This is a genomic window from Flavobacterium sp. FG68, from assembly GCF_057808895.1.
Window position 1 is genome coordinate 173,014 of sequence record NZ_JBMDIY010000003.1, and the last position, 46,553, is coordinate 219,566.

Sequence of the window (46,553 nt, forward strand, 5' to 3'; positions counted from 1 at the left end):
TCATTAGATCCTAAGTTTACATCATAATAATAAGGCAATAAGCCATAAGATCCCGGATTATTAATTCCGTCCAAGGCAATGTCGTAAGCTTGTTGAAAATACCATTGCGCATTATGTCCATCCGGGTCTGTTCTTGGTGTATCCGGATATGTCGGGATATTGTTTGGGTTTTCCAACCACCATCCATATGTCAGATACGCTTTTGCCAAGATCAAACGGGCCAGCGTTTTAGTTGCTGTTCCTGTTAGCCTTGGTGCATCCGGTAATTCATTTACTGCTGCTTTTAAGTCAGGAAAAATAGCTTTAGTATAAACCTCAGGTACCGTGTTTCGTTTTGAAGATCTCGAAGGCCTGCTGTTAAACTTTAGTTCTCCCGCTCCTAAATCTAAAGGTACGCCTCCAAAATTCTGTACTAATAAAAAATAATCAAAAGCTCTGAAGAATTTAGATTCCGCAATTAAACTGCTGGCGATACCTACTGCGGCACCATTTTCAATTATTCCGCTTGCGGTATTGATATCATTATATGAATTATTCCATACCACGTCAGCTCTGCTTGAGGCTGCATTTATAACGCCAACTCCAGATAAGTCATGATCCTTAAAATTTCCGTCGGCTTGTTGCCCGTATGTATTTTCATCTGTACCGGTCTGCACCGAATTGTAATAATAAGCCTGTCCGTATATCCAGCGTAAATGTGCGTAATGTGATGTTAATCCCTGTATAACTCCCTGTTCTGTTTTGAAATAGCCCGGTTCATAAAAATCATGTGGTTTTTCTTCCAAAATATCAGAGCAGCCCGTGAAGCAGAACAAAGCTGCTGATCCTATAATTAATTTTTTAAAAATATATCGTTTCATAGTTCTTCTTGATTAAAATGTTAAATTAAGTCCGAATAAAAAATTTCTTGTAGAAGGAGTATTTGTTCCAATAACCAAAAACCTGCGTTGATATGAAGTAGTTACTGCCTGGTTTTCATCTCCATAAGAATTCGTTTCAGGATCCATTCCTGATTTTCTATTATAGGGAGAGAAAAGTACAAACGGATTTTGTGCTGTAAAATAAAGTCTCAGTTTCTCGATACCTAGATTTCTCATAAATTCCTGATCTAAAGTATAGCCAAGGGTTAAAGCTCTGATTTTTACATAAGATGCATCAAAATACCCCATTGTCGAAATGTATTTTGGATTATCACTACTTCTGATACCTCTTGGATTAGGGAATTCAGCGTCTCTGTTATCCGGTGTCCAGTAATCTACATCAACATTAGTCCTTCTTCCGTTAAGAAGATTTAAGTAACTGTTTCCTCCGTAAAGTGTACTAATTAAAACACCACCGCTTTTAAAAGCTCCAACAGCAGAAAAATCAAAACCTTTATACGTTAAGTTCGTATTAAAACCTCCCTGAAAATCAGGATCTGTCTCGATAATTTGTCTGTCGCTTGTGTTAATGGCACGTGTTGGTGAACCGTCAGGGTTAAAATCTCCTGTATACTTTACTTTAATAGATCCTACTACAGTTCCTTGCTGGTTTATGCCAGTTGGTCCAGGTTCTAATATTGACATGTATGGATCGCCTTCCTGCCAGATTCCTACTTTTTCATAATCGTATATAGAGTTGATATTATATCCTACAAACCATGAGTTTGCCTCATCTCTTTGTGCTCCCGAAGCAAGTTTTACTAACTTATTTTGATTAGCATATAAATTAACTCCAACCGTCCAGCTCAAGCCTTTTGGATTGTCAAGAATAACTCCGTTTAAAGCAATCTCATACCCTTTATTTTCAGTTTCACCCACGTTTGCCACATAACTGCTCACACCAGATGTTGCCGGAAGGTTTACTCTTTGCAGCAAATCTTTTGTGTTTGTTTTATAATATTCTACGGTACCTGATAAACGATTATTAAGAAGACTAAAATCCAATCCGTAATTCCATGTTCTGGAATACTCCCATCCTAAATCCGGATTAGGCAATCCTGTAACATAAACACCTGTAGAATTTGTAGTTCCAAAATTATAAGGTCTGGTACTTAAAGCTCCCAAAGTAGAGTATGGATCTACGGCCTGATTTGAAGTTTCACCATAACCTGCACGTAATTTTATTAAATTAACCCATGAAACATTTTTCATAAAAGATTCATTTGAAACAGTCCACCCTGCAGAGACAGCCGGATAGGTTACCCATTTATTTCCTTGCGACAATCTGGAGGAACCGTCTGAACGAATTGTTCCTGAGATAAAGTATTTATTAGCGTAAGAATACATTGCTCTAGCCATATAAGAACTTAAACCCCATTGAGTATAATCCTGATTTGCGGGGTTTATAACTGCTTCTTCTTCACTCTGACCTAGGTTGTAAAACTGAAAGGCATCAGAAGTAATTCCGTTTCTTGAGATCTGTGATGTATTTCCCGTGTACTGCTCATTTGAATACAATCCCACAAAATTCACAGTATGCTTTTCTGCAAAAGTTTTATCATAGGTGATCAAATTTTCAATAAGCCATTGCGTTGATAATTTGTTCGTAATGGATGCATTTGAGATAGTTGTCGGATTCACATCAAAAACCCCCTGCCCTTCATAGTAACCACTATTGGACAAACGTAAATTTAATCCGGTATTCATACGGTATTTCAAACCTTCAACTCCCGGTATTTTAACTTCAGCAAAAATATTATTATACGAACTAAAAGCTCTGGTTTGATTTACATAAGAATCTCCCAGATTATTAATAGATTCTCTGGTGTAAACCCAGTTTTCATCTCCCCCCATTCTCACGGTTCTCTTCAATGATCCGTCTGGATTATATGGATTTGCTAAAGGAGAGGTTGCTAAAATAGTCCCTGTACCAATGTTATCTCCGTTAACAACGGAGTAGTTGCTGTTTGTATTAAATCCCATACGAAAAACGCTTCCTAATTGCTGGTCTAAACCTGCTCTTAGGCTGAAACGTTCATATTTTTGGCCAGGTAAAACAGACTCTTCTTTATAATATCCTAAACCTGCATTATAAGCCCCGTTCTCACTGCCTCCTGAAACGCTTACATCATGACTAATCATTTCTCCTGCTCCATAAAGTAAATCCTGCCAGTCTGTATTGGTGTTTCTTGATTCATCAATACCATCTGTATATAAAGTTGAATAATCACGAAGTGCTGCAAATTTAGCCGCATCCATCATATCATATTTACCAAAAACCTGTTTGATACCGCTAAATCCATTGTAAGTAAAAGTAGCTTTTTGATTTCTGCGTCCTTTATTTGTTGTAATTAATATAACTCCATTGGCCCCTCTCGAACCATAAATAGCAGTTGCAGACGCATCTTTTAAAACATCAACAGATTTAATATCAACCGGATTAATATCTCCAATTTCACCTGCAAATGGCACCCCGTCCAGTACAATCAGCGGATTATTATCACCGGTAAGTGATCTGGTTCCGCGTATACGTATCTGCATTGCAGCTCCTGGTTTTGTCGAAGTCTGCGTTAAATCGACACCCGCAAGTCTGCCTTGTAATGCCTGAGTTACGTTTGCTGCAGGAACTTCATTTAATTCCCTGCCTCCAAGAGAAGCTACAGATCCCGTGACCGCTTCTTTTCTCTGGGTTCCGTACCCAATTACAACGACTTCTTTTAATTGTGCGGAATCTTCTTCAAGGCTTACATTAATACGGGTCTGCCCGTTAACAGCAACTTCTTTATTTTTTAAACCTATAAAACTGAAAATAAGAATACCATTGGAAGGCACATTGATAGAATAAGTACCGTCAAAACCAGTGCTTACCCCATTTTTTGTTCCTTTTAAATTTACATTAGCTCCAGGAATCGGGCCATTTGCATCTGACACAGTACCCGTAATTGTGCTCTGCGCATTCGCCTGAAATGAAAATGCCAGCATTAACATCAAAAAACAAAGGCATTTCAAATGCTTCTGCTTACTTGTAACAAAAAAGTTAGTCATAAAAATTGATTTAAATTAATTTTAAACTTTGGTTTAGTTAATAAGTGTATTTTAAACAAATATAACAAAATCCAAAATATACACAATCGGTTGTGTTAATTTTTATTGACAATTACTAAAAATAATAAGCTAAAAAAAATACAAAAATTAATTTTAATACAAAAAAAATAAACATATATCAAAAATACATTTACGAAGAGAAAGATTGTTATTAATTATAAAATGATTTTTTATAAAATTTAACAAATAAATAAAAAGAGTAAAAATTGTAAAAACTCGAGAAAATGAAGTAAAAATAATATTAAAATAACAAAATAATCAAATTTAAAACAAAAAAAACAGGTGGATCCAAAAAAATAACAGGAAATACGGCCTTTAAATTAATCGAAAAACAATCGGTTGTTATAAAATATATTAACAAATTTAACTTACAGGAAACATTTTTGACCAGAAGGAAACAAGCTATTATCGACTCCTAAAAAGCGACAGCCAACGACGTATTAGACCTAGAAAACAAAGAATAATAAACATCAATCAGCTGTAAATCAGTATCATTAATCTGATTTAAACCGTAAAATTCATCATTTGAATTACAATTAAATTGGCATACTGTGTTTGTTCCTCATCAATTTGATGGTTATATATGATTCTAAAATGTAAGGCCGGATTCATTATTTCTTCATTGTCGACTCTCTGGCCAAAACCTCTGTATTGAGAAATATAATCTCCTTGGCATCATCCACGTTTTGTACCCGAAGGCTCTTAATGACGATTTCGGCAGCGGCTTTACCCATTTTTTCAGCGGGATGATTTATAGTGGAAAGATTAGGCTCAATGATTTTAGAAATTAAATCATCGTTAAATCCTATAACTTTAAATTCCTCGGGAACTCTTATATTTCTTTTTTTGGCTGTCTGTACAGCACTGACACCGAGAATATCTCCAGGAGCAAATAATCCGTCTGGTTTTACTTTTAAATCAAATAAAACATGGCTTGCCCTTACTCCCTCTTCATAAGTAACAGAATTCAATTTAATAATTAATTCTTCATCTACTTGTATATTATGCTCCTTTAATGCCTCTATATAACCTCTTTTTCTTTCACTGTAGAGATTTCCCAATTCTGATCCGGCTGTAAAATGAGCAATTCTCATACAGCCTTGTTCTATAAGGTGCTTTGTGGCTCTGTAACCTGCTGAATAATTATCAATAACAATCCGGAAAGTATTATAATCTTTAGGCACCCGGTCAACAAAAACAAGCGGTATATTATTATTTGAAAATTGATAAAAATGCGATGTGTTTTGAGTTTCCATTGAAAGAGAACAGATAACGCCGCTGACCCTGTTGCTAAATAATGACTTAGCCATATTAACCTCTTCAATATACGAATCATGAGACTGCATGATAACAACAGTATGATTGAATTTCTGGGCGGTAATTTCAATACCGCTGATCAAAGATGACAAAAACGGCTGTGTAATAGTCGGAATTAAAACCCCGATTGTTTTAGTCTTATTTCCTCTTAATCCCGCTGCGAGAGTATTGGGAACAAAACCCATTTCTTTGGCTGTTTTTTTTACCTTTTTTTTTGTTTTATCACTAATAGAATGGTGATCCTTTAAAGCTCTTGAAATGGTAGATGTTGCCAGATTTAATCTGGCAGCAATATCGTAGATCGTAATATGTTTATTCTCTTCCATGGGTAATATACTTTTTAGCATAATTCTATAATACTAAAAAAAAAAATGATATAAAAACACTGCTAGGTAAATCTCACAGTTCCTAATAAATGCGGGATTGTTTTCAGTATAAAAAGCCGTTATAAATTAAACAGATTAGGCTATAACCTCACTAGTTGGCATTTTTAAATTTTCTGAAGACGAACATTTAAAAATGTCATCTATTTAGTAATTTGCTTTCACCATAACCTTTTACATCTTTACTGAAATTGTATTTCCTGTATAATCAACAACTTTACTAAATTTAGTAATATTACTATTTTGCTGGCCAGGATTTTCGAAAACTTTGACAACATTGAACTGCCGTTGTTTTATCATTCCAATAAACTCACCCTTTTGCTGCTCAATTGTTAAAACCTTCTTTGAATTATTCCACTTAAATGTAATTGTTGCATATTTTCCTTTTTCATAATTATAATTATCTCCTTCATCTTCATAAAGAGTAAATATACCATCCGCTCCTTCATAAACTCTAATTTCAAGATTATCCCATTTCTTTTCATCAGCATATTGTACTTTAGGTCCAAAAGGAATAATACTGCCTGCCCTAATATATAAAGGAATTTCATCAATACCTGCTTCCTTCTCAATTTCCTGACCACCATTGTATTTATTATTAGTCCAGAAGTCGTACCATTGCGTACCGGCAGGAAGATATATCTTTTTTGATTTTTTCTGTCTAAAGTCTATATCTGGGTTTTTAGGATTGTTCTTGTCTTTTTCTTTATTCCATCCTGTCTCTTCATTAGTTTTTATAATTACTTCAGGCGTATACTGTGCACTAACAACAGGAGCTACCAATATGGACTGACCAAATAAATATTCATTGCTGATATCTTTGGCTTTCTCATCTTGATCAAAATCCATCACTAAAGCACGCATCATGCTAGACTGTCCATTTGTCACTTTCCATGCATTTGAATAAATATAGGGCAATAACGAATAACGCAAATGAATTGTTTTTTCAATAGCATCGTAAATCGTTTCTCCTTTTTGTCCAAACTGATATATTTCTCTCGGTATATCTGTGCCGTGAGAACGCATCATTGGGGTAAATGCTCCAAACTGCAGCCATCTTAAATATAGTTCTTGGTACGATGAATTTTTAGATCCCGAAGCGATATTCCCATTTTTATTGTAGGCACCTGCAAAAAAACCGCCAATATCACTATTCCAGTATGGAATGCCGCATAGAGAAAAATTTAATCCCGCAGGAATTTGATTTCGTAGATTTTCCCAGGAAGAGTTCACATCCCCCGACCATGTATTAGCTCCATAGCGCTGCTGCCCGGCAAATGCTGAACGTGTTAAGATAAAAACCCTTTTTGCAGATGGTGTGGCGCGCTGATGGTCATAAACTCCTCCCACACTCATTAAAGGATAAGCATTTCTGACCTTTCTAAAGGATCCTAAATATGTTTTATTGTCAAAGTCTTCAGGCTTAACATCTAAATGATCTGGTTCTGTAGAATCCATCCACCAGCCGTCAATGCCCAAAGAAAATAAGCCTTTGTTAAGGTATTTCCAATAAATGTCTCTTGCTTCAGGATTATATGCATCATATACCTGTACACCTGAAGGAAAATTCATATCCGGCGGCCATACATCTTTTGCTGACTGCGGCCATGTCTGAAAATCCATCAACATATTTTTATCTTTCATTTCCTGAAATTGTGGTGTTTTCGGACCGAAGGAAGACCAGATCGAAATAAGCAGATGTGCATTCAAATTATGAATATCATCTACCATTTGCTGGGGTTTTGAAAATTCAGGATTTAAAAAACTCATACCATTCCAATGATAATTATCGCCCCAATACTGCCAATCCTGAATAATACCATCCAATGGAACACCCAGATCACGATATTTTTTCACTACCTCAACAGTTTCATTTTGACTTTTATAACGCTCTTTGCTTTGCCAGAAGCCAAAAGTCCATTTAGGAAACATTGGCACCTGACCGGTTAAATCCCGCATTTGGGCTATAACGCCGTCAGCATTATTGCCCTTCATAAAATAATAATCTATACCATCACCAACTTCTGATTTAAAAGAGGTTTCTTGAGCAGTATCACTAAAATCGGTCGGTGAGTAATTATCCCAAAAAAGCCCATATCCTTTATCTGACTGGAAAAAAGTAACAAAATCCCAGGTGTTATTCTGTACCATGCGGATTTTCTGATTTCTTTGAGACATTTTTCCATTTTGCAGAATTCCCAATCCGTAAATAAACTCTTTTTTATCAAGAATAAAAGATTGTGCTACGCTGTAAGTTTTAATTCCTGAATCATTAAAATCTGTAAAAAGTGCTCCTGATTTTTTCTCCTTTAATAGTGGCTTTCCATCAAAAGTCTGATAAGATATCCTCCCATTTTCTAAATTCAAAACGGCCTCAATACTCTTGCTTTTCAAAGATATAATGCTATCTTTTTTTTTAATAGTAAACTTTGTGTTTTGTGGAGCCTTTATAACTGATAAGCTTTTTTTATCAATTTTTTTTCCAGCAGGATATTTTATAATCCGAATTATTTCAGGACTATAAAACTGTATTTCTACTACAGTATTGTGAATCGAAGTTTTTATCCCCAAATTTGTTTTTTCATAAGATTGAGCAATACTATGTATACTGCTAAAACATATTATTATTGATAATAAAGAAAATTTTAGTGACATACTTAATAATTTTAAATAATTATTTTCTAGATATTTTACTTATATTCCAAACAATTCTAATACCGGTAGTGATAGTAAATTTTTATATTAATCAATGGCCTCATGCCAATCTGTTTCAATTTTAATAGTACATCTGCTTCTATTGGACCTTTTTACAATTACTTTTATTGTGAAAAAGCATGAAATAAATTTAAGTGTTTAAAAAACACTTAAACAAATATAATATTTATACTATTACAATCGGTTGCTTTTTTAGTTTATTTAAAATATCAATAATAAACAGCTGAATACGAATATTTATAAAGTTTAATTTTCATCATGTCATTCATTGCTGATTCTATATTTTTTTTTTAATTACCTTAACTTTTTCTTTTTTTTTGTAAATCCACCTTGGAGCTGCCTCCAATTTTGCCATAAAAAGTTAAACCGGTTTTAAAGATATTTTATCTCTCTACGTTTGTGGCGCATAAGGTCTTTTAAAAAGCAAAACTCCAGCTAAATAAGGTTCTTCGAGGATTAGATTCGAAGCTGTATTAGTGTGTCTTTAGGAAATCTTTTTTGGAAAATTAACATATCTATGCACAAGTTTTAAATCGAGATGATAGATTTTATCCGTTTTTCCAAGTATTCGAAAGTGAGCTTTTAAAATGCATCCAAAAGGCACTAATTTTATGAAAAAATAATGCCTTTTATCTTTAGTGCACCTTATTGCAAAGAAAACCAAAGCTTAACATCCTGAGCAATTATCTCCTGATTTATAATACTTTCGAACTCGTTATTTACTGAATTATATCTATAATCTTCCTGCCATTGTTTATAATAAAAAGCTACTTTTTGTATGGCATCACAAATAAATAAAAGTTCGTCATTAGTCATCGTTGGATGCAAAGAAATGCGAACCCAACCTGGTTTATTGCTTAATTTTTTTTGCAGAAGTTCTTTTGTTATTTCTTCAGATTCTTCTTCACCAATGTCAAATAAATAGTGTGCATATGTACTTGCACAAGACCAACCTCCACGAACCTGAATTCCGAATCGGTCATTTAAAAGCCGTACAATTAAATTATAATGAATGTTTTGAATTGTCAGAGAAACACAGCCAATTCGCTCTGTTTTTAGGTCGCCTAAAATGGAAAGCCCTTCTATTTTTTGAAGTTTTGAATAACACAGATCCAGCAATTCCTTTTCTCTATTTTTCATGTTTTCAATCCCCATTTGCTCTTTCAACTCTAGACAAAGAGCCGTTCTTATGACTTGCAGAAATCCCGGAGTTCCGCCATCTTCCATTACTTCTATAGTATCACTGTAATGATATGCGCCCCAGGGATTGGTATATTTTACGTTACCGCCACCTGGATTGTCCGGAAAATTGGATCGATATAATTTTTCATTAAAAACCAAAACACCACAAGTTCCAGGGCCGCCCAAAAATTTATGAGGTGAAAAGAAAATGGCATCCAATTGTTCCTCTTTATCTTCGGGATGCATATTAATGGAAACGTAAGGCGCCGATGCCGCAAAATCAACAAAACAAAAACCCCCGTTTTGATGCATAATTTTTGCTAATTCGTGATACGGGGTTATAATTCCTGTAACATTCGAACAAGCTGTAAATGAACCAATTTTCAGGTTTCTATTATTATATTGTTTAAGTGTTTCTGACAATATTTTTGGATCAACTAAATTGTTTTCATCAGGAGGCAAGACTACAACATCAGCAATGGTTTCATACCACGGAACCTGATTGGAATGATGTTCCATGTGTGTGATGAAAACGACAGGTCTATCCTCGTCAAATTGCAATTTTACATTGTAAATATTATCTGGAGAACGAAGGCCCATAATGCGTTGCAGTTTTGATAAAGCTGCTGTCATTCCAGTTCCTGTTGTTATCAAACAATCAGAATCATTGGCATTCACACGTTTTTTGATTAAAGCTCTTGCATTTTGATACGCATAGGTAGATGCTTTGCCTGTTTCACTCGAAAAAGAATGCGTGTTAGCAATCATCGGACCTATTTTATTGAGCATTATCTCTTCAATTGGAAAGTATAATCTTCCGCTGGCAATCCAATCTGCGTAAAGTAGTTTTTGTTTCCCGTAAACCGATTTGAAAGTATGATTAACCCCAATTGTATTTCCTCTGAATTTAGAAAAATACTGTTCCAATTCTGTTGTTATTGTTTTTTCTATGATAGATTCCATGACTATTTTTTCTAAAAACAATTATGATTTAAAGTTTTTGATTCCCGTGTTCAGCCAATTATAATAAGCCGTAATATCAGGATTATACGCTGACGGTTCTGTTAAGTTTGCGCTGTTTTGATCTACAATTACATAAAAAGGCTGTGCGTTTGCTTTATAGGTTTTGATTTGTAAATCACTCCATTTATTTCCAACCGTTTTAATCATTTTTCCCGTTGTTTCAGAAACATATTGTTCGTTTTCCGGAAGCTCTTTTTTGTCGTCTACATACAAGGAAATCAAAACGACTTCATTTTTCAAAACACCTAAAATCTTTGGATCTGACCAAACCAATTCTTCCATTTTCCTGCAATTCACGCATGCATAACCTGTAAAATCCAGCAAAACCGGTTTTCCGTTTTTCTTCGCGAATTCCATTCCTTTATCATAATCATGAAAAGTGATAATATTTTGCGGGCCAAATTCTGCGCCTTCCGGTAAAGCCGGCTTTATTTCACCAACATTTTTAGAAGCACCAAATCCGTCCGGCGATTCACTGTATTGCATTGGAGGTGCAAATCCGCTGATTAGTTTTAAAGGCGCCCCCCAAAGCCCCGGAATCAGATAAATGGTAAAGGATAAAACAATTAATCCAAAACCCAATCTTCCAACTGAAATATGGTTTAAAGGAGAATCGTGCGGTAATGTTATTTTTCCGAATAAATAGAAAGCCAAAGTTCCAAAAACGGCAATCCAAATCGTTAGAAATACTTCTCTTTCCAGCCAATGCAATTGCAAAACTAAATCAGCATTTGATAAGAATTTTAAAGCTAAAGCCAATTCTAAAAATCCTAAAACCACTTTTACCGTATTCAGCCATCCGCCGGATTTTGGCAAAGCGTTTAGCCAACCCGGAAATGCAGCAAACAATGAAAATGGCAATGCAATTGCAGTCGAAAATCCTAACATTCCAACAATTGGCGCGATCCCTCCTTTTGAAGCTGCTTCGACTAATAAGGTTCCAACAATTGGGCCTGTACAAGAAAATGAAACAATGGCCAATGCCAAAGCCATAAAGAAGATACCAATTAATCCACCTCTATCTGCCTGCGAATCGACTTTGTTTGCTAATGCATTTGGCAGCATAATTTCAAAAGCACCCAAAAAAGAAACGGCAAAAACAACCAATAAAATAAAGAAAATAAGATTGAACCAAACATTCGTTGAAAGCGCGTTCAGAGAATCGGCGCCAAAAACGGCCGTTACAATCGAGCCCAATAAAACATAAATGATAATGATTGAAAATCCGTAAATCAAAGCGTTTCTAATTCCTTCCCCTTTGGTTTTGCTTTGTTTGGTAAAATAACTCACCGTCATAGGAATCATCGGAAAAACACATGGTGTTAGTAAAGCTGCAAAACCAGATAAAAATGCAATAATAAAAATACTGATTAATCCTCTTGAATCTTTCTTTTTAGCTGGATTTGCAATTTGTGTTTCTGCCTTTTCTGTTGCTTTAACAGTCGTTTTTTCTTTTGTAACAGCTGAATCTTTTATAGTTGTTATTTCTTCGGCTGAAGCCATTTTTTTTGAATTCGGAATTTTAAAAGATAATTCCTCAGATGACGGCGGCAGACAATTGCTGTCGTCACAAACCATAAACCCAACTTCAGCTGCAATGTTTGTAATTTGATCTGAGGTGAACTTTATTTTTTGCGTAAAAAGGGCTTTGTCTTCAAAATATTTAATTTTCATATTGAAGATTTTATCCACTACTTCATGTCCTTTTGCTTCAGTGGTTTTGCCTACTAATTCAAAGTTATTTTTTGGATTTTTAAACAAAAAAGCTGTCGCCGATGGTCCTCCTTCTTCTATATATTGCCCATACAAATGCCATCCGGACTGAATCACAGCTTCGGCTTTTAAACTATATTCTTTATCTGATATTTTTTCTACAGAAGTAGTCCATTTTACCGGATTATACATTTGTCCAAACATACTGCAACTCACAAGCAATAGTAAGGCTAAGATCATTTTTTTCATTGTTTTTTTATTTTGATATTTAAGTTTGATTTAAAAAAAGAGCTGTCGGCAAAACAGCTCTTTTAGGTCTTTCACAAAAAATTGCTTACTAATTCAGATCTAAAAATGAAAGACAACTACTAAAATTGTTTTTGTTTCGGGTTCAGGTTTTCATGACAAAAAATGTGCACAATCAGCTCAAGCAAAAAGAATTACAATCTTCCTTCTAACTTCTAAGCTCTTGCTTCTAACTTCTTCCTTAAAAAATTACTTCAAAGGATTCCCCTCTTTATCTAATGAACCTGCTTTTATGATGATCATTTTCTCTAACTGAACATACTTTTTGATGGCGTCGTTTACTTGTTTCAAGGTAACTTTTTCGATATCTTTTGGATATTGGTCAATGTAACTTGGCTCCAAACCTCTTTCTACGAAACCTAAAATTGTTCTCGTCATTCCGTTTGTGGTTGCCATTCCAACTTTAAAACTTCCAATTAAATTGGTTTTCTTGTTTTCTAATTCTTCCAAAGTAATTCCGTCGTTTACCCATTTTTTGATCTGAACCATCGTTGCGTCCAATCCTTTTTGGAATAAAGTTGGGTTAAAAGATGCATTTACCATCCAATATCCGCCAGTAGCAATATTTCCGCCCGTTCCAGATGAAATATTGTATGTTAAACCGTCATTATCTCGAACCGTTTGCATCAAGCGACCAGCAAAACCAGCACCTAAAGTATAATTCCCAATGTAAAACGGAATATAGTCTGCATCGGTTCTTTTTAAACCTGTGTATTGCCCGATAAACAATTCGGCACTTGGTTTCTCCGGAATTGTAATAACTTCTGTTTTTGAATTTGCTTTTACAGCTTCTTCAAACTTCATGTTTTCAATTACACCACCGTTCCAGTTTTTGAAAGATTTATTTAATGAATTATTCAAATTAGCGCCTTCAGTATCGCCAACAATCACCAAATGCATTGAAGCTGGTCCAAAATATTTTTTGTGAAACGCTTTTACTTCTTCCAAAGTGGCATTTTTTACATTCGTTAAATCTTCTTCAACACTTAAATCATGATTCGGATTTGCTTTTGGATAAATCGCTTGTGTCAACGCAATACTTCCCCTTTCTCCAGGATCATTCAGGTTTTGCTGAATGTTTCCTGTAAATTGCTGCTTTAAATTTTCGAATTCTTTCCCATCAAATAATGGACTTCTTAATTCTTCAGCTAATAAAGTAATGACTTGATCTAAATCTTTTTTCAGACATTTAAAGCCAATATTTACTTTAGTTGTAGAAGCATTCACATTGATATTTACACCTAATTTTTGGAGTTTTTCAGAGAATTTAAATTTATCATTCAGCGTCGTTCCTTTTGACAACATTGAAGCTGTTAAAGACGGAATTGCCAGATTTTTGTTTTCATTGGCATAATTTCCTAGCGAAATACTTGCTGCAACAGTCACAAAATCTTTAGCTGATGTTTTTACTGAAACTACATCTATTCCGGCTACTTTTTCTCTTTTGTAAGCCGAAGCTGTTTTCTCAATTGTATTTTTATGTTCTAAAATAAGTAGTTTTTTCGGAGTTTTTTCTTCTGATAAATGAACTTCAGAAGCTTCTTTATGATCATGTCCGCTTTCTGGATCTCTGTAATAAAACGGTCCGTTCTCTGGCATAAAATTGTTGGCTTGCGCCGATTCCTGACTTTGACCTCCATTTTGCTTCGGAACAAAATATCCGGTTGTACTCTGATCTTCAACCAGATATTTTTGAGCAACACGCAAAACATCTGCTGGCGTTACTTTTTTCAATCGTTCAACTCCTGTTACATAATCTGTCCAATCTCCGGCTGCAATCGCTTCGTTTAATTGGGAAGCGATTACGCCAGAACCGTCACGAGCCAAAATAGTTTGTGCACTGATATTGGCTACAACACGGTTTACTTCTTCCTGTGTAACGCCATCTTTCTGAATTTTAGCTACAACCTCACTAATTTTAGCATCGATATCTTCCTGTTTTGAAGTGGCAGGAAAACCAACTCCAATAGTAAAAAGTCCAACTTCTTTAAAATTTGTTGCGCTTGAATACGCATAAATCCCCAAACGTGTGTCTACAAAAGTTTTGTTTAAAATAGCTGATGGGCCTGAACCTATAATTTCTGCCAGAATATTCAAAGCCGGTAAATCTTCGTGTAAAGCTCCCGGAATTTTGTATGCTTTGTTTACAACGCCCAATTCTCCAGGCTTTTTAACTACAATTTTGCGAGGTCCGTATTGCTGCGGTTCTTCGGTATATGGCTGAGGCATTGTGTTTGGTGCTTTTGTGATTTTACCAAAATACTGTTCGATCAATTCAAAAACATTCTCTTTTTTGAAATCTCCAATAATGGTCAAAGTCGCATTATCCGGCCAATAATAAGTGTTGTAGAAATTACGTAATACTTCAATTGGTGCTTTTTCAATATCAGATTTCCATCCAATTGTAGAATGATGATACGGATGCGCAATGTACGCAGCTGCCCAAATTTCTTTGTCCAATAAACTGTTTGGATCGTTTTCTCCGCGTTCGAATTCGTTTCGAACGACTGTCATTTCAGCATCTTTATCTTCTTTCAATAATAAAGAATTACGCATTCTGTCGGCTTCAATTTGTAATGCCAATGCGATTTTATCACTCGGTAATGTTTCAAAATAATTGGTTCTGTCGAACCAGGTCGTTGCGTTGAGCTGCGCTCCCGTATTTTGAAGAACATCCGTAATCGTTGTTCCATTTTTTTTATTGAAACTTGGAGTTCCTTTGAACATTAAATGCTCTAAAAGATGCGTTGATCCTGTGTTTCCTAAAACCTCGTTTTTAGAACCTACGCGATACACAATTTGTACCGTTGCAACTGGCGAAGCATTGTCTTGCAAGAGTAAAACATTCATACCGTTTGGTTGGTACAAATACTCTTCAATTCCGCCCAATTCTTTGATTTTCTTAAAATTAACTGATTTATTTTGCGCTGAAATAAGCGTACAGAAAGCTAGTGAGCAATAGCCCACGAAGATGTATTTTTTCATTTTTTGTGATTAAGATGTTTTTTTTAGCGTGAAGTAACTTTGTCAAAGTTTAAAACTTTGACAAAGTTTGACAGCTACTTTTACTTTTTACGATTTACTAAAAATTTCTTTTAGTTTAGATTGAAGTGCTTCTTCTCTTAGATTTTTAGCTACTATTTTTCCGTCAGGTCCAATTAAGTAATTGGTTGGAACTAGTTTTACTCCGTATAAAACGGCAACCTCATTTTTCCACCCTTTTAGGTCAGAAACGTGCGTCCAGCTTAAGCCGTCTTTTTCGATTGCTTTTTGCCAAAGATTCTTTTTATCGTCTAATGAAACGCCTAAAACTTCAAATCCTTTATCGTGATAGGCTTTGTAAGCGACAACCACGTTTGGATTTTCTTTTCGGCATGGACCGCACCAGCTTGCCCAGAAATCTATCAAAACGTATTTTCCTTTATAATCAGATAATTTGACCGCTTTTCCGTTTACATCAGTTTGAGAAAATTCTGGAGCTGCAACGCCGACAGCGGTTTTATCGTTAAGTGCAATTCCTTCTTTTATTTTTTTACCGAAATACGATTTCTGAATTTCAGGGCTTAAAACTGCAAAATATTCTTTTACTTGTTCCGGGGTTCCATATGTTACCAAACGATCGTCAAGAACTAAAGCTCCGGCAATCTGATCTTTATGAGATTTAATAAATTTAAAAGTAAGATCATCTGCCAACGTTTGTAAATCTGCCCAACGTTTGTCCATCATTGTTTTTTGCTCCGCAGTTAGTTTTACTTTCCCATTTTGACTTATAGAGTCAGATGCTTTGTAAACAGGACCTGCAATTTTCTGGATCTTTGTAAATTCATTTTTATAATATGACATATAAATTGAATCCTGAGTTGCTCCGGTCAATTTTGCATTAAAAATACTGTCTTTATGGCCAACAAAATTTATAGTTTCATTTGACAATACAAAAACTTTCCCAAATTCCTGTCCTTTTAGCTTAACACTATATCGCAAAGGTTCGTCTACCTTTCCTGCAAAAGTAAATTTGCCGTCTACGATTTTAGTAGAGTCTTTTACTATTTTTTGATCTCCGTCAAGAAATTCTAAATAAACGAGTCCGTCTTTTTGCCCCGAAATATTTCCGTTTATTGTAAATCCTTCTTTTTTAGAACAAGAACTAATTGTGGCTGTTAGCGCTAAGGCTAATAAACCTGATCTTAAGATTGTACGTTTCATGTTTGATATTTTTTTATTTTTAAGAATGCTTTGTCTGTTTTAACACATAGTTATATAAGCTTAAAAAAGGCGTTTCACTTGTTTAAGCAAACATAGCTGTGTGGTTATTTGGTTTTTAATTCTCAATTTTTAATTGACAACTATGATTTCAAAAGTTCTTTCAATTTTGCTTCTAATTCTGCACCTCTTAAATTATCACCAATAATTACCCCTTTACTATCTACTAAATAGGTTGCCGGAATTGTTTTTACATTAAATGCATTACTTACTTTATTGTCATCCAGAAGATTGTGCCATTGCATGTTTTCCTGAACTAAAGCTTTTTGCCAGGCTTTTTCGTCTTTATCAATTGAGATACTTAAAATTTCAAATCCTTTATCGGCATAAGTTGTATAAACTGTTTTTAAATTTGGAATTTCTTTACGACATGGTCCACACCAAGATGCCCAAAAATCAATCAGAATGTATTTTTTTCCTGCAACAATGTCTTTTACATTATAGGCTTTTCCGTCTTTGTCTTTTAGACCAAAATTGGCAATGCTTGTTCCGATTAAAGACTTCGGGTTAAGATCTTTATCTACCAATTGACCGTAGTAACTTTTCTTTGCTGCCGGAGAAAATTGCTCATAAATTGGCTTTTGGTCCGGTGTGAAATAACTGTATTGAGTGATCATAAAAAACGGTCCCCACCAAGTTGCTTTATTTCTTGTAATTAAATCTGCTGTTGTTGTTTCGACTTTCTTAAAAAATGCTTTTTCTTTTGCTTCAAAAGATTTCCATGCAGGAGAATTTCCAATAGAATCCATCAGTTTTTTGTTTCCTGAAACTCTAGCTTTTCCGTATGCTTCTGCAACTTCTTCACTTCCTTTATGGTATTCTTCGTAATCTTTGTTTAATTCTTCTCTAAAAGCTGTTTCTTTTTTAAAATAATCATTAGATTTTGATCCTGAAATGACTTCATTTTTAAAATTGATTTTTCCGTCTTCTTGTTTTAAAACTTCGGCTTCAGCTGTTAATTTTATTTTAGAATTTTCTATTAAAACCGGAATGTATCCTTTGTTTTTTCCAAACTCAAGATAAAACAAACGAGGTTCATTTAATTTTCCTGTAAAGGTAAATCTGCCGTCTTTAAGAGTAGTTTCTGCAACTGCAGATTCTGATGAATGTGTTGCTCCGGGAATCAATTTTATGGTCGTTCCGTCTTCAAGACCTATTATATTTCCTTCAAGATTATACGAAGTTGCAGCTGTAACAGCAGGCTTTTTCTTTTGCGCCTGACTATTGTTGGAAAATGCAAATAAACAAATGCATAATCCAATTACTTTAAATTTAATTCTATTCATTTTTGATTGATATTTTAAGTAAAAGCTTCCTTTTCGAAAGTCCTAATCAGGAAGCTTTAACGTTTTTATTTTGCTACATTTTGAGTTATAGTTCCGTTTCCTGGATTTTTTACAGCTCCTTGAGGAAATGGCATTGTCCATAAATGAGAATCTGATGCTAATGAATAATTTATTCCATCGGCAGTTTTTGACAAACTCAATTTATAAGTGCCTTCAGCATTTAGACGACGTGCATCTGCAAAAGGAATAATTGTCAGGATAAGTTCGTTATACTTCGTTTTGAAAATAGCGTTTAGAGCAGCTGTCTTATCTGTAGTTACAATATCCTGATAAGCGGATGGTTCAATACGTGTTTTACGCACTGTATTTAAAACGTCCAACGCATCACTGATTTGTCCTGCACGTGCCAGACATTCTGCTTTAATCAAATAGACTTCTACAGTTGTGATTCCGCCGTAATTAAACATTCCGGACAAGGTTCTTCTGTAATAGGTATCTGCACCAACTGTTCTCAATTTCCAACGGGATTTAAAGCGAACGTCTCCAACTTCAAAACGTTGTGCGCGTTCTACCGGAATACTATATTCTGTAGATAAATAGGTTCTTTCTCCATGACGGAATGTGTAATTCTCTACATAATCAAATCCCATTGGAGATGGCGTCGCAGTATAAGAATTAGGAATATCGATAATCGCTTTATTAGCATTATAATAGGCAACCCAATCGTATAGTTTATTGTTTTCAGCCAGAGCCAAATCAGCGTATTTCAAAGCTTCTGTATAATTATTCATTTGCAAATAAACGCGGGAATAAAATGCATAACCTGCTCCTAAATTAGGGTGCAAAGCTGTTTGAGAAACTTTTGGCAAATAGGGCAACGCTTCTTTTACATCGGTCAAAATAAAATCGTACAATTCCTGAATCGTTACTTGTTTACTGGGCGCATTAATATCGGCACTTGTAATTAAAGGCACTGATAATTTTGTTCCCGCAGTTGATGCTACATAAGTATCTGCATAAAAATTAACCAGATTATAATATGACATTGCACGCAAAATTTTTGCTTCTGCCCAAACTACTCTTTTTTGATCTTCTGTTGCTTCTGTTGTTGTTAAAGCATTTGCGATGATCAAGTTAAAGGTAGAAATACCAGCATATTGTCCATAATATTGTCTTTCGTCTGCCTGATTTAACTGGATACGATCTGCGGTTTCATCCCACATATAGTTGGCTTTCGTCAAACGCTGCGCTGCCAGAGTTGCTATATCTATAAACTTATCGTTAATCAAGGTCGAAGCTTGTGCAATATCTACACTTTGGTTTGTGTATTCATCACGTATAAAAGCTTCGTAATCTGCCAATGTTGTTGGAATTTTAGATCCTTTTGGCGCATCATCCAAATAATTATCACAAGATGATAAAACCAATCCTAGTGCTAAAATGCAAAGTATATTTTTATATATATTTTTCATAGTGTAGTTTTTTAAAATTAGAAGTTAATGTTTACACCAAAAACTAAACTTGGAGATTGAAACCCATTTAAAAGATATTTAGCATCTCTACTTTTAGCGAAAGTATAGACATTCTCTGCATTCAGATTGAAGCGGACATCTTGTAATTTTACTCTTTTTATAATAGACGAAGGCAAATTATAGGCAAGAGAAATATTGCTTAATCTGATATTTGAGGCATCAAGAATATTAATATCTGCATAACGATAAATATCACGGGAATCCGAAGTAAAGTCAGCTTCGTACTCGTACACCGCGCGAGGTATATTGGTAAAAGCTTCATCACCTGGTTTTTGCCAGCGGTTTTCTATATTTTTGTTTACCGTTGTAATATCTGTTACATAACTACCTAATGGTCCTGAATAATTGTTCTCTAACATTGGTAAAAATGTATTTCTAATTTTATGCCCTAGCTCGTAGATAAACAATGCCGAAAGTGAGAAATTCTTGTAGTTTACAGCCGTATGAAATGATCCGCTGTGTGTAGGAACAGTTGAACCATAGTCATGAATTGCATTTAAATCTGCCGGATTGTAAATTACTTTTTCGCCATTTGCATTATAAACCTGAGGCAAACCTTTGTCACTTAAACCTGCCCATTTGTAACCGTAAATTGTATTGTAATCATTACCAACTTTAGGATACGCATATGGGACATCTAACTGCAGGTAATATACAGGAGCTTCTACTTTTACATAATCGACTTTGTTTTTATTATAAGCATATAAAACTGAGGCGTCCCAAGAGAAAGATGGTGTTTTTACGATTGTTCCTCTTAAAGTGGTTTCAACACCTTTGTTGGTCATTTCTCCATTGTTTATTTTATAGGTCGAATAACCAAATCCTTCTGTTGGGATTCCGTTACTGTTTGCTAATAAATCTTGTCCTTTTTTGTTGTAAACATCAAAAGTTCCGCTTAATCTATTTTTGAAGAATGAAAAATCGACACCAATATTAGTTGTTGTTGTTTTTTCCCAAGACAATTCCGGATTTGGCCTTTGGTTAACATATCCCTGATTTCCGCCTACATTTGGATTAGCATAATAAGAAGCTGTTAAATAAGGTGCAGCATCTTTGGCAACATTTCCTCCAATACCATATGAAGCACGAAGTTTAAGTAAGTTTATCCAATCGACTGCAAAGAATGATTCTTTATCAATATTCCACGCTGCTCCTGTAGACCACGTTGGTTTATTTTGATATTTATTATTTGTTCCCCAAAGGTTAGAACGATCCCAACGCAAACTTCCGGTTAATGAATATTTTTTATCATAAGTATAACCTCCTGTTGTATAAAAAGAGACGTAACGGTTTACCAATTCACGATCTGCAGCGAAATCATTTATTCCCATAGAGCCTCCAAAAACAGATCCGTAAACTTTTAGCAAATTTGCCTGATTAATTGGTGCGTACGATAAAGTTTGTTCATCCCAGCCGTAACGTGTTTTATCTCCGTATTCTATTTTTGAGTGGCGAATTTCCATACCTGCAATTGCGGTAACATCGTGCACATTATTAAAAATCTGATCAAAATTCAATTGCTGACGGAAGTTGTAAGCATTAGAAAATTGATTTATTTCTTTTAAAATATCACCATAAGGCAAATTATAAACGGCTTTGTTATTACTATCAATAGTTACTAAACCATTTACTTCACTTCTAACATTATAAGATTCTTTTTCTCTTAATAAGCTGCCGCGATCAAACCCATATTCGTACTGAAACATTGCATTGTAGATAAGTGCTTTATTGAATTTTACATTAAACTTTGCAAAAGTTCTGTTCAGGAAGTTTTTAGTCTCATTTATATTTCGCCCTAATTCATCCATTGGCGTAATATCCATATTGTAAAGACCGTAAGTCTTCATAGATTGAAGCGTAAAATTATTGTATCGTGATGCTGCTGTAGAAGTAAAATTAGATCCGTCGTCATTTATTAATTGGTTGTACATCTGAGTTTTATAATCTTTCTGAGTAAGAGGATTATAAGTTTGTGTATTGCTTTCGCCATAATTGATATAAGTTCCTAAATCTAAAGTCAACCAGCTTGTAATTTCAGTCGAGTTTTTCAGATTCAAGCCAACAAATTGATTATCAGAATATTTATCTTCAAATTTGTTTCCTTTATAAGTCAACGAAGCATTAAATGTATTTGATTCTGTTGCTTTGCCTAAACTTATGTTATGCTGGATAAAATATTGATCTCGTTTTGCATATTTTGCAACATCATCATAATATTTATAATCTTGAGAACCCAATTGAGCTAAACGATTATTCATATCTGTTTGCGAAATATTTCCGGTATAACCATTTAACAGCGTTTGCATTCCCTGACTTGTAAATGCGGCATTGTTTAATAAAGATTGTGCATAAGTACTTGCATTTGCACCTTTTAAATTTGGGTTTGCATCTGCCCAGCCTTTTTCCAAGCCTATAATATCACCTGCATCAGTAAGGTTTCCGGTGTAATTTCTATACGGAGTTACGGTTAAATTGCTTGAAAATGAAATATTAGTTTTTCCAGCTTTGGCTTTTTTAGTAGTAATTACAACAACTCCATTTGCTGCACGTGCACCGTAAATAGACGAAGCTGCCGCATCTTTTAAAACTGTAATAGTTTCGATATCTTCTAAATTCAGATTCGGAAGATTTTCTTCTATACCAAAATATTGATTATATTTTGTGTTTTCTATCGGAAAACCGTCAATTACATACAATGGAGTTGTTAAACCATTCATAGAAGTTGTTCCACGAATTTTGCCATCCTGATATCCAACGATACGTCCTTCTAAAATTTTGTTTAAACTGCTCAAACGCTGTTCTTGAAAATCCTTTGCCTTTAAACTAGAAAAAGATCCAGTCGCTTGTTCAGATGAGATGTTTTGATAACCTGTGGTTAATACTATTTCGCCTAACTGCTGTGTTTCCTCTTTAAGAACAACATTAATAACGCTTCTTCCGGCAACTTTAATTTCCTGTCTCTCAAATCCCAGATAAGCAAAAGCTAATGTAGTTTCGCTGCTAACAGTAATAATTTGATATTCACCGTTAAAGTCAGTCTGAACGCCTCTTCCTGAACCATTGTCAGAAATTGCAGCACCTACTAAAGGGTTTCCTTTTTCATCTGTAACTTTACCTTTTACAATAAAGTCTGCTGCTGCTTTTTGCAGTACAGCAGGTTTTTGTGCCGGAGCTTTTTTAGGTGTTAAAATAATATGAGATCCTGAGATTTTAAAATCAGTTCCTGTATTATTAAAAATCGTATTTAAAATCGTTTCCATAGATACATCATTGAGTCTGATGTCTATTTTTCGATCTAAATCAACCGATCTTACATTATAAACAAATCTATAATCAGTGGTATATTCAATTTTTTCAATTATTTTTCCAACGGTCATGTAGCTGGCATTAAATGACAATTTTGCTTTTTGCGAGTAGCTTACTCCCGCTTGCATCACTGTCAAAGTGGTCAATAAAAATAATGTGGTCAATTTCATCTTCAAATCAAATTTCAAAAAAGGCTTGTCGAACCTGATTTTGTTCAATACTTTTTTCATACTTTTAAATGTTTTTAATTGTGATTGGTTAGTTTGCCGATCGCATTTTATTCTACCGGGAAATGTTGGCGCATTTTCCGGTTTTTTTCTAAATAGCGATCCTTTTTTCTAAAGGTTTTGTTACATAGGCATTTTTTTATTTTAGATTTCTGGTTTTAGATTATTGCTTTTTAATTTTTCTACTTAATTGTAATTTGATCTTCATTTATCTTGTAATCAATGGCATAACTGTCGCTGAAATATTTTAAAACTACTTCGATAGGTTCATTGTCAAAACGGGCATTGAAAACTTCTTTTCCAAGTGCTTTATTTTTATTGATAAAAGTGACATTGTAATGACGTTCCAGCTTTTTAATAATCGATTCAAAAGATGCATTTTTAAACACTAAACTTCCTTTTATCCAAGCTGTATAATAATCTGTATTTACAACTTCTGTCACAATTTTTTGTTGCCCTCGTAAATTTGAACCCTTTATCCCCGGAGTCAAATACACTTGATTTTCGGTTGTTTTTTTATCCTTATAAAGCGATACTTTTCCTTCTACTAAAACAACATCTGTATTTAAGTCTTCTGTATACGAATTCACATTAAACTTAGTTCCCAAAACCTCAATACCTACTTCCTGTGTATTTACAGTAAAAGGATGCACTTTGTCTTTTGATACTTCAAAATAAGCTTCACCGGTCAAATATACCTGCCGGCTTTGATTTTTCAGAAACTGAACCGGATATCGCAATGAAGTTCCGGCGTTCAAATGAACTATTGTTCCGTCTGATAACTGAACTTCGAATTTTTTTCCATATGGAATTTTCAACGTATTGTAAACCAATTTCCCATTTGAGTAAGTATTGGAATAGACCAATCTGTTTTTCTCTTGTTTTCCAATAATATTGCCTTCTTTATCCGTTACATTTCGTGTTTCAGAAGTATCAATTGTTTCTGCCGATTCGTTACCTAATTGAAGTACAATTTCATCTTGTCTTGGCACGACAACATTTTCCTTAGTCTGAAATAAATTTGAATTTTTATAGAAATAAAAACTTCCAAAAGCGACAATTAAAATAGCTGCATATTTATAATACGATGAAAATTTTCTTTTCTGAAAAACATTATTTTCTTTTTTAATCCTTTCTGAAATTTGTTTTCTGACTTCGGTTGAATCAAAACTATTCATATCGGACTCTATGGCATAATTTGTTTTCACAAAATCATTAAAAACAATTTGGTTCTTTTCTTCTTTTAGCCATTCTGTTAATTTTTCTATTTCGTCCTGACTAGCTTGATTTGTTATGAATTTCACGATTAGTCGGTCTGACTTTTTCACTGTCATTTTACTTGTTTTTAATATTATTACGAAGCAAAAAAACAAAACCCTAACAATTTGATAAAGTTTTTTTCATTTTGATGATTTTTTTATTTTACACAAGTCTTTTCTTCAAAAAAACTACACTAATTTGATAGAAATAGAATAGTAAACATTTTTATCTTTGCATTTTTTTGCACTTTTTATTTGTAATAATTTTCAAATAGAAATTGAAAAAAAGACCAAATTTGCCCCAATACATCTGTAATTTTAGTCTTAAAAACTATTAATTTATATATTTGATTATATGAAAAGTGATGATTATAACGATAACGCAACACTAATTGAGTCTCTTAGCAAAGGAGATGAAACCGCTTACACCTATCTTATCGATACGTATCATCATAAACTTTGTGTATATGCCAATAGTTTGGTAAAAAATATTTACAGTGCCGAAGATATCGTGCAGAATGTTTTTATTAAAGTTTGGGAGCAGCGCACAAGATTAAAACCGGATCATGCCTTAAAAAGTTTCCTTTACAAATTAGTCTATAACGAATTCATTGATTTGTATCGAAAAAACCAATCTTTGTTCTCTCTTGAAAAATCGTATTATGACGCTTTAAATTCTGTAATTCAGGAAGATGATTCAGAATCCTTTCAGCGTGTGCTGAATGTGGTAAATCAGGAAATTCAAAACCTGCCTCCAAAATGCAAAGAGGTTTTTATTTTAAGTAAAAAAGAAGGTTTAACCAATATCGAAATTGCAGAACATCTCGATGTATCGATAAAAACGGTTGAAGCACAAATTACCAAAGCTTTTTCGATTTTGCGTTCGTCATTAGAAGAAAAAGTAAGAAGTGTTTTATTTTTACTTTTGGGTAAAAAAATTCCAGATTAAATTAAATTTTAAATCGTATTTTTGAGTGCACTTACTGATGCCTGTTCTTAGAGAAGTTTGTAAAAGTCCGTGTTTATTGAGGCTCGAAATAAAGGTCGGATAACCTCTTTCTCCGTCATGAAGGCTGTTGAATATTTTTTTTATGACACTTCTCTTATTTTATTAAATTTCGTCTACGTTTTCTCTACGTTTGCATTTATAAAGCCAAGCTTTTCCATCCATCTGTAGCACAAAACGTTTTGACCTTTCTTTAAGCCTTAAATACGAACTTAGCGTTTACAAAGCCATAATTGCCCGACTGGATCACCTTCACCTGAAGCCATTCGCCGTCAACGGCAATCACTTTCACGAGATCATCCTTGTGAAGCACTTCATATTTCGTGCCGGGACCCTCCCTAAGATTTAGAATTTCAGAATCTACCCCCAGCATATCTTCAGAACGGTATGCAACTGCCGTTTTTTTTTACCGGCGGAAACGTTCTTTGATTTGGATCTGTCTGACGCCTCTGAATCAAAAGTAGCCGGCGCACTGCTTTTCGATGAATATGCATACCTGCTTTTAGAAACTTTTCGCGGCGCTACGTATCTTACAGGCTGCGTATACGAAGCGCATACCCCCGCAGCTTCCACCGCTGGAACAATGTGCACACCTGCTGCAGTTGGAACACGCGCTGCAGTACGCACTGCCTGTGCATCTTCCCTCCTCTTTTGGTTTTGAATCGCAGCAGCTTGCCACGAGCTTACCGTTCTGCGCTTCAACACCAAATGCCATAAAAAAGAACGGCATGAGATAAAATAGTATTTTTGTCATCGCTAAGTAGTTATGTTTTAGGCAAACATAAAGAAAGCTTCTAGCTAAAGCTTACGGTTTTCCGTAATTAACTGATACTTCTGAATTAAGACAATTGGGCCTTTACAAGATCTCTAATAAAAAGGACTGCTCCCAATAAGCTCGTCCATAAAAAAACGCTTGATCCAACCATCTCCCTCTTCACCGGTCAAAACAACACTAAAAACATAGTATACTATGTTTTTATTGCATCAGTATAAAGAGATGAATGTTTGGCAAAGCTCAAAGACTCGTCCCTGTGTTTAGGTTCGAAACTTTATAAGTGATCTGTTTTTTTTAAGCTAAATTAAGCACTACCATTTTTTTCATAATTAAATTTTGAAAAAGTACAAGTGATGCTTTGCGATAAATTCCAGAAGGAAATATAATAGTTGCTTTACGAGTAATATCCTTGCTGTCAATTGGGACTGCAACAAGTTCAGAAAAATCAAATAAGGAAGTATTCATTAATATAGTACACCACTTTTTTGTATTAACCAGTTCAAGCAAACTATGAATATCATTGATCTCTATTTTTGCTTGTAATTGTATATTATTTTTTAGGAGTGTTTCGTCCAGAAAATTTCGGATGCTGTAACTTTGCGATGGAAGCACTAAAGGCAATTCTGCTATTTTTTTATATGTAATTTTTTTAAGCTTACTCCACGGATGCGATTTATGAAGAATCAATGAAAGATTCGCAGAAAAAAGAGGTATGGCATCAAACTGATTATCCTGGGGGGAAGGCATAAACGAAAGCATACAATCAATTTCGTACGAACGTATTTTCTGCATTAAATCTGACGTAGAACCCAATACAATCTGAATCTGAATGTCTGGAAATTCCTCATTAAATTCCATCACCGATTGGAGCAGTAAATTTACAAGGCCATACGTGGATCCAATAATTATTTTTCCAGTTTTCAGATTATTTAAATCTATTAAAACCTGTTTACCTTCTTCAGCCTGACGAATCGTTTTTCGCGCGTATTCCAGCATTATTTCTCCTGATTCCGTTAGTTTAACCCGCCTTCCTATTCTATCGAAAAGAAATACATTTAGTGACGTTTCTAACTCTTTTATTTGATGCGATAATGTACTTTGAGTAATAAACAATTCATCTGCTGCTTGAGTAAAATTTAAAAGTTCTGCCGCGCGGACAAAGTATTTTAATTGACGAAGTTCCATCTTATCTAATTTTTTGTAAAAATACAATTCTAAATCGAAAATTTCGATCGTTTAAATCTAAATATATCATTTTCACGATTGGTTTACATTATCGAACTTTGACATAAGTTAATTTAAAAAATAGAAAAGATGGAAATCGTACAAACACCCGAAAATGCATTATCAGCATCAATTGTTTCAGCAATAATGAATGCTCCTATTGAAAAGATCAATATAGCCGACTGGCTGCTTAATCTCCCCGATGCTGAATACCAACGCTGCTCTGTTAACCACATTGCTGCCGGAATAACCTCTAATTTTGAAGGCATTCCTATGTCTATCAATGTAGAATATGTAGGCACAGCGCTTGTGGTACAGCATTATATTTTTGATGAATATCGCGCTGATTATTGCCGAATGCTTTCAATTTCTGATACTATTACTGCAGGCGGAAGATCTAAGGTTCAGGTTCTTTGGGAATTAAAAGCAGATAAAATAGATGATAAAACATCCAAATTTACCAATACCATTCATGCCACTGCCACTCCTGAATTTTTAGATTTCATCAAAGAACAGGGAATTTCTTTAGCCGAAGCTGCAAAAGCAAGACAGGATGCTTCTGATGCTCATAACCATGAAGAAACACCGCTGTTTGCAAAAAGTATTGAGAACAAAGCGCTATTGGGAAAATATAATCTACCTTTTTAAAAAATTAGATTATGAAAGCTATTACAATCACAAAATTTGGAGGTGCTGAAGTTTTGCAGCTAACTGAAGTTCCTGATTTAATTCCTTCTAAAAATGAAGTATTAATTCAGGTAAAAGCATCTGGTATTAACAGAAGTGATATTCTCCAACGCCAGGGAAAATATGCTGCTCCAGGTAGTACTTCTAATGAAATTCCTGGTCTTGAAGTATCTGGCATTATTAAAGCATGTGGCCCAGAAGTGACGCACTGGAAAATAGGAGATCATGTTTGTGCCCTTCTTGCCGGGGGCGGCTATGCTGAATATGTTGTTGTTAAAGAAGGTCAGTGCCTGCCTATTCCTAAGGGTTTAAATTTTGTAGAAGCCGCAAGTTTGCCTGAAACGGTATTTACAGTTTGGTCTAATATTTTTGAGAGAGGAAATCTTAGACCTCATGAATCTCTATTGGTTCACGGAGGCAGCAGCGGTATCGGAATTACGGCTATTCAAATTGCTCATGCTCTGGGCTCAAAAGTTTTTACTACAGTTGGATCAGAGGAAAAAGCGAAGTATTGCGATGCATTAGGAGCTGATCTTTCTATTAATTATAAAACAGAGAATTTCGAAGAAATTTTAAAAAGCAAAGGTGTCGATGTCATTCTGGATATGATAGCGGGACCTTATTTTCAAAAAAATCTCAATATCTTAAATGAAGATGGAAGACTTATTCATATTAATGCGGAGAATGGAAAAGATGTAAAACTTGATATTTGGCATTTAATGGTAAAAAGAATCACAATCTCTGGAAGTACATTACGCGCAAGAGATTATGAGTACAAAAAACGATTAACAAAAGAAGTATTTCAAAACATCTGGCCATTAATCGAAAATGGAAAATTCAAACCCGTTATTTACAAAACATTTTCGTACCAGAATCCTATAAGCGCTCATCAATGCATGGAAGAAGGCAGCCATATTGGTAAAATTATACTGCATTGGGATTCCTAAAAATTATTGCAAGCCCTGAAGTAAATTACTTAAAAACGCTTCTTTCTCAAATTAAAATTCGAGAGATTATTTTTTTAATTGAATCACGCCCTGCAGAATAAATGAATGTAAGGGCGTTATTTTTATTTTTACAAAAGCTTTAAATGAAGCAATTTTATTATTGTGGCACACTAGTATTTCCAAAATTACAAATACAGCAAAATCTACCAATCCCTAAATATGGTTCGAATTTGCAGCTCTGCTTCTAAAGAATCAATTAAAAAACTAATACAGCAGTTTTCCAAAAAGATTAAACTTCTATTATATTTTTGGTAATTTTAATAAATGAAATTCGTAATTATTTTTACCGATGTCCGGTTCCTTTAAAACAAATCAAAATTGGTTGCCTGGTATGTTCAAAAAAAGTATATAAAATAACACCATACGATACATCTATGCATCATATGGTGCTTCTTAAAAATTAAATCATCTTAGATTACCTGAAATACTATTTGCAGGCTTCTGCCATAAGCATCTGCATTTCTTCTAATAAACCTGCAATAAGTGTGTCGCTGGTATTTGTGAGACAAAGATTACCGTTGGTACTAATCGCCCCAATGGTCTGCTCCAAGCCCTTTCCTGAACGAACCATTGGGCCATATACAGATTTAAGTTTGAGCTTTCCAAAATCAGTTTTATATTTCACCTTTACCAGATTAGTAACCATTATTTGGTGATTGAATGCTTCTTTTAATATATCTACCATTTTTTGGATATCTGCACTGTTGAAAGTCAGCGTTCTGAAAAAACCAAGATAATTCTCTACATGTTCTTTTGTTTCTGTTCCATTTAGACCTGATTTTGCCAATCTGGCTATATCCCAGAAAGATTGCTTTTCTTCTGGCTCAAAATAAACGGGATGAGTCGTAATATTCAACCCGCAGTTGTCATCTAGTTGAAGCGCTTTTCGTGTGCAGATAGGAGAAATTAATTCAATTTTTTTGTCATCCCACTCTTGGCGAAGTTTTCTTCCTGCAATAACCACAGCAGCGCAAATTGCACCATGCACCGTTGTTTGCTCCAGTCTTGATCTTTCTATAAGCTGTGATGTATGCTCGCTTGAAAACTTAATACTTTCAACTTTAGGAGAAACAGCAGCAGGTTTTTTAAATACATATTCTGAAGTTTCGTTATCTTCAACAGCAATATCCTTAGGAAGTCCAAGTGTTTCATCGTTAGATTTTTGCGGTGCTAATACCTGCGGAATCTGGCCTGTAACTGCCTCCAGTAAGTCCCTGAATAAATACATAAGTGAAGATCCATCGGCCAATGTATGATTGGCTGCTAAAATCAATACAGTATCTTCAGGTTTTTGTAATACAATCACTCTAAAAAGTGGTCCTTCTTCAGTATTAAATCGTACTTCTAATTCCTTTTCGACTGCTTGCTCCCATTTAAAACCGTTATCGATTTCTATGACCTTCAGTGGAATGACTAAGGAGTCAACATGTTCGATAAAAGGTCTTTTAAATCCATCCATTCTAATTCTTGCTGAAAGATTGGGATGTCTCTTCTGAACCTGATTAACGGCCAGTCTCCATGCATCAGCCGATTCTCTTCCTTCTACTTCTGCTGCCAAAGCAAAGTCCTTAGAATCAATCTGATCCAACAGCCAGAACGTTTTTTCAAATGCACCCAATGTGCGGTTTTCATGTTTTGTCATTTCTAATAGTTTTTAATTTTTACTGATTCTTAGAGAATGATTCTATATCTCGTGTGATTAATAATAATCAACATGACCGTTTTCATTCTCCGCAGCAAAATTCAGTAAAGACCGATTCTCTAAAAATGGATATAGTGCAGTTATTATTGTAGATTTTTCCCTTAATTAGATTTGGTGTGACAGAGGACAAAATCAGGCATCATACGTAAAGTGCAGAGCATTAGGAATTGTCAAACTACCAGCTCGGGATATTTGTAATTATTTATAATGATAGAGGAATTGCAAATGCTGTGGTATGTAATAATTGTACAAATAGACAGCACAGAAAATTTATGTATTAATAGAAGTATAGGAAAAGAGAAACGGAAATTTGTAGAGGAATTGGAAATCGAAAAAACGAATAAAAGAGTATAAATTTTAGCTGAACAAAATTAATTAAGAGATTCTTAATTTTATTCCGTATCGGCTGCTCCGGGAAATTTTTTAATGATCAAAGATTTCAGTCTCTCTTGATTCTGATCACCCCATTGGCCTAAAGCACCTATAACTGGAATTAAGCTCTCGCCAAATTTAGTGAGACTGTATTCTACTTTTGGCGGCACTACAGGATATATTTTCCTAACAACGAGCTCATGTTCTTCCAATTCGTTCAACTGGATGTTCAGGACCCTGCGTGAAGCATCTGGTATTTTACGCTGCAATTCACTTGGTCTCTTATGGCCTTCGTTAATAAACCAAAGCAAACGTATCTTCCATTTACCATATAATACTTCCCCTATCAGGTCAAGTCCGCAGTTTAAGTTTGGTATTGTTTTTCTTTCATACATATTGTAAAAGTACTAGTATGTTACGATTTGTGCAATAGGGGAAAAATTCATCCCTATATGAATCGTAATTCCGTACTTGTGAGAAAGTTGCATACTTCTGAAATTTGTACAAAAGAAATTATCATGAAACAAATAGTAGATTATCAAAACGAGTTATCAGGCAAAATTGCGCTTGTGACAGGAGGGGCAAAAGGAGCTGGCAGAGCGATAGCCGAACGTTTAAAAAATGCCGGTGCCACGGTAGTTATCAGCGCAAGAAACCAACCTGAAACACCAGATAAAGAGCTGCATTTCATTTCTGCAGATTTAAGCAAACCGGAAGCTGCTACTAAAGTTGCTTCTGAAGTATTGGAGAGATTCGGTAAGTTAGATATCCTTGTAAACAATCTGGGAGGTTCTGAAACTCCTGGCGGAGGATTTGCTGCATTAACCAATACAGATTGGGAAGAAACAATACAAGCCAACTTACTGGCACCAGTTCGTCTGGATAAGGCAGTTCTTCCACAAATGCTTGAAGGTAAAAGCGGGGTAATCATCCACATAGCATCTATTCAGGGAAAACTTCCTTTGTATGATTCCACGCTGCCGTATGCTGCCGCAAAAGCCGGACTTATTAATTACAGTAAAGGATTATCGAAAGAAGTATCTCCAAAAGGTGTACGTGTATTGACCGTTTCTCCAGGATGGATTATGAATGAAGCATCAAGACGCATGATGGAGCGTATTTCTGAAAGCAGTAATATATCTATAGAAGAGGCTGAAAAAAGCGTGATGACAGCTTTGGGAGGTATACCTTACGGAAGACCAGCCAAACCGGAAGAAGTCGCAGAACTCGTTGGATTTTTGGTGTCACCCAGAGCAGGTTACCTGACAGGAACAGAATATGTAATCGATGGCGGAACAATTCCAACGATTTGATTTTTAATATAGGTAATAGTTACCTTGAAAGAAGAGGTCTATATGTCCAATAAAATAATAGTAAATAAGTAAATAAAATAAATAAGCATTAGTAACCATAAAATAGATACATTATGAACTTACCAGAAGTAATACAAGACTTAGTAAAAGCGCAAAACAATTTTGACAGTTCGGCTTTTGCCGATTGCTTTTCAGAAACTGCAATCGTATTTGACGAGGGAAAAAATTATACCAGCAAAACAGAAATAAAAAACTGGATAGAAAAAAGCTCAAAGGAATACAATACGGCAATGAAACCGCTTGAATTTGAAGGAGATGCTGAAAAAGGAAATTTAAAAGCAGAAGTATCCGGAACTTTTCCAGGGAGTCCCGTGATTCTTACCTATACTTTAACGTTTAAAGGAAAGCATATAGAATCGTTGAAAATTAATTAAAGTTACGGAACCAGACCTTAAATTATGATTATTCTGTTAGGATAATTACATACAAGTGAATAATTGACCATTTTAATTTTCCTTATTGTTTTATAAAGTTTCGAACCTAAATCTTTGAGTCTTGATTCTGGTAGATTTTATATTCATCCTACCCCTATGTTTTTGCAGCATGTTTATGATTAAGGAATGAGTGTTGACGAAATTCCTAAATGAACATCTTTGTGCTTTGCCCCCCACTCATCCAATTGCAGGCAGATAGGAATCAGAGCACTGCTCACAGGAGTAAGTTCATATTCAACCCGCGGAGGCACTTCATGATACACGGTGCGTATTACCAATCCATCACGTTCCAGCTCGCGAAGCTGTAATGTCAGCATCCTTTCGGTAATGTTCGGGATGATCCTTTTAAGCTCCCCAAAACGTTTTTTACCGTTACTTAACCGTATTAAAATTGGCAGTTTCCACCTTCCGCCCATTAGTTGTACGGCGTAGGTGAGATTACAATCTGAAAGAAAATTTCGATTGATGTTATTTGTGGTATTTTCTTTTCTATTTGTCATTACTTACAAAATTGTATGTACATACAATAGGTTGTGTACACTACAAAATTATAGTGTTCTTGTTAATTTTACAATCAATATAATAGAAATAAATGAAAACAGAAAAAATAAAAGTTGGTATAATAGGGCTTAACCCCGACAGCCAGTGGGCATCAAAGTCACACCTTCCTGCATTAAGGTATCTATCTGATACCTTTGAGGTTATCGGAGTAGCCAATTCTACTCATGAAAGCGCTTTAAAAGCTGCGGATGTACTAGAAATACCAATCGCTTATGAAAACCCAGATGCCTTAATTGCATCAGCCGAAATAGAGCTGGTTGTTATTACTGTAAAAGTCCCTTACCATTATGATCTTGTAAAGGCTGCACTTGAAGCAGGCAAACATGTGTACTGCGAACACCCCTTGGGTAACGGACTTACTGAAACGAAGCAGTTGGCAGCTATTGCGGCACGGAAAAATGTAGTTGCAGCAGTAGGGACGCAAATGGTTGTATCACCGGAATTGATTTATCTGGTGCACCTTATTAAAGACGGCTATGTAGGGAAGGTTTTATCCACTATACTGCTAGGCTCGGGAGGTCCTTGGTCAGATGAAGCAATTTCGGCTAACTATTATCTATACGATAAAACAAACGGCGCTACAATGCTGACCATTCCCTTGGGGCACACATTGGCCGGTTTAACTAAAGTTTTGGGCGGTTTTGATACTTTGACAGCAAAAATGATAAACAATTACACAACAGTAAAAATTACTGATATTGGTGAAATAAAACCTAAGACCTCTGAAGACCAGATTATGGTAATAGGCCAATTGAAAAGTGGAGCTGCAATTTCTATTCATTACCGCGGCGGCGTTTCAAGTGGCACTAACCTTTTGTGGGAGATTAATGGAACACTAGGAGATATACAGGTAACAGGGCCGCTTGGACATGGTCAGTTTGTCCCGTTGACAATTCGGGGAGCCCAAGGAGGAAACACAGAATTACGAACCCTGCCGATTCCAAATGAAATGCACGAGGGTCTGCCTGATAATCCGGTAATTAGAAATGTAGCGGAGATTTACAAAAGAGTAGCTGCTGATATAAGAAATAAAACCAAAACAGCACCTACTTTTGACGACGCAGTTGTACTAGCACATCTACTCAATGATATCGAGCAGTCCTCAAAAAGTTATGGTAATAAGGTTAAATCTTAATTTACTACAAAAAATATTTATTAACAATCTAACTCTTAAGCTGTAAGTGTTTTTTTGAATGTCTGGGATTTTAATCCGATAAGTACTTTTATTTCCCTATACGGATCGTACTTCGGTACTTGCTTATAAAGGGGTTATATATTAAAATTTTACTTCATTGATTTATTAAAAGTTACAAATTTAATAGGAGTTGTTTTTGTCATAATGAGACTTTTTTTGATATAGGGAAAAATGTACAATGCACTCTTCCAAATATCCATTTTCAAGCCTTACTGTTTGCCCCATCTTTGTACTGTAAATAATTAATAATAGTAACTAATTAAAAATAAACAAAATGAAAACACTTATTTCAACATTAAGCCTTTTATGTATCTTTACTTTTAGCAACACAGTATCCGCTCAATCAAAACGAGTTCCTGCATCAGCCGGAAGATTAGAATTTATTGAAGTTGAACCAAATGTAAAACTTCATGTAACCGACCTTGGGGAGGGACAGCCTATTGTATTAATACACGGATGGCCGTTAAATGATGCAATGTATGAATATCAATATCAATATTTTGTTCAAAAAGGTTTCAGGGTAATCGGAATATCAATGAGAGGATTTGGTAAATCTGACAGACCCTATGGTAAATATGATTTTGATGTTTTCTCAGATGACATCAAAGTCGTATTAGATAAGCTTAAAATAAACAATGCCATTCTGGGTGGTTTTTCTATGGGCGGTGCAGTTGTCATACATTATATGGCAAAATACAATGGAGCACATGTAGGCAAACTGGCACTTTTTGCCGCTGCCGCACCTTCGTGGAAACAACGTGAAGGTTTTCCATATGGTGCTACTGACGAAGCTGCTGCAGGATTAATACATACAACAAGAACAAACAGACAGCAGTTGATTGAAGATTTTGGTAAAGCCTTTGGGGCGTCTGAAAATGCAATCTCACCAACTATGTCTCAATGGCTCGCGAGTATCAATTCTGATGCATCTCCTTACGCAACAACGCAGTCTATAATAGCATTACGTGATCTTGATTTACGTCCAGTCTTATCAAAAATTAATGTGCCTGTAGCAATATTTCATGGAATTAAAGATAAGCTATGTGATTTTGTATTCGCAGAACAATTGCACAAAGGTCTGAAAAACTCCTACATTGTAAAGTTTGAAAACAGCGGACACGCACTATTTATTGAGGAAATGGAAAAATTCAATACAGAACTTGAAAAGTTTGCAAAAAAATAATTTATAGTCGCAGTTCATTAAATGCTTTGTAAAAAATAAAGATTAGAAGCTAATATAAGTATCATCGCCGGTCTTTTAAAGACCGGCTTTTAAAAGAATTGATAATGAAAGAACACGTTTTTGATGTAAGCCTGAAAAAAATAGGTATGCTTAAAGTAGATAATGACAGCCTCGAAATGATCAATTCTGAAGCTTACAAAGAATATATTAAAGTACTGTACCTTTCTGCAGACTTTAAGATCAAGGTAGATTTTAAAGTATACAATACTTCAGGCAGTTCTCTTTTTTTTATAAGTCCCAATCAGGTTCTGAGCATCGAAGAGACCGGTAAGCAAGAAGGCTTCTTTATATTTTACAACAGTGATTTTTACTGCATTCAAATTCATGACGAAGAAGTTGCCTGCGATGGACTGCTGTTCAATAATATTCATAATATGCCTATGACGACTGTACCTCAGACCGAGTCCGCATTTATCGATTATTTATTTGTTCAGATGCAGGATGAATTTATTTTGAAAGATTCCTCTCAAGAAGAAATGATCCGTACTTATCTGAAACAAATCTTCATTAAGTCAACCCGACTCTGGAAACTGCAGCACCTAGACGGTGTATTGGGGCAATACCACAATGATCTCGAATGTTTCAGGCGTTTCACCCAATTGGTTGAAGCAAACTATAAACAAAAACATAGTGTAGCAGACTATGCCGATATACTTGCTATAGCACCCAAGACTCTGACCCATAAATTTAAGCGGATGAACCTGCCGCAACCCAATGAAATTATCAAAAACCGAATTATATTAGAAGCAAAAAGACTTTTAGTTCATACTGCTAAAAGTGCGAAAGAAATCGCATATGACCTTGGGTATGAAGACCCAGCATATTTTAGCCGTCTTTTTTTCATAAAAACAAGTGAAACCCCATTTGGCTTTAAGAATAAATACCTCAGCATTCAGGCTTCAGAAGAAAGTCTTTAAAAAATCAGAAAAAAATAAAATAATGACAAGTAAAAATTTTGTGTATACTTTTCTATGCTTCTTCTTAACTGCAATGTGTATTAATGCACAGCAAGTTAAAAATTCGAATATTAGCGCATTGGCTGAACGCACTGGGCCTGCGCCGGAAAGTGTTTTTAAAAAATTTCGCAATGCAGGCATGGATCCTGTTGAACATAAATTAACCGATATTGAAAGAGAGAAGTTAAACAATGCCTTTGCTATACTGCCTCCATTACATCAAAAAATTCTAAAAAAGCATCTGCACAGTATCAGTTTTATGGATAATATGCCCAATACTGCCCTTACATCACCTGTCGAAACATCTGATTCGGTAAAAATGTATAATATAACTTTCCGTGCTGAAATTCTTAACCAGACTATTTCTGAGTGGACAACCTGGAAAGAAAACAGCTGCTATGAAAAATCAACAGACAGTCAATATCAGGTTGCGATCGAAGCTGGTAATCTGGATGCCATTATCTACGTTTTACTTCATGAAGCTACACATGTCCTGGATGGCGTTCTAAATCTAACTCCTCATCTGAATGAAAAAGATGTTTGGGAAGGATCAAAAGCCTTTATACAAAATGTTTGGGATAAATACAATGAGCCTTCGGAGAACGTAATCAATCCATTACTGGAGACTGTACTCTTTACAAGTGGTAAACCAATAGCAATTTCATATGCCCCAGAGGTTTATAAAGCAATTCAAAAAACACCTTTTGTTTCGCTCTACAGTACAGCTTCTTGGTATGAAGATTTGGCCGAAGCATTAACGATTTATCATCTGACAGAGAAAATGAATCAGCCTTATAAAGTGATAGTTCTAAAAAATGGAATTCAGGAAGTCCTATATGAACCAAGCAAGAATAAACGTGTGAAAAAAAGGCAAAATCAATTACAGATTTTTTATACATAAATTAAGGCCTTAAAATTCAAACGAAATAAGATTTTAAAAATGTTTTTTACTTAAACTCATAAATAATGACGATTTAATGTGTGGCAGAATCATGGCACAGATGCATTTAGAAAAATGAAACACCAGCTAAATCAAGGTATGTCAAATACAAAAAGTAGTATAAAACTTATCAAATTAATCGTATCATTAAATATTAAAATCAGCTATATATAAGTAGAATTATCAATGATACTGCGATTATTTTCAATATAACAACTAAATAAAAGGATACTCTTGTAATAAATCATAAGTAAACCAATTGTATTTATCCCTGCCGCTTTAATAAAGACTACATTTGGTATAAATGCTTCAAATGATGAAAACTAAAGAGAATGTAAGAATTTTATGTACTGATGATGATGAAGATGACAGGGAATTTTTTGCTCAGGCTATAGCGGATCTTCATCTTAATTCTCCGGTTGTATTTTGTAAAAATGGTCCGGAGCTTCTCGCACGCCTAGGGGATAAAAATACTGATATCCCAGATATCATTTTTTTGGATCTTAACATGCCCATATTATCTGGTTTGGAAACCTTACAGAAAATCAGGGAAGACGACAGATTTAAAAATATTCCAATAATTGCCATTTATTCCACTTCTACAACAATCGATGAGGTGAGAAATACTTTTGGACTGGGAGCCAATTTGTACATTGTAAAACCGATTTCCTTTGGCGATTTAAAAAAAATAATCGTAAAAGTGATTGAAACTGACTGGAAAAAAAACTTCCAAGATGCTAAAATTGAATCTTTTATGCTTACAATTTAGCATTCAAAGGATGGTACCCTTTTAGATTATGCATCGATGCATGTTACTTACTATTTAAAAATTAAAATCATGCATACCCAGAAAAATAATTTGCCAAAGCCCACCCGACAAGATTTCCCCATCATTGGTATTGGCGCTTCTGCAGGTGGTTTGGAAGCTTTTAGACAGTTTATTGAGGCAATTCCTTATGATTCTGAAATGGCCTATGTTATTGTACAGCATTTGCATCCGCTGCATGAGAGCATGCTGACTGAACTACTTTCGCGTGTGGCCAAAATTCCTATAAATGAAATCACAGACGATATTCATTTGGCCCCCAACAATATTTATGTCATTCCAGAGAATAAAATGCTTACCTCTTTTGATGGGGTCCTAAAGTTAAGTGCACGCCAGAAAGACACAAAAAATCAGGCGATAGATGTTTTTTTTAATTCGCTGGCCCAGGTGCACCTTGATTTGGCTTATGGCGTCTTGCTTTCCGGAAATGGATCGGATGGTACACTGGGACTTAAAGCGATCAAAAAACATGGCGGTATTACTTTTGCGCAAAATACTGAAGCTTCAAACAACGAAATGCCGCAAAATGCAATAAATGCCGGGGTTGTCGATTATGTGTTATCACCAGGACAAATTGTACAGAAATTAATTGACCTTTCAAAAAGCAGAGATTTATTGAGCAACGAAAATGATCCGAACAATGAAGATGTATTTCAGGAAATTATCAAAATTCTACGCCATCACAGCGGAGTAGATTTTACCTATTATAAACAAACCACTATACGCCGACGCATTGCAAGAAGAATGGCTTTGAACAAAATTTTGACTTTAAGGGATTATTTAAAAGTACTTCAGGGCAATAAACTGGCCCCTGAGGATTTGTTCAATGACTTATTGATACCGGTTACAGAATTTTTTAGGGACACTAAAATATTTCAGATCATGAGAGAAAAAGTTTTTCCCTTACTGACTGGAAGAGTAACTGAAGGAAATTCAATACGAATCTGGATTGCAGGCTGTTCTACCGGCGAAGAAGCCTATACGATTGCTATTGCGCTTCATGAATATTTAGGCGAAAACCTTGAGGGAAAAGAAATTCAGATTTTTGCATCCGATATCTCAGAAGTGGCTATTGCCAAAGCCAGAATCGGGTTTTACAGAAAATCTCAAATGCGAAATATATCTGAAACCATTCTGACCAAATATTTTACATCCAATACAAATGGTTATAAAATTAAAAGACAAATTAGGGATCTGTGCATTTTTGCCGTTCATAATTTTTTGACCGATCCTCCTTTTGCAAAAATGGATCTCATTACCTGTAGGAATGTATTTATCTATATGGATTCTGTTTTGCAGAAAAAATCACTTGCAACTTTTCATTACGCTTTAAAAGAAAATGGATTTTTGCTTTTAGGAAAATCAGAAACAGCTGTTCCTGCCGCGGAGCTTTTCCAGCCATTTGACAAAGCCGCAAAAATTTATACAAGAAAACAGGTTTCAGGCAGATTTGTACATTCCATTACGGGAAGCAATGATAAATTAAAAAATTCAAAAACTGCCGTTATGAGAAAGGAACTTATCAAGGAAGATTTCAGAAAAAGTGCCGAAGCTATATTGCTCTCAAGATATACCCCGGCAAGCGTAATAGTAAATGACCAAATGGACATTGTTCATATTAATGGCTCTATAACCGACTTTATAGAACTCTCGACAGGAAAGCCTACTTTTAATTTACTTAAAATGGCGCGCGATGGACTGGTTTTTGAACTTCGAAATACCTTTCATAAAGCCAAAGAAACGGGTGCTCTTATAAAAAAAGAAGGTATTCAGCTTAAAAATAAGGGAACAATCAGCGAAATTACCATTGAAATTCAGCTTTTGGAAGATACCACTGAACCTTATTTTTTAGTCTTGTTTTATAAAAGCTTTATCATAAGGGAAGATCTGCCTTCAGGGGAATTTTCTGAAGAAGAAATTCGTGAGCGTCCTAATTTGCAGAGAGTTGCACAACTAGAGAAAGAACTAGCCAGAATACACGATGATGTAAATGCCATAAGCGAAGAACAGGAAGCCTATAGTGAGGAACTGCAGAGCGCCAATGAGGAATTACTCAGCGGAAGCGAAGAGTTACAAAGCCTAAATGAGGAACTTGAAACCTCAAAAGAAGAATTACAATCCAGCAACGAAGAACTTTTGCAAATTAATCAGGAGCTTTTAAACAAACAGCAGCAAATTAATATTTCAAAAAATTATACCGAAGCTATTGTAGCTACCCTTCGGGAACCTATTGTTGTGCTTGATACCAATTTAAGGATAAAAAATATCAACAGGGCGTTCTCAAAAAAATATAATATTGACAAAGAAGAAGCCACAGGAAAGCTAATTTACGAAATACAAAATCACCTTTTTGACAATATTCCGATGCGGGCCATGCTTGAAAAAGTACTTCCCGAAAAGACACAGCTGGAGGATTACCAGATATCGGTGAACCTTTTGCCTTATGGGGACAGTATTATGCTGCTTAATGCCAGACAGGTTACTAATGAAACCAGTAAGGAACAATTAATTTTACTGGCTATTGAAGATATTACTGAAAGAAGGATTATTGAAAATAGATTAAAAGTTCTTTCTGACGGTTTTGAAGCCAATGTTCAGGAACGTACCTCGGATTTATTAAGCTCTAACACCGAGCTGGAAAACACGATCAAAGACCTTTATCATGCAAATGTTCAGTTACAGGAATATGCTTATGTGGCAAGTCATGATTTACAAGAACCATTGCGCAAAATCCTGATGTTTATCAGCAGATTACTGGAAATGGATGAAAATATTTCAAAGGAGGCAATGCTGTTATTGGAGAAAATAAGTAAATCCTCCACCAGAATGAATACCCTTATTCGCGATTTGCTTGCCTATTCATATCTTAATAATATTGACAGTCAATTTGCAGCAACTGACCTAAATGTAATTGTCAAAAATATTCTCGTTGATTTTGAATTAATGATAGAAGAGCATAATGTCCAGATAAAACTAGGGAAATTACCCGTTATTAATGCTGTTTCCCTGCAAATGAACCAGCTTTTTTACAATCTGATTAGTAATGCACTTAAGTTTTGTAAAAATGACGGTTCAGTTTCTAAAATAGATATCCGTTCACGCAAAATTTCGAAAACACAAATTAAAAAATATCCTGTGCTGAATCAAAGTTTAGAATATTACGAAATAGTAATTAAGGATAATGGTATTGGTTTCGATAAACTGTATGAAAATAAAATTTTTACCATCTTTCAAAGGCTGCATAGTAATGAAGTTTATACCGGTACCGGTATTGGGCTCTCGATTGGTAAGAAAATTGTGGAAAATCATAAAGGATTAATTTTTTCAAAAGCAAAAGAAAATGTAGGAGCCGCATTTCATATTATACTTCCTGTATAGCGGACTTGATACCTTTGCTGCCTCAAAAAGTTAAGACAAATTTAAAATATCATTTACCTCTCAAAAAAGAGATTTTATAAAAAATAATTATGGGTGCAAAAATGCACCCTTATCTTTGTCCACAATTGTCGTTAGCAATGTACTCATAGTTTCAAAAGCTAAGGCATACTAAATGGTATACTTTTTTTGTATTTAAAGGACCAAAAAACAATTAAAGTAATCATACAATTTTCTGAAATTTGTCTTATCCTAAAACTTTTTAACAACTTAAAATCCTTACATTTACCCGCTGGCTAACCAAATTACGCTGTATAATTAATCCATTTAGCAGCGTCAGGTCAATAATTTTAAGCAGTCAAGATGGAAAAATATACTGTAACAGCAGCACCGTTACCTTTAGATGATCATACACTATCGAATATTCAGATTAAGAAAGCCAATTTGTTACCAGACCTGCAATCGCGGCTGGATTCTATGGAAATGAAAGAGAAACCGCTAATGGATTCTACAATTCCCTTCAGGAACCTGACAGATGCCGTGAGTAAAAAAGAAAGTATTGCCCGAATAATTGATAAACTGGACGTTGAAAAAAGTCTTAGATATCAAAGAACTGTAGAAGACACCTATTGCAATGTATACTCTTATGATTATTGCTATTTCGCTAAAGTATATCTTCCAACCGTTTGGTGGACTCCCGAATCCCTTGAAAAAATTATACAGGGAGAAGATGTAGAAGCTGTATTTAAACAAACCGTAGACCGCATCTATTCCAGTGCCATACATGAGTGGTTTTTAGAATGGGGAGCAAATTTTGGATGGGAAAGAATATTTACAGCTGAAGAAATCCAGCAGAAGGTAAATGCCCATGGCGGAATTGGAATAATCTGCGCCAAGAGAAGAGAAAAAGGTCTCTCCGGACACATTGTTCCTGTAGTTCCTGAAACAGAGCTGCATAAAGCGTACCGCGAAAATGGCGTTATCGTATATCCGCTGCAGTCGCAGGCAGGAAAACTGAATTACAATTACTTTTCAGAAGTGAGAAAAGACTGGTGGAATGATGATTTGTATTCCTCTTATGTTTTTTATTATCACGAATAAAAACGCAATTCCCCGTATCGTTAAACATTCAAAAAAAATATTGATTACCAACGAGTTAACTACTTGGAAATACGATAATAAAAAACTACTTTTGCAACTTAGAAAAAACAAGAACAGCAAAAGTTTTGATTGAGCCGTTACCTTACTTAAATTATTGATACAAAATCGATTAATAACACTGGTAATTTTGTAACCCTATTACAAAATTTTACTCCTTATTTGCTCTTTCCTTCGATAAAAAGTGCAAAATTTCTAAAATACAAATTCCTATATTTTTAAAAGTAAACGAAAACTTTTATAATGGAGGCAGCAACGTGCTTAATCCGTTATAGGTTTCCTGTCTCTAATGGTAACAGGCCGGATATGTATCTTCAGATGAAATAATGCTTTAAAAATTATAATTAACCTTAAAAAAGAAAATAAGTATAAATGAAAGACAATCAGACAAAAAAATATTATTGGGGAATAGGATTGGAAAACGAAACCTACATGCAGTTTGAAGAACCCCTAATAGTTTCTGGTGAATTTATACAAGAAAAAATTGGCTTTGAGAAATATAGTATTGATTACAGAAAATGCTATAAACCCGAAAGCCTGGCTCCTATGCTGAAAAAAGCTTTTAACCTGACTGAAAACTATAAAGTAAGCCGAATGATGAACAGTCATTCGTTGGAAAAGCTCGATATCAATTATCAGCACAAGACATTATCGCCAGTAAAAAAAATAATCGATACGCAAGCCGGTGAGACGATCGCAGAACCAATTGAAAACCCGGAATATCTGGGTAAATCGATCATGGAACTTTTCCTTGAAGATCAGCCATACAACATTCAGAGTATGATTACCCAAAGAAACAAAACGATGGGATCTGTGCATTTTGATGGTGATTCCATTGAATTTGTAACCAAATATTTTGAAAACAGAACAATTATTGATTCCTGCAAAGAATTGAAAGCGACCAAAAAACTGTTTTTGGATAAAATCAACGAATCGTCTGTGTTAAACGGGAAATTAAATTTTCCGGATTACAACAACGGCCTTAATATGTTTATGACCAATCAGGAAAACCTGGTTTTGTTCAATAACGGAACCTACCATTTTCATATCACATTACCGTCATTAACAGAAGACAGCAGAATTGTGGATTACAATCATTTTGAAAAAACACATGCTAATGCCATCTACCTATTACAGTGGTTTGAGCCTTTTTTCATATCTACTCTAGGAAGCCCTGATATTATGGGCGTGATCAGTGATAAGTACAGTTTAGACAAAAAATTCACTTTGGGTTCAATGCGAAATGCCATGTCCCGTTACATAGGTGTTGGGACTTATAACAAATCAATGCCAAAAGGTAAAATTCTGACCTATAAGGTCGACAATTTTAGAAAACTGCTGAAATTTGCAAAAGAAGAAAACATCTGGTGGCGTGATCAGATTGAAGCCGACATGGAATATGAAATGCTTTCGGAAGTGGGGCTTGATTTTAATCAGGAAAAAATGTACCAGAGCGGTTTCGAATTCAGAAGCTTTGACGAATTCCCGGCGGCGTATTTAAATGATGTTCTTTTTTCTATTATTCTAATTTGCGAACATTCCCTAAACCTGCCTGATGTGCAATGGGGACATGACAGCAAAGTCTGGAATAACCTGGTCTTTAAAACCTTAAAAATGGGTTATGCCACTGAAATCAATGAAGAAGAAAAGAAAGAACTTTTAAATTTACTGCAGCTATTAAATCCTTCAGATTCTAATTACAGCAAACTAAAATCAGAATTTGAATCCATCATCATGCTGGATGAATTTTTCTTTAAAATTTTAGCTGTTTTACATGACAAATACAAGGACAACAACACTTGTCTGGATGCTATGTACGGACAAAAAACAAGTATCCCTCCAAAATGGGACAATTTTAATAAATACCAGACCGAAAGGCATTTAAAACAAATTGGTTCGTTCTGCGATAATTAAAAAAAGTATATCTTATTGCCTAAACTGCCCAATCCAGCCCCTAATTTGCTGTGGTCCTACTAATTAACGAAAAAAGGATTCTGTCACATGTGCCAGAACCCTCAGCCCTGACATCACAGCTGTATAAAGGAACATTAAAAAACTAACTCAACTAAAATTTCGTATATAAAGTAAAAAACGAATTATGACCTTGAGTTCCTTTCATCTGCCTGCTAAGATATATGGTTATCTTTCATTAAATCCTAACCGGAATGTGCCCTTTGAAGAGTTATGTTTCCACATGTTCCCATTAGGAAGCGACACACCATTTTCATATGAAAATTTTTCTGCTGAGAAAGCATACCAGACTAAAATAATGGAAATACTTCTTTTCCTTTGCGATATTAATCTTGTAGCCCTGAACGAGGAAACCGACGAAAGCTGTCTTAATCAGGATGCTTGGAATTGATCCTTTTATACCTCCACTTCCAAGTTTCACGGCAGAATCGTGGCAAATCATTTTTGGAGCTGCCTTGAATTTTGCCACAAAAAGTTAAAGTACCTTTTAATATATTTCACCTGTCTAAGTTTTGTCGTAGAATTGTTGCACAAAGTATTTTGAACAACTAAAAATTATGTCAAATAAAACCTGGTGTATTTAAGTTTGAACAGATTAGCGACTAAAAACTCTCCGAAGTTTCTTTGTGAATATTCTTAAAACAAAATACCAATTTGTCTTTCAAGTAGTTAAAAACAACGCAAAGAATCATCTTATGGCAGTAAATCGAAAAAAATACGACCGGGTTTTCAAAGAAAATGCAGTAAAGCTAAGTTATGAAAAAAGCAGTCTTAAAGAATTTGCAGATGAACTCGGAATATCGACCTGTTTACTTACTCATTGGCGTAAGGAGTATCATGAATTTGGATCGGGAAGTTTTCCTGGATCAGGTAATGTAAGAGTACATCCTGACAACAGATTTACCTATGAACTTGAAAAAAAATCTAAAGAATCAGAACTTAGATTTGAGATTTTAAAAAACGCATCTCCCTATCTATACCAAGGAAAATTAGTATTATATCCTTTTATAAAAAATAACGAAAAGAAGTACTCGGTAGCCCAAATGTGCAGCGTATTAGAGATAGATAACGGAAGCTATATAAAATGGAAACATAATGGTGTTTCAAAAAAACAAAAGCAGATCGCTTTACTAAAAGAAAATATAATATCAATATTTTTGGTTCTGTCGCATCTGCAATGTAAATCCGCAAGGAATCAGAAACCCGAAAATTAT

At 34.9% G+C, this 46,553-nt stretch carries 31 protein-coding genes (1 of these 31 running past the window's edge); 14 read left to right on the forward strand and 17 right to left on the reverse strand.

Annotated features, from left to right (window positions below; genetic code table 11):
• The 12 genes from ACODSB_RS03285 to ACODSB_RS03340 form a co-directional block, all read right to left on the reverse strand.
• A protein-coding gene (locus ACODSB_RS03285) for a RagB/SusD family nutrient uptake outer membrane protein (protein WP_488935996.1) crosses the window boundary here: on the reverse strand, nucleotides 1–860 show its 5' portion. It extends 1,084 nt beyond the left edge of the window; only the first 860 of its 1,944 coding nucleotides appear in the window; the start codon lies at nucleotides 858–860; the stop codon falls past the left edge of the window.
• Nucleotides 861–872: 12 nt separating this feature from the next.
• Entirely contained in the window at nucleotides 873–3,965 is a 3,093-nt protein-coding gene (locus tag ACODSB_RS03290; protein ID WP_488935997.1) for a SusC/RagA family TonB-linked outer membrane protein, read from the reverse strand.
• A 671-nt stretch (nucleotides 3,966–4,636) separates the two neighbouring features.
• Nucleotides 4,637–5,668, reverse strand: a complete 1,032-nt coding sequence (locus ACODSB_RS03295) for a LacI family DNA-binding transcriptional regulator (protein ID WP_488935998.1) — start codon at nucleotides 5,666–5,668, stop codon at nucleotides 4,637–4,639.
• A gap of 231 nt (nucleotides 5,669–5,899) precedes the next feature.
• Nucleotides 5,900–8,380, reverse strand: coding sequence for a glycoside hydrolase family 31 protein (locus ACODSB_RS03300; protein ID WP_488935999.1), 2,481 nt, complete (start codon nucleotides 8,378–8,380; stop codon nucleotides 5,900–5,902).
• Nucleotides 8,381–9,085: 705 nt separating this feature from the next.
• Nucleotides 9,086–10,585, reverse strand: a complete 1,500-nt coding sequence (locus ACODSB_RS03305) for an aminotransferase class V-fold PLP-dependent enzyme (RefSeq protein ID WP_488936000.1) — start codon at nucleotides 10,583–10,585, stop codon at nucleotides 9,086–9,088.
• Between the two features lie 21 nt (nucleotides 10,586–10,606).
• Nucleotides 10,607–12,607 (reverse strand): protein-disulfide reductase DsbD family protein, encoded by a 2,001-nt coding sequence (locus ACODSB_RS03310; protein ID WP_488936001.1) that lies wholly within the window; start codon nucleotides 12,605–12,607, stop codon nucleotides 10,607–10,609.
• A gap of 246 nt (nucleotides 12,608–12,853) precedes the next feature.
• Entirely contained in the window at nucleotides 12,854–15,649 is a 2,796-nt protein-coding gene (locus tag ACODSB_RS03315; RefSeq protein WP_488936002.1) for a M16 family metallopeptidase, read from the reverse strand.
• A gap of 87 nt (nucleotides 15,650–15,736) precedes the next feature.
• Entirely contained in the window at nucleotides 15,737–16,867 is a 1,131-nt protein-coding gene (locus ACODSB_RS03320; protein WP_488936003.1) for a redoxin domain-containing protein, read from the reverse strand.
• Between the two features lie 140 nt (nucleotides 16,868–17,007).
• Nucleotides 17,008–18,210, reverse strand: a complete 1,203-nt coding sequence (locus tag ACODSB_RS03325; RefSeq protein WP_488936004.1) for a redoxin domain-containing protein — start codon at nucleotides 18,208–18,210, stop codon at nucleotides 17,008–17,010.
• A gap of 65 nt (nucleotides 18,211–18,275) precedes the next feature.
• Nucleotides 18,276–19,682, reverse strand: a complete 1,407-nt coding sequence (locus tag ACODSB_RS03330) for a RagB/SusD family nutrient uptake outer membrane protein (protein WP_488936005.1) — start codon at nucleotides 19,680–19,682, stop codon at nucleotides 18,276–18,278.
• Between the two features lie 17 nt (nucleotides 19,683–19,699).
• Entirely contained in the window at nucleotides 19,700–23,278 is a 3,579-nt protein-coding gene (locus ACODSB_RS03335) for a SusC/RagA family TonB-linked outer membrane protein (protein WP_488936006.1), read from the reverse strand.
• A gap of 179 nt (nucleotides 23,279–23,457) precedes the next feature.
• On the reverse strand, nucleotides 23,458–24,609 hold the full coding sequence (locus ACODSB_RS03340; RefSeq protein WP_488936007.1) for a FecR family protein: 1,152 nt from the start codon (nucleotides 24,607–24,609) through the stop codon (nucleotides 23,458–23,460).
• Between the two features lie 280 nt (nucleotides 24,610–24,889).
• Between ACODSB_RS03340 and ACODSB_RS03345 the strand changes: the two genes are divergently transcribed.
• On the forward strand, nucleotides 24,890–25,483 hold the full coding sequence (locus tag ACODSB_RS03345; protein WP_488936008.1) for an RNA polymerase sigma factor: 594 nt from the start codon (nucleotides 24,890–24,892) through the stop codon (nucleotides 25,481–25,483).
• A 250-nt stretch (nucleotides 25,484–25,733) separates the two neighbouring features.
• Here the strand turns inward: ACODSB_RS03345 and ACODSB_RS03350 are convergent, their stop codons facing one another.
• Both ACODSB_RS03350 and ACODSB_RS03355 read right to left on the reverse strand, forming a co-directional pair.
• Nucleotides 25,734–25,913, reverse strand: coding sequence for an SH3 domain-containing protein (locus ACODSB_RS03350; protein WP_488936009.1), 180 nt, complete (start codon nucleotides 25,911–25,913; stop codon nucleotides 25,734–25,736).
• 696 nt (nucleotides 25,914–26,609) lie between these two features.
• The gene (locus ACODSB_RS03355) at nucleotides 26,610–27,500 is read right to left on the reverse strand and encodes a LysR family transcriptional regulator (RefSeq protein ID WP_488936010.1); all 891 of its coding nucleotides are present in this window, start codon (nucleotides 27,498–27,500) and stop codon (nucleotides 26,610–26,612) included.
• A 129-nt stretch (nucleotides 27,501–27,629) separates the two neighbouring features.
• Here ACODSB_RS03355 and ACODSB_RS03360 point away from each other — a divergent pair, with 129 nt between their 5' ends.
• Both ACODSB_RS03360 and ACODSB_RS03365 read left to right on the forward strand, forming a co-directional pair.
• A complete protein-coding gene (locus ACODSB_RS03360; protein WP_488936011.1) occupies nucleotides 27,630–28,187 on the forward strand; it encodes a hypothetical protein in 558 nt (185 codons plus the stop codon).
• Nucleotides 28,188–28,198: 11 nt separating this feature from the next.
• Nucleotides 28,199–29,173, forward strand: coding sequence for an NAD(P)H-quinone oxidoreductase (locus ACODSB_RS03365; protein WP_488936012.1), 975 nt, complete (start codon nucleotides 28,199–28,201; stop codon nucleotides 29,171–29,173).
• Nucleotides 29,174–29,660: 487 nt separating this feature from the next.
• Here the strand turns inward: ACODSB_RS03365 and ACODSB_RS03370 are convergent, their stop codons facing one another.
• Both ACODSB_RS03370 and ACODSB_RS03375 read right to left on the reverse strand, forming a co-directional pair.
• Complete coding sequence (locus ACODSB_RS03370; RefSeq protein WP_488936013.1) at nucleotides 29,661–30,791, reverse strand: condensation domain-containing protein; 1,131 nt, start codon at nucleotides 30,789–30,791, stop codon at nucleotides 29,661–29,663.
• Between the two features lie 536 nt (nucleotides 30,792–31,327).
• Complete coding sequence (locus tag ACODSB_RS03375; protein ID WP_057116291.1) at nucleotides 31,328–31,702, reverse strand: winged helix-turn-helix transcriptional regulator; 375 nt, start codon at nucleotides 31,700–31,702, stop codon at nucleotides 31,328–31,330.
• A 123-nt stretch (nucleotides 31,703–31,825) separates the two neighbouring features.
• On the opposite strand from ACODSB_RS03375, the gene ACODSB_RS03380 reads away from it, so the two are divergent.
• Both ACODSB_RS03380 and ACODSB_RS03385 read left to right on the forward strand, forming a co-directional pair.
• Complete coding sequence (locus ACODSB_RS03380) at nucleotides 31,826–32,620, forward strand: SDR family oxidoreductase (protein ID WP_488936014.1); 795 nt, start codon at nucleotides 31,826–31,828, stop codon at nucleotides 32,618–32,620.
• Between the two features lie 113 nt (nucleotides 32,621–32,733).
• Entirely contained in the window at nucleotides 32,734–33,054 is a 321-nt protein-coding gene (locus ACODSB_RS03385; RefSeq protein WP_483096365.1) for a nuclear transport factor 2 family protein, read from the forward strand.
• A gap of 179 nt (nucleotides 33,055–33,233) precedes the next feature.
• Here the strand turns inward: ACODSB_RS03385 and ACODSB_RS03390 are convergent, their stop codons facing one another.
• Nucleotides 33,234–33,614, reverse strand: a complete 381-nt coding sequence (locus ACODSB_RS03390) for a winged helix-turn-helix transcriptional regulator (RefSeq protein WP_281866024.1) — start codon at nucleotides 33,612–33,614, stop codon at nucleotides 33,234–33,236.
• A gap of 92 nt (nucleotides 33,615–33,706) precedes the next feature.
• On the opposite strand from ACODSB_RS03390, the gene ACODSB_RS03395 reads away from it, so the two are divergent.
• The 9 genes from ACODSB_RS03395 to ACODSB_RS03435 form a co-directional block, all read left to right on the forward strand.
• Nucleotides 33,707–34,810, forward strand: a complete 1,104-nt coding sequence (locus ACODSB_RS03395; protein WP_488936015.1) for a Gfo/Idh/MocA family protein — start codon at nucleotides 33,707–33,709, stop codon at nucleotides 34,808–34,810.
• Nucleotides 34,811–35,144: 334 nt separating this feature from the next.
• Nucleotides 35,145–36,053, forward strand: a complete 909-nt coding sequence (locus tag ACODSB_RS03400) for an alpha/beta fold hydrolase (protein ID WP_488936016.1) — start codon at nucleotides 35,145–35,147, stop codon at nucleotides 36,051–36,053.
• A 104-nt stretch (nucleotides 36,054–36,157) separates the two neighbouring features.
• The gene (locus ACODSB_RS03405) at nucleotides 36,158–37,030 is read left to right on the forward strand and encodes a helix-turn-helix domain-containing protein (protein ID WP_488936017.1); all 873 of its coding nucleotides are present in this window, start codon (nucleotides 36,158–36,160) and stop codon (nucleotides 37,028–37,030) included.
• Between the two features lie 22 nt (nucleotides 37,031–37,052).
• On the forward strand, nucleotides 37,053–37,970 hold the full coding sequence (locus ACODSB_RS03410) for a hypothetical protein (RefSeq protein WP_488936018.1): 918 nt from the start codon (nucleotides 37,053–37,055) through the stop codon (nucleotides 37,968–37,970).
• 352 nt (nucleotides 37,971–38,322) lie between these two features.
• Nucleotides 38,323–38,778 (forward strand): response regulator, encoded by a 456-nt coding sequence (locus ACODSB_RS03415; protein ID WP_488936019.1) that lies wholly within the window; start codon nucleotides 38,323–38,325, stop codon nucleotides 38,776–38,778.
• Between the two features lie 69 nt (nucleotides 38,779–38,847).
• Nucleotides 38,848–42,213 (forward strand): CheR family methyltransferase, encoded by a 3,366-nt coding sequence (locus ACODSB_RS03420; protein ID WP_488936020.1) that lies wholly within the window; start codon nucleotides 38,848–38,850, stop codon nucleotides 42,211–42,213.
• Between the two features lie 360 nt (nucleotides 42,214–42,573).
• Nucleotides 42,574–43,311 (forward strand): hypothetical protein, encoded by a 738-nt coding sequence (locus ACODSB_RS03425; protein WP_488936021.1) that lies wholly within the window; start codon nucleotides 42,574–42,576, stop codon nucleotides 43,309–43,311.
• A 429-nt stretch (nucleotides 43,312–43,740) separates the two neighbouring features.
• Nucleotides 43,741–45,282 carry a hypothetical protein gene (locus ACODSB_RS03430; protein WP_488936022.1) on the forward strand — a complete coding sequence of 514 codons (1,542 nt, stop codon included), beginning with the start codon at nucleotides 43,741–43,743 and terminating at the stop codon, nucleotides 45,280–45,282.
• A 752-nt stretch (nucleotides 45,283–46,034) separates the two neighbouring features.
• Nucleotides 46,035–46,553 (forward strand): transposase (locus ACODSB_RS03435; protein WP_488936023.1); only part of this gene is annotated, 519 nt, incomplete at its 3' end.

Bases quoted from the DNA above. Each gene is read 5' to 3' on its own strand.
- ACODSB_RS03415 (WP_488936019.1), top strand. From the start codon at position 38,323: ATGATGAAAACTAAAGAGAATGTAAGAATTTTATGTACTGATGATGAT.
- ACODSB_RS03330 (WP_488936005.1), bottom strand. From the start codon at position 19,682: ATGAAAAATATATATAAAAATATACTTTGCATTTTAGCACTAGGATTG.
- ACODSB_RS03305 (WP_488936000.1), bottom strand. From the start codon at position 10,585: ATGGAATCTATCATAGAAAAAACAATAACAACAGAATTGGAACAGTAT.
- ACODSB_RS03325 (WP_488936004.1), bottom strand. From the start codon at position 18,210: ATGAATAGAATTAAATTTAAAGTAATTGGATTATGCATTTGTTTATTT.
- ACODSB_RS03390 (WP_281866024.1), bottom strand. From the start codon at position 33,614: ATGACAAATAGAAAAGAAAATACCACAAATAACATCAATCGAAATTTT.
- ACODSB_RS03355 (WP_488936010.1), bottom strand. From the start codon at position 27,500: ATGGAACTTCGTCAATTAAAATACTTTGTCCGCGCGGCAGAACTTTTA.
- ACODSB_RS03290 (WP_488935997.1), bottom strand. From the start codon at position 3,965: ATGACTAACTTTTTTGTTACAAGTAAGCAGAAGCATTTGAAATGCCTT.
- ACODSB_RS03340 (WP_488936007.1), bottom strand. From the start codon at position 24,609: ATGACAGTGAAAAAGTCAGACCGACTAATCGTGAAATTCATAACAAAT.
- ACODSB_RS03350 (WP_488936009.1), bottom strand. From the start codon at position 25,913: ATGCTGGGGGTAGATTCTGAAATTCTAAATCTTAGGGAGGGTCCCGGC.
- ACODSB_RS03295 (WP_488935998.1), bottom strand. From the start codon at position 5,668: ATGGAAGAGAATAAACATATTACGATCTACGATATTGCTGCCAGATTA.
- ACODSB_RS03335 (WP_488936006.1), bottom strand. From the start codon at position 23,278: ATGAAAAAAGTATTGAACAAAATCAGGTTCGACAAGCCTTTTTTGAAA.
- ACODSB_RS03375 (WP_057116291.1), bottom strand. From the start codon at position 31,702: ATGTATGAAAGAAAAACAATACCAAACTTAAACTGCGGACTTGACCTG.
- ACODSB_RS03310 (WP_488936001.1), bottom strand. From the start codon at position 12,607: ATGAAAAAAATGATCTTAGCCTTACTATTGCTTGTGAGTTGCAGTATG.
- ACODSB_RS03300 (WP_488935999.1), bottom strand. From the start codon at position 8,380: ATGTCACTAAAATTTTCTTTATTATCAATAATAATATGTTTTAGCAGT.
- ACODSB_RS03405 (WP_488936017.1), top strand. From the start codon at position 36,158: ATGAAAGAACACGTTTTTGATGTAAGCCTGAAAAAAATAGGTATGCTT.
- ACODSB_RS03400 (WP_488936016.1), top strand. From the start codon at position 35,145: ATGAAAACACTTATTTCAACATTAAGCCTTTTATGTATCTTTACTTTT.
- ACODSB_RS03410 (WP_488936018.1), top strand. From the start codon at position 37,053: ATGACAAGTAAAAATTTTGTGTATACTTTTCTATGCTTCTTCTTAACT.
- ACODSB_RS03430 (WP_488936022.1), top strand. From the start codon at position 43,741: ATGAAAGACAATCAGACAAAAAAATATTATTGGGGAATAGGATTGGAA.
- ACODSB_RS03385 (WP_483096365.1), top strand. From the start codon at position 32,734: ATGAACTTACCAGAAGTAATACAAGACTTAGTAAAAGCGCAAAACAAT.
- ACODSB_RS03365 (WP_488936012.1), top strand. From the start codon at position 28,199: ATGAAAGCTATTACAATCACAAAATTTGGAGGTGCTGAAGTTTTGCAG.
- ACODSB_RS03420 (WP_488936020.1), top strand. From the start codon at position 38,848: ATGCATACCCAGAAAAATAATTTGCCAAAGCCCACCCGACAAGATTTC.
- ACODSB_RS03345 (WP_488936008.1), top strand. From the start codon at position 24,890: ATGAAAAGTGATGATTATAACGATAACGCAACACTAATTGAGTCTCTT.
- ACODSB_RS03395 (WP_488936015.1), top strand. From the start codon at position 33,707: ATGAAAACAGAAAAAATAAAAGTTGGTATAATAGGGCTTAACCCCGAC.
- ACODSB_RS03315 (WP_488936002.1), bottom strand. From the start codon at position 15,649: ATGAAAAAATACATCTTCGTGGGCTATTGCTCACTAGCTTTCTGTACG.
- ACODSB_RS03320 (WP_488936003.1), bottom strand. From the start codon at position 16,867: ATGAAACGTACAATCTTAAGATCAGGTTTATTAGCCTTAGCGCTAACA.
- ACODSB_RS03360 (WP_488936011.1), top strand. From the start codon at position 27,630: ATGGAAATCGTACAAACACCCGAAAATGCATTATCAGCATCAATTGTT.
- ACODSB_RS03425 (WP_488936021.1), top strand. From the start codon at position 42,574: ATGGAAAAATATACTGTAACAGCAGCACCGTTACCTTTAGATGATCAT.
- ACODSB_RS03380 (WP_488936014.1), top strand. From the start codon at position 31,826: ATGAAACAAATAGTAGATTATCAAAACGAGTTATCAGGCAAAATTGCG.